This is a genomic window from Donghicola sp. XS_ASV15 (genome assembly GCF_041224595.1).
Classification (GTDB): domain Bacteria; phylum Pseudomonadota; class Alphaproteobacteria; order Rhodobacterales; family Rhodobacteraceae; genus Donghicola.
The window spans coordinates 55,409-105,924 of sequence record NZ_JBGFGN010000108.1 but is presented as its reverse complement, the minus strand read 5'-3'; the positions used below and the strand labels follow the sequence as shown (position 1 = coordinate 105,924).

Sequence of the window (50,516 nt, the reverse complement as noted above, 5' to 3'; positions counted from 1 at the left end):
ACGGGGTTGTGGGGGCACCCCCCCCATCCGCGCGCAGCGCGCTGCGGGAAAAGAAAAAGGGGGCGCTGCCCCCTCTTGGCCGATGGCCAATTCACCCCCGGAGTATTTCCGGCAAAAAGAAGCCGGAGTCTCACCTTGCCTGATGCAGGATCGAGACCTCTTCGCGGATAATCCGAGCGATCAGGTCGCATCCTGACAAGCTGAAGGTTAGCGGCAAGCGCATGTCGATCAGGCCCGCAAGGACGCGGTCGGTTTTGGGCAGCTTTTCGGCATCGAAGTACTGCCAGCTGTCGTATCGGCTGGTGAAGGCGACGGGTTCTGCTTTCCCAAACCATTTTAGTTCCACACCTCGGTTGGTGCAGCGGGACAGGAGGCCTGTGACTTTTTCAGCTGGCCAGTCCGATAGCAGAAACTGGATCGAGGACCCAACTTGCACCGCATCGGCGTGGTGACGGATGGTCCGCAGGCCGGGGCAGTTCGACAGGCCCTCTTCCACGCGGGCGTAGCGGGCGTTCCAGCCGTCGATTCTTTCTTGCAAGGTCGCGATCTGCGGGCGCAGGATCGCCGCGCGCAGATTGTCCATCCGGCCCGAGATATTGGGAGTGACGTATTTGACCCGTTCAAAGACCTCGGGCGGCGGAGCAGCGCGGTGGCGTTCGTAGAGCATATAGGAGCCCGACAGGATGATCGCGCGGGCCATGGTTTCGGCGTCATCGGTGACCAGAAAGCCGCCTTCGCCAGAGTTCATATGCTTGTAGGTCTGGGTGGAGTAGCAGCCGATCAGGCCGTGGCGACCGCTTTGGATGCCTTTGAAGGTCGCACCCATCGTGTGGGCGCAATCCTCGATGACCTTGATCCCTTGGGCGTTGCAGATCGCCATCAGCCGGTCCATGTCGCAGATGTGCCCGCGCATGTGGCTGAGGAGCAGATACTTCGACTGTCCGGTCGCGGCCTTGGCTTCCAGATGGTCGAGGTCGATCACCAGATCCTCGGTCACTTCGACCAGATCGGGGATGCCCCCGACCGAGGCAATCGCCCCCGGCACCGGCGCCAGAGTAAAGGCGTTGGTCAGGACGCGGTCGCCATGCTGGACGCCCGCTGCACGCAGGGCCGCCCCGATGGCGTAGCCCCCGGATGCCACGGCCAGCGCGTATTTCGCCCCGGTGAAAGCCGCGAATTCCTCTTCCAAAAGGGCGGTATGGGAAATTTCCTCTGCAGCGGTGTTGTAGCGGTGCAAACGCCCGTGGCGCATGACCTCGACTGCGGCAGCGATACCCTCGTCGCTGATGGGCTCTTGCTGGGTGAAGGAACCAGTGAAGACCTCGGTCATGCGGCCCTCGGGATCAGGCGGTCCACGACAGCGTCAAGTTCGTAATAGTGGCCAATCAGTGCCTCTGGGTTCAGATCCGCCACCGTCGGGCCATTCGGGCCAAAGGTCACCAGAACCACCGGAATCCCCAGATTTGCCGCACAAGCACGATCGGTATTGGTGTCCCCGATCAGGACCGCACGGCCCACCGAGCCGCCCACATTCTCAATCGCTGCGCGCAAGGGCGCGGGATCGGGTTTGCGCACCGGCAGGGTATCCGCCCCGATCAGGTGGTCGAATTCGCCCCGAATGCCCAGCCGCTGGAGCAGGGTTTCGGCCAGCCCCTCTGGCTTGTTGGTGCAAATGGTCACGCGGTCGCCGGCGGCGCGGAAGCGCGCCACGGCCTCCATCGCGCCGTCGTAGAGCGTTGTGAAAACGTCAATCCGCTCGCCATAGGCCTGCAAAAGACGCGGGTACTGGCGATCCACCTCGTCTTCATCACCGGCGCGGCCCAGCCGCTCTAGCCCCAGCCGCAGCATAGCGCGGCCCCCATGAAATGCCGTGGCTTGATCCAGCGCTGGGTCCAGCTGTGCCCCTACCCCCATGTGCTCAAAGCAGAAATTCGCAGCCGCGATCAGATCGCCGCTTGTGTCGGCCAAGGTGCCATCCAGATCAAAAACGATTGTACGCATCGGGCAAAGTCTCCTGTCGGCGGCACCTTGCCGCTGTTTGACATGGTTCGCAATGAACTTTGATGCCGCGCCCCCTTGCGACTATCCACCACGGGGGTAGAACGCAGGGAAAATTAAGTATTGGGGAACTCCTGCATGTCCACCGCACTGATTGTTCTGGCAGCCGGCCAAGGCAGCCGCATGAACTCTGACCTTCCGAAAGTCCTTCATCAGGTCGCGGGCGTTCCTCTATTGGTCCATGCCATGAAGTCCGGCGCAGCCTTGGCGCCCGAGCGGCAGGTGGTTGTTGTGGGCCATGGCGGCGCACAGGTGGCCGAGGCGGCCCGCCGCTGGGATGACGAGATCCAGATTGCCGAACAGACCGAACAGCTCGGCACCGCCCATGCGGTCGCCCAAGCCCGCCCCGCGCTAGAGGGCTTTACCGGCGACGCCATCGTTCTATACGGCGACACCCCCTTTATCAGCCCGGACACCATCGAACGGATGGTAGAGGCCCGCAGCGCCCATGACGTTGTGATCCTGGGCTTCGAGGCTGCTGATCCCGGCCGCTACGGACGCCTTGTGATGAACGGCGACAAGCTGGAGCGGATCGTCGAATTCAAGGACGCGACCGAGGCCGAGCGCGCCGTCACCCTGTGCAACAGCGGCGTGGTCTGCGCCAAGGCCGAGGTACTGTTTGACCTGATCGACCGTGTCGGCAACGACAACGCCTCGGGCGAATATTACCTGACCGACATCGTGGGTCTGGCGTGGGACACGGGCCGCAGCGCGACCGCCGTAACCTGTGCGGAATCCGAGACCATGGGCGTCAACACCCGCGCCCAACTGGCCGAGGCCGAGGCTGAATTCCAGTCGAAAATGCGCGCGGAAATGCTGGCGAGCGGCATCACCATGACTGCCCCCGAAACCGTGTTCTTTGCCCATGACACCATCGTGGGCCGCGACACCATCATCGAACCCAACGTGGTCTTTGGCCCCGAGGTGACCGTGGAATCCGGCGCAACCATCCGCGCGTTCAGCCACCTCGAGGGCTGCCATGTCAGCCGCGGCGCCATCATCGGCCCCTACGCCCGCCTGCGCCCCGGCGCGGAAATCAGCGAACACGCCCATATCGGCAACTTCGTTGAGGTGAAAAACGCCTTGATCGGCGAAGGCGCCAAGGCCAATCACCTGACCTACATCGGCGACGCCACCATCGGCAAAGGCACCAACATCGGCGCAGGCACCATCACCTGCAACTATGACGGCTTCTTCAAGCATCACACCGAGATCGGCGAAAACGCCTTTATCGGGTCCAGCACCATGCTTGTGGCCCCCGTCCGCGTGGGCCATGGCGCGATGACCGGCTCCGGCTCTGTCGTCACCACGGATGTGGAGGACGGTGCCCTGGCCCTTGGCCGCGCCAAACAGGTGAACAAACCCAAAATGGCGTTCAAGCTCATGGATATGCTGCGCGCCAAAAAGGCAGCCGCCAAGAAGGAGACCAACTGATGTGCGGAATCGTCGGAGTTCTTGGCAATCACGAAGTTGCCCCCATTCTGGTCGAGGCGCTGCGCCGTCTCGAATATCGCGGCTATGACAGCGCGGGCATCGCGACCGTCAACGATGGCGAATTGCGCCGCCGCCGCGCGGTCGGCAAGCTGGTCAACCTATCGGACCTTCTGGTCCACGAACCCCTGACCGGGAAATCGGGCATTGGCCACACCCGTTGGGCCACCCACGGCTCGCCCACTGTGGTCAACGCCCACCCCCACCGCTCGGGCCGCGTGGCCGTGGTCCACAACGGCATCATCGAGAACTTTCGCGAGTTGCGCGTCGAGCTGTCCGAACACGGCATCCTCTGCGAAACCGACACCGACACCGAGACCATCGCCCACTTGGTGAACCTCTACCTCTCGCAAGGGCAATCCCCGCGCGAGGCCGCACAATCCGCGATCCAGAGCCTAGAAGGGGCATTTGCCCTCTGCCTGCTATTCGAAGGCGAAGAAGACCTGTTGATCTGTGCCCGCCTCGGCTCGCCGCTGGCCATCGGTCACGGGGATGGCGAGATGTTCGTCGGCTCCGACGCGATCGCGCTGGGTCCGATGACCAACCGCATCACCTATCTCGAAGAGGGCGATTGGGCCGTCGTCACCCGCGCTGGCGCCGAAATCCGCGATGCCAGCGGCCAGCAGGTCCACCGCGAGATGCGTACCATCTCTATGGACAGCGCCCGCGTGGACAAGGGCGGCCACCGTCACTTCATGGCCAAGGAAATCGCCGAGCAGCCCATCGTCATCGGCGACGCCCTGACCCATTACCTGACCACCGACGGCGCAGATATCGTGCTGCCAGACATAGACTTTACCGCAATGTCGCGCATGACGATGGTCGCCTGCGGCACCGCTTACTACGCGTGCGTCACCGCCAAATACTGGTTCGAACGTCTGGCCAAACTACCCTGCGAAATCGACATCGCGTCCGAGTTCCGCTACCGCGAACCCCCGATGCCCGCAGGCAGCGCCGCCCTGTTCGTCAGCCAGTCGGGCGAAACCGCCGACACCCTTGCCGCCCTGCGCTATTGCAAGGGCAAAGCGGACACCATTCTGTCGGTGGTCAACGTCCCCGAAAGCTCGATCGCGCGGGAAGCCGATGTGGCCCTGCCCATCCTCGCGGGCACCGAAATCGGCGTCGCTTCGACCAAGGCGTTCACGTGCCAGCTGACCGTTCTGCTCCTGCTCGCCCTGCGCGCAGGCCACCAGCGTGGCCATATCAGCGACGCGGAGTTGACGCAGCACCTGAACGACCTGCGCGCTCTGCCCGGCATCCTGAACCACGCGCTCGGACAGGACAGCAGCTTTGACGATGTGGCCAACGAATTGGCCGAAGCGTCGGACATCCTCTTCCTAGGCCGCGGCCTGATGTACCCGCTCGCCATGGAAGGCGCACTCAAGCTCAAAGAAATCAGCTACATTCACGCCGAAGCCTATGCTTCGGGCGAATTGAAACACGGCCCCATCGCCCTGATCGACCAAACCGTACCGGTGGTGGTCCTTGCCCCCCGCGACAGCCTTTTCGAAAAGACCGTCTCGAACATGCAAGAAGTCATGGCCCGCAACGGCCGCGTTCTGCTGATTTCAGACAACAAAGGCATCGAAGAGGCCAAGGACGGCATCTGGCGCTCTGTCGCCATGCCCGACGTGTCAGATTTTCTGACCCCGATCCTCTATGCCCTACCCGCGCAACTCTTGGCCTATCACACCGCCATCGCCAAGGGCACCGACGTGGACCAACCCCGCAACCTCGCCAAATCGGTCACCGTCGAATAAAACACCAAGGCCCCCGCGAGCGCATCGCCGGGGCCTTCTTTTTGCCAAAAATACTCAAAAAACCGTCAGCGGGTATAGATCTCGACCTCTGGCAAAGAGGTCAGGCCCAAGCCAAGCAGCCGCAGCGCCGACAGCGAAATCTGCGCCGCCCCAGGCCCATCCAAAGGCTTCAGATCCACCAGAACATTCGCACCGTCTTTCAGCTTAACGGTGCCGGGGCGTGCACTGTCCACAAGGCTGGTTTTGACCCAGATGCCCGCCTCCTTGGGATCCCCCAACGACACGGTCTGCGTACCCAGAAACTGCCCCTTGCTTGCGGTCTGCCCACCGCCTGACAGGGCCGCGGTCTTTTGCGCATCCGTGGCCGTGTCGTACTGCGCTGCGGTGCGCGCATTGGCGGGCGGTGAAATCACACTGGTTTCAACCTCGGGCGCAGGCGCCAACATGCCCCCTGCTACAGTTTGCATCGGGGCATCACTCTGGGTTTGGGCGTCCAGTTGTTGCTGGCGGCGCAATGGGTTGAACTGCCCCGCTCGGTCCTTCATTGCCGTCATTTGCTCGGCGGAACAGCCGGCCAATAACACCAGCGTCACCATCCCGCAGAAAATCCTGTTCATCCTGCTCTCCATCTCTCGAATTTATATTCTGTTATCAAAGAAACTAATCACCTTGCCGAACCCGCACGGCCTGCCTACGTTCTACGCTTATGACAGCACCACTGATAGACCCATTCCAGCGCGCCATCTCTTACCTGCGGGTATCCGTCACGGACCGTTGCGATTTCCGCTGCGTGTACTGCATGGCCGAGAATATGACCTTTCTGCCCAAGAAAGAACTCCTCACACTCGAGGAACTGGACAGACTGTGCTCTACATTCGTCACAATGGGCGTCGAAAAGCTGCGCATCACCGGCGGAGAACCGCTGGTGCGCCGCGACATCATGAAATTCTTCCAGAGCATGTCGCGCCACCTCGACTCAGGCGCACTCAAGGAACTGACCCTGACGACCAACGGATCCCAGCTCGAACGCTTCGCAGGCGACCTGTATGCCGCTGGCGTGCGCCGCGTGAATGTCTCGCTTGATACGCTGGACGAACAGAAATTCGCGGATGTGACCCGCTGGGGCCGCCTGCCCCAAGTGCTGCGCGGCATCGATGCGGCACAGGCTGCCGGTCTCCGCGTGAAACTGAATGCGGTCGCGCTCAAGGGTTTCAACGAGCCTGAACTCTTTGACATTGTGGAGTGGTGCGCCAGCCGCGACATGGACCTCACGTGGATCGAGGTGATGCCCATGGGCGATCTCGGCAACGAGGATCGCCTCGACCAATACTGGTCGCTCAAAGATCTGCGCCGGCAACTGGCCGAACGCTATACCCTAACCGATCTGACCGAACGCACGGGCGGCCCTGCCCGCTATGTCCGGATCGAGGAAACCGGCCAGAAGATTGGCTTCATTACACCCCTGACCCATAACTTCTGCGAAAGCTGCAACCGCGTGCGCCTGACCTGCACCGGAGAGCTGTTCATGTGTCTGGGCCAAGAGGATCGTGCCGACCTGCGCGCGCCCCTGCGGATGTCCGACAACGACGTGCTCCTTGAGAACGCGATCCGCGAGGCGATTAAACTGAAGCCCAAGGGTCACGACTTCGACTACTCCCGCCAAACGGTCGCGGGCCAGATGACCCGCCACATGAGCCACACCGGTGGCTGACTGGTCCGAACCGCTCCGCGCCCGCTGTCATTGCGGCGCCGTGCGGTTCACGGTCCAGCTGACGAACGGCCTCAACACCGCCCGCCGCTGCGACTGCTCCTTTTGCGCCATGCGCGGTGCCGTCGCTCTGACCGCCCCACTGGCTGGGATCACCATCACCGTAGGCGCCGAGGATCTGACCCTCTACACCTTCAACACCGGCACGGCGCAGCACTACTTCTGCAAGCATTGTGGCATCTACACCCACCACCAGCGCCGCTCGAACCCCAATGAATACGGGGTGAACGCAGCGTGTATCGAAGGGCTCAGCCCCTTTGATTTTCCCGAAGTTCCGGTTTCAGACGGCCAACACCACCCTGCGGACGCCCAAGGGACATCGCGAGTCGCCGGCGTTCTAAAATTCATCAAAGCGTAATCAGGCTAACCCGTCAGGGCCCCAACGCACCTGCCCGCAGGACGTGGCGCAGTACAATTCTTCAATCCCCTTCGCATCTATGACCCTCGCCCACCTGCAAATAAGCAAGGCAAAACCACGCGTCTAAGGCCCTTTGCCCCCCGTACCCCTAGATGACACAGGCGCGTCTCGGTTTCACGTGACAACCAAATCCGCCCACATATTCCGCAGGTAACATATATGTGACAGTTATGTATCAGGATCATGACGCCTATGTGCGTATCTGCACTTTTCTGCGGGTGCAAAGGGACCTATTTTAGTGAACTGTCCAGTTCAGTTCAGGTCTCAAGCGATGCCCCTTGCCCTCCATCCTCCGCTCCAGCCGCAGAATCTGGTCCGTGCAATCCGTGCGCAGGTTCCGCGCAAAGCCCTGCGTGACGTGCGCAACCGCCTCGCTTTTGGCAAGGCAGCGCCCCTAAGCGACGAGTTGATCTATATCGACCCGCGCGCGGTCACGCACCGTTACATTCCCAACCCCAATCAAGGCGCGCCGCGATTCCGCAGATCGCACAGCGGCCATATAGCAACCGGCGATTGGGACCTCAGCGTCGCCCCTCTGACCGGCAACATCAAAGAAGAGGCAATCCAGCAGCACTTTCTCGAAGGCGTCCCGTGGGAGCAGACCGCTCTCTTTGCCAAGCTGTCGCGCGACATCGCGGAAAAGGGCATGGTGGACGAATGCCACAGCGTCGACGAGCTGCGCGCCCGCTATGAACGCATGGACCGCCTGTATGACGAGGCCAGCCGCACCGGCAAACTGCTGCCCAAGAATGCGTTGCCCGACTACTTCCGGCGCGAGCATGGGGGCATCTTTGTCCACATCGACCGCAATGGCCGTGCCATCCGGTCTGGCGGCGGTATGCACCGTTTTGCCGTTGCGCGCCTCTTGGGCCTAACCGAAGTGCCGGCCCAAGTCGGCGTCGTCCACTTTGAAGCGGTGAAAAACGGGCTTCTGGCCGCCTATCGCCGTCAGTCCTGACCCAACACCTTCAGGACCTGCGCGGCGAAATCCTCGCCGCGTTTTTCAAAGCTGTTGTACTGATCGAAACTCGCGCACGCAGGGGCCAGCAGCACGACCTCGCCCGCTTCGGCCTCGGCGGCGGCTTTGGCCACAGCTACGTCCATCGTGGTGCAGATTTCCTTGTCCACGCCGTCCAGCTTCAGGGCGAACTCTGCCGCCTCGCGCCCGATGACATAGGCTTTGACGACATGGCCGAACTGGTCCGTCAGACCGCCCAAGCCGCCCTCTTTCTCTAGCCCGCCGCAGATCCAGCGCACCTTGGGGAACGCGCCCAAAGCCTTGGCCGCCGCGTCCACATTGGTCGCCTTGGAGTCGTTGACGAATTTGACCCCGTCCTTTTCCCCCAGCACCTGCGAGCGATGGGGCAAGCCGCCATAGGTCTTGAACCCCTCTTCAATCACACGCGGCGCCAGCCCCAACGAGCGGCACACCGAATAGGCCGCGCAGGCGTTCTGGTGATTGTGCGCGCCCGGCAGTCCAGCGACCTCGCGCAAATCGATGCTGGCGACCTGACGGTTCTTGCGCCATTCGGTCAGGAACCCTTTGCGAGCGAACACAAACCACCCCGGCCCCGACAGCTTCTGCCCCGAGGAAATTCGGATCACCCGATCATCGGTCGGTCCAGTGGACAGCTGGTTCGCCAGATACAGCCCTTCGGGTTCATCCACCCCCACCACAGCGCGGTCCGGTCCTCCCTCGGCGAACAGCCGACGCTTGGCCGCGAAATAGCCCCCCAGACCGCCGTGGCGGTCCAGATGATCGGGCGACAGGTTGGTGAACACCGCGATATCCGGCGTCAAAGCCCGCGCCAGGTCGGTCTGGTAGCTGGACAGCTCCAGCACAATGACTTCGCCATCCTCCGGCGGATCGATATCCAGAACCCCGCGCCCGATATTGCCCGCCAGCTGCGCGGGTTTGCCCGCGTTGGTCAGGATGTGATGGATCAGCGCGCTGGTGGTCGATTTCCCGTTCGAGCCTGTCACCGCCACCACGCGGGGCGGCGTGTCCAGGTCCTCCCACCCGTCCAAGGCAAGTGATCGGAAGAACAGCCCGATGTCATTGTCCACCGGGACCATGGCTGCCATGGCCGCCGCGATCACTTTGTTCGGGGTCGGGTACAGATGCGGAATCCCTGGGCTGACGATCAGCAGATCGACCCCATCAAAGCCGCCCTGCTTGGTGAACTGCCGGACCTCGAACCCCTCGGTCTCGGCCCCTTCGCGGGCGGCGTCGTTGTCGTCCCAAACCAGCACCGTGGCCCCGCCTTCGCGGAGGGCCTTGGCGGCGGTCATCCCCGACCGTCCCAAGCCTAGAACCGCAATTGTCTGACCGTCTACACCGCGCACAGGGATCATCGTGAACACCTCGTTTATCCGTTCGCTCCACCGCTAACGAAAACGCCCCCTCCGGTCCAGAGGGGGCGCGATGTCAGTACGTGCGCCATACGTAAACCATACGCAGGCCAGACGTTATTTTTAGCGAACCTTGAGCGTCGCCAGACCGATCATGGCCAGGATCAGGGCGATGATCCAGAACCGGATCACGATCTGCGGTTCGGCCCAGCCCTTCTTTTCATAGTGGTGGTGAATGGGGGCCATCAGGAACACCCGCTTGCCCGTGCGCTTGAAATACAAGACCTGAATGATCACCGACAACGCCTCGACCACGAACAGGCCACCCACGATCGCCAGAACAATCTCGTGCTTGGTGGACACCGCGATGGCACCCAGCGCACCGCCCAAAGCCAGCGAGCCTGTATCGCCCATGAACACAGCCGCAGGCGGAGCGTTATACCACAGGAACCCAAGGCCGCCGCCGATCAACCCCATGACAAATATGAGGATTTCACCGGTGCCGGGCACGTAGTGCACCTCTAGGTATTCGGTAAAGTCGACACGGCCCACCGCATAGGCAATCACGCCCAACGTGCCCGCTGCGATCATCACCGGCATGATCGCCAGACCGTCCAGACCGTCCGTCAGGTTCACCGCATTGGCCGACCCCACGATCACGATCATCGCGAACGGGATAAAGAAATAGCCCAAGTTTATAAGGGTATTCTTAAACACCGGCAGCGCCAGCTGGTTGGTCAATTCCGCGGGGTGATAGTAGCTGGCCCAGACCGACGCGATCAGCGCGATCAGAAACCCAAGGCCCAAGCGGACCTTGCCGGGCACCCCGTTTGTATTCTGTTTACTGACCTTGGCGTAATCATCGGCAAAGCCAATCAGACCAAAGCCCATGGTGACGAACAGCACGATCCACACGAACGCATTGTCCAAACGCGCCCAAAGCAGGGTCGAAAACAGCAGCGCGCCCACAATCAGCAGACCGCCCATGGTCGGCGTACCGGCCTTGGAAAAGTGCCCCTCGGGGCCGTCATCGCGGATCGGCTGACCTTTGCCCTGACGCTTGCGCAGGACGTTGATCAGAGGTTGGCCAAACACAAAACCAAAAATCAGCGCGGTCGCAAAAGCCATACCGGCGCGGAAAGTGATATAACGGAACAAGTTAAAAAAATCGCCGCCATCCGACAGCAAGGTAAGCCAATACAGCATCAGGAGTCCTCTTGATCTGGTTGGGCGGCGGGATGGCCCAGTTTTTTCAGCGCGTCAACTACGAGCCTGAGACGCATGCTATTCGAGCCTTTGACCATCACCACGTCGCCTGCATCCACGAGGCTTCTAACTTTGTCGGCCATCTTGTCGGCGGTATTGGTGTGCAACCCCTGCTGCGTGGGCGGCAGCGCCTCCCACAGGTGGCGCATCAGGGGCCCGACGCAATGCACCTTGTCCACATCCTCTATGGTGGGCAGATCGGCGATGCCCTCGTGCAGAGCTTCGGCTGTGACCCCCAGTTCGCCCATATCCCCAAGGATCGCGATTTTGCGTCCCTTGCTAAAGCGGCCCACGTCGTTTTGGGTGGAGGCTGTTGCCAGAACTTCGAGCGCGGCACCCAAAGACGCGGGGTTCGCGTTGTAACTTTCATCAATCAAGTCAAAGACTTGTCGCGTATCTACCGGGTCCAGATGGATCGGCTCGCGCGCGCCTCGCCCTTGGACAGGCTGCCAGCGCGCCAGATCGGACAGCGCCACCGCGCGGTCCAGCTTCCAGTTCTGCACCAGCGTCAGCACCGACAGCGCGTTCATAGCGAAATGCCGCCCCGGCGCGTGCACCTTGTACAGCACCGGCGTGCGCCATGTGCGGGCCGTCGCCACGGTCGTCTCGTCCGCATATTGCACATCCAGAAGGCGCGCGAAGCAGCCCCTGCTTTCGCCAAATGTCCGCAGAACCGCGCCAGCTTCCTTGGCCTTGGTCACCAGAATATCAGAGGTCGGCAGATCGCCGTTCAGGATCGCCGTACCGCCCGGTTCCAGCCCCTCGATGATCGAGGCTTTCTCGTGGGCGATTCCCTCAAGGCTTTCGAACGCAGCCAAGTGCGATGGGGCCACGATGGTCACAACCACCGCATGAGGGCGCGCCATCTTGGCCAGTGGCGCAATTTCACCGGGGTTGCTCATGCCGATCTCGATCACGGCAAAGTCGCTGTCCGCAGGCATCCGCGCCAGCGTCAGAGGCACGCCCCAGTGGTTGTTATAGCTGGCCTCGGCCGCGTGCACCTTGCCCTGCCCCGCCAGAACCGTGCGCAGCATTTCCTTGGTCGAGGTTTTGCCCACCGATCCGGTCACGCCCACCACACGCGCCTTGGTACGAGCACGAGCCGCTTTGCCCAAGTCTTCCAAGGCGGTCAGCACATCGTCTACGATCAAAAGCGGCGCATCCTCGGCCACGCCCTCTGGCACATGGGTCACAAGCGCCGCGCCCGCCCCGTTGGCCAAAGCTTGGCCGACGAAATCGTGACCGTCGCGCGCTGCCTTGAGCGCCACGAACAAGTCGCCGCGTTTCAGGGTGCGGGTGTCGATCGATACGCCCTCCACGGTGAACGGCATTGTAGCCCGCCCGCCAGTAGCCGCAGCAGCGTCGTCAGAGGTCCAGAGAGGCGCTGTCATACTCATACCATTTTCCCATCCAGCACTGACACGGCGAGACTGGCTTGTTCAACGTCGTCAAAGGGATAGGTCACATCGCCCACAATCTGCCCCCGCTCGTGGCCCTTGCCTGCGATCAGCAGGGCATCGCCGGGTTGGAGCATATCGACCGCCCGCAAAATCGCTTCGGCGCGGTCACCGACTTCGATCGCATTCGGGCAACCGGCCATGACTTCGGCGCGGATGGTGGCGGGGTCTTCGCTGCGGGGGTTATCATCGGTGACAAAGACAACATCCGCATTCTTGGCCGCCGCTTCGCCCATCAAGGGGCGCTTGGTTTTATCACGGTCGCCACCAGCCCCGATGATCGCCACAACCCGCCCCATGACATGAGGGCGCATGGCTGCCAAAGCCTTGGCCACCGCATCGGGGGTGTGTGCGTAATCCACAAAGACTGATGCCGTATTGTCTCGAGTGGCCGCCAACTGCATCCGGCCGCGCACAGTGGTCAGGCGCGGCAGCGCGTTGCTGACATCCTGAAACCCGACCCCAGTGGCCATGACCAGCCCCGCCGCAATCAGCACGTTTTCGGCCTGAAAGCCGCCGATCAGGTTCAAGCGGACCAGAGCAACCTGATGGTCATAGCTCAGCCGCAGCTCTTGGCCCGTGCCGTCAAAACGCTGTGCCGTGATTTGGAGGTCCGCATCCTCGTGCCGCCCAACCGTGATCACACAGCGGCCATCATCCAGCATACGCTCTGCCAGCTCTGCGACCTTGGGGTCATCGATGTTCAGCACAGCGGTTCCTTCGTCCGGCAAAATGCGGTCAAACAACCCCGCTTTGGCGGCGAAATACTCTTCAAAGGTGTGGTGATAATCCAGATGGTCTTGGGTGAAATTCGTGAAACCGGCGGCCTTTAGGTGCACTGCATCAAGGCGACGCTGGTCCAGACCATGGCTGCTAGCCTCCATGGCAGTGTGGGTGATGCCTTCGTGTGCGGCGGCGGCCAAGGCTCGATGTAGGGTGATCGGCTCTGGCGTGGTGTGGTTCAGGGGGTATTCCCAATCGCCTTCGACGCCGGTCGTCCCAAGGTTCACCGCCGGCACGCCCAAGGCCTGCCAAATCTGACGTGTGAAAGAAGAGACCGAGGTTTTGCCATTGGTCCCTGTCACAGCAACAATCGTTTCGGGCTGTTTGCCGAACCACAGCGCGGCGGCATAAGACAGGGCAGCCCGCGGCTCTGCGGCGATGATCAGCGCGGCGCCAGCCTCGCGGACGGCAGCTTCGCAGAGGTCCGCGCCAGCCGCATCCGTCAGGATCGCCGAGGCTCCTGCGTCCAAAGCGGCCGGCACAAACTGCGCGCCATGAACCTTGGCCCCCGGTAATGCTGCAAAAAGATGACCTTCCGCGACGGCGCGGCTGTCCACCGTGAGCCCTGTGACACGGGCTTCTTGGCCTCCTCGGGCGGTCAATCCCAACTGTGCCAGTGATTTAACAACATCCATAACCCTGAAATGCCTTTCGACCAATCAATGTGAGGCGAGTGTTACCTCACCTATGGCAGAGGGTTCAACGTCGGGTCGCAACCCCAAGAGAGGCGCGATGCGGCCAATCAGCTCTGCTGCGACGGGAACAGCCGTCCAACCAGCGGTACGGCGCGGTTCTTTGCCCATGCGGTCTTCGGGTTCGTCCAAGGTGACAATGACCACATATTTGGGATCGTGAGCCGGGAAGACACTGGCAAAGGTCGCGATGACTTTGTCGTTATAGTAGCCCCCTGTGGGCTTGGGCTTGTCTGCGGTGCCAGTTTTGCCCGCAACCGCATAACCGGGCACTTCGCCAAAGCTCGCGGTGCCATCGGTCACCACTTTGCGCAGCATGGAGCGCACCTGAGCGGAGGTCCGCTCGGACACCACGCGTTCGCCCTTCTGCGGGCCGGATTGCTTCAGAAGTGTTGGGCGGACACGGGTGCCGCCGTTCAGTACGCTGGCATAGGCCGCCGCCAAATGCACAGGCGAGACTGACAAGCCGTGACCATAGCTGATGGTGAGCGAAGACAGTTCCGACCACTTCTTCGGGGTCAGTGGTTTCGCCCCTCGGCTTTCCAGAATTTCAACTGGCGGCACTTCGAGCAGTCCAAGCTGGCTCAAGAAGTCCTTCTGGCGCTCTTGCCCGATCATGATTGCCAGACGCGCTGTCCCGATATTCGAGGACTTCACAATAGTCTCGGTCACACTGAGTTGCGGACCGTAGTTGTGGAAGTCCCTGATGCGGAATCGGCCCCAACGTAGCGGGCCTTTGGTGTCCAGCTTGGTGTCTGGTGACACCAGACCCAGTTCCAATGCCTGAGCCGCCGCAAACAGCTTGAACGTGGATCCCAGCTCGTAAACGCCCTGTACAGCGCGGTTGAACAGCGGGCTGTCCCCTGCCGCCCCTTTGGTCAGCGGTACCGGGCGGTTGTTGGGGTCAAAATCAGGCAGACTGACAAGGCTAACCAACTCGCCGGTATGGATATCCATCACAATAGCCGCGGCCCCCTTGGCATCCATGATCATCATCCCGCCTTCCATCACCTTTTCAGTGGCGGCTTGGACGGTCAGATCAAGCGACAGCTGCAAAGGCTCGCTGCCCCGCGCAGGATCACGCAGGAACTCGTCGAACACTTTTTCGACACCAGCGACACCCACAACTTCGGCCGAGGCCACGCCCTCGCGACCATAAGAGGCACCCCCCAAAATATGGCTCGCAATCGCGCCATTGGGGTAAAGGCGGGTTTCGCGCGGGCCAAAGTTCAGACCCGGCTCGCCGATATCATGAACCGCTTGGACCTGTTCAGGACTCAACTGTCGGCGAATCCACAGGAATTTGCGCTTCCCCGTGAAGTCTTTCATCAGGCGGTCTTTGTCGAGATCGGGGAAAATTTTGACCAACTCGTTCGCGGTGTGAACCGGATCAACCATCTCTTGCGGGTGCGCGTACAGATGATTGGTCTGCATATTGGTCGCCAGAATGCGTCCTTGACGGTCAACGATATCAGAGCGCTGAGAGATGATTTGGGCGGCACGGACGGTCGCTTGGGGTTCTTCGGGCTCGGTCGATGCCAAGAGCGCCATCCGCGTGCCAACCATCAAGAAACCGCAAAAGAACAGAATGCCCATGACCAGCAAACGGCTTTCTGCACGGCCCCGCATTTTGTCCCGCATCTGTTCGTGCCGCAGCCGCAAATTCTCGCGTTCGATCGCGTCGGGGTTTTCCCCTTTGTCGCGGGCTTCGAGAATGCGTGCCAGAGGGCGAAGAGGCGTGCGGATCATTGCATCATCTCCATAAGGTCGCTGGATAACTCTAGCGGCTCGTCTTCGAAGAGAGGGTTCACGGGCACCGGATAGGCCACTTCGTCAATCTCGCCGAAGTGGGCAGAGGTCATATTCAAAAGACCAAGACTGTCGAAATTAAGGTCTGCCAGATCCCGAAGACGGTCGGGACGGTTCAGATAGGCCCACTCGGCCCGCAGGACTGCCAGACGCGACCGCGCAGCCTCAATCTCTTTGCTCACTTGTCGGGCCTCGGACAGCGCGTCTTGGGTGCGGTAATTTTCGCCATAGGCCCAGTAGGCCAGCCCAATTACGACGACAGCCGTCATTATCCCGAATAGAGTGCGCATACTTATCCGTTCCTCTTCAGTCGGGGCAGCCCCAAGGCGTCTTCGTCCACCGCCCCCGCAGGCACATCGGTCCGCACTGCAACACGCAGCTTTGCAGACCGCGCACGCGGGTTCCGCTCCAACTCTTCTGAATCGGGGGCGATCGCCTTGCGAGGCGTCAATTTGAAACGTTCTTTTGGCTGTACCGTCTCGGGGGCATAGCGGTTGGCCCGACCGCCCCCACCAGACGCTTGGGTCAGGAAACGTTTGACGATCCGGTCCTCGATCGAGTGGAAGGTCACAACCGCCAGCTTTCCACCAGGTTTCAGCGCCCGTTCAGCGGCCATCAATCCACCCAGCAGCTCTTCGTATTCGTCGTTCACCGCGATCCGCAGACCTTGGAAAGTACGCGTGGCGGGGTGGGCCTGTCCGGGTTTCGGTCGCGGCAGGCAGCTTTCGACGATTTCGGTCAGGCGCAGGGTCGTGGTGATCGGCTCAAGCGCGCGGGCTTTGACAATCGCCTTGGCGATCCGGCGCGAGGCACGCTCTTCTCCGAACAGATATATAACGTCGGCAAGTTCGGCTTCACTGGCCTCGTTCACCAAATCCGCCGCGCTGGGTCCGTCCTGAGACATCCGCATGTCGAGCGGCCCGTCGCGCATAAAGCTGAAACCGCGTTCCGCCAAATCGAGCTGCATGGAACTGACCCCTAGGTCCAGAACCACGCCATCCAGATCCTGCGCGTACTCATCCAAACGGGAAAACGTGCCACGCACCAGGTCGATGCGCCCGTCATACTCGCCGACCCACTTCTGCGCCATTTCATGAGCCAATGGATCGCGATCAACGCCGTACACTTTGTCCGCACCTGCGGCCAGCAGTTCGCGGGTGTATCCCCCTGCCCCAAAGGTGCCGTCCAGCCACACGCCGGACACCGGCGCAACCGCCGCAATCAAAGGCCGGATCAGTACCGGAATATGCGGGGCGCCAGTCTGTGTGTCCTGCGACATCTGATTATTCCTCGTCTTCGTCGTCGCCGAACAGGTAGTGAGACGGATCGAGGTCCGGATCGAAGTCGTCGTCGCCTGTGACCAGGCCGTTTTCGATCTCGTAGGTCTCGGTGCTCCAGATCTGGAAATTCTCGCCTGTGCCGGCAAACACGGCCTCATTGCTGATGCCGATTTTGTTGCGGAGCTTGGCGGGTAACACCAGACGACCGGTCTCGTCCACCGACGTTACCAGAGCTTGGGTCGAATACATCTTCTGCAAAGCGCGGCGCTGCGGACTCGCGGGGGGCATCTTCAGCATTTTGCGCTGGATCTTGTTCATGGCCTTGATGGTCATGCATTCAAGATAGTCGCGGCGCGCGTCGCCGTAGACAACAACGACCTGCGGGTTTGCCCCTTCGGAGAACTCGGGATCGCCAGCGGCAAGCACTTTACGGAAGGCAGCGGGAATAGAGACCCGACCTTTCGTATCCACCTTGTGGTGGCTTTCGCCTATGAACCACTGTTGGCTCACTGCCCGCTCCGTCCCCAGGTCGTTCTTGGTTTATCGGGTGATGAAACGAAAACGGCGGGTTGAGCGTCTGCCACTGCTCAACCCGCCGCCCCTCGTCCCATTACTGGGTGTCCGGCTGTGCAAGCCACCTGGGGGGATGTATACTGCCCACCAGCCGGATCTATTTTGATGAAAGCGGGGTGCCTGTATGAAACTGCCTGAGCCTTTTCGGGATCTTTTGTCGTCCCTTTATTTGCCCGTTCTCATCTTGTGACTTAGGGATGCCATGGGAAATCATGGTAATCAACGGTTTTTTTGGGGAACTGCCCCACCTACCCATGTGGATAAGTGTTAGCTGACGTCTCGAATTGCGACACTAGAACTCTCAATTCGGGAATATATTCCCCCTCACGGTCGCGTTAACCACATCATCTAGACATTTGGCTTGTGGATAACTGCGGGCGTATTCCGGCGAAAAAACTTTCATTTCTATCGAAAGTTTATGCCCCCAAATGGGCACAACCTACGGAATCTCACGAAAATGAGCGCTCCCGTGATTCTTTTGACCCGTAAGAATGGCTGCCAAACCATGGTTTCCCATGGCGCCCTTATCCACAGATTCTGGAAATTTCAGGGGATTCCCATAGATAGGCGGCGTTCTTCCCATAATTCCGAGGACACATGTCGAGAGTCTTGGCTGAAAAAAGTGACCGCCGTGCCTCACGAACGCTCGATTGGCCGTGATTCAGGTGGGAATCGATCGTGTGAATTGGGCCTTCCCACGAAATCCCATGGAATCACCAAAGAGAACTCCAAGGTCAGAGGTGGATGCCACCGCTTTTTGGCGAAAAAAGAGCTCCGTGAGCTCTCTATATATAGATACCCCCACAGCGCGGCACTCCATGCAGACTCAAGTCTGGATTTTCATGGGACGCAATGGGACGACCCTGCCCCCTCGGCGTCACTTCGATGTGCACCTATGGGCTGCACCATAATTTCCCAAATATCTCTGCGAGTCGCACACTGCGGCCTCAGCGTCATGGGCCATATGATGCGATGCAACAAAGCCACGTGTCTTTCCTGCAACAGGACTATTTCAGGGGTAGCACAGAATCGAATATGGCCCAAAATGCCTCCTGGGATCTCGCCTAGGCCAGCTCGCTCACCACGGAACGGGCCCGCTATTCCCGCAAACCTCCGGCGCAAAAGCATATTTTTCTAGGCTGTTATACCCAGGCTGCATAGCGGACCCGCCCAATAGGTGATCCTTGCACGCCCAAACTCCCGTTAAAGTTCCGCCAAAGCGCCCATTTTTTCGCCTGTTTTCATGGCACTATAGTCATGCGCAGGGCGCATAGCAGCCTTGAGGCTTAGTGGGATTGTGCATCTGCAGCATCGGCGTACATTCAGTATCAACAGGACGGCACACAAACTGAGGTAAATACTCACGGGCCGTCAGATAGACGAGTTAAAGGCTGTACGAATGGCATACGCATCAGACATCCGCGCACAGGGCGCTCAAAAGGCTGGAACCCTCAGCTTCTTTGAAACCCTCAAAGCAAAGATCGCACGTCAGATGTTGATCCGCGAGACTGTGAAGGAACTGAACGCCCTATCGGGACGCGAACTGGCCGATCTTGGCATGCATCGCTCCCAGATCATGGGCGTCGCCATCGCAGCGGCGAACGAGCGCTACGGCGCACTCTAAAGAATTCAGATTGTCGGCGCGGTCCTCCCCCGCACCTTCGATCCGGCGGCAACCTCCTCCTCCCTGGCTTGCCGCCAACCCTACAAGGTTCAGATTGCCGCTCTCCTCCTCCCTGCGGCGTCTGTTATCAGCGGCAACACTCTCTCCTCCTCCCTGAGTGTTGCCGCATCTAATTCGAGATCAGGATGCTCTCTCCTCCTCCCTGAGCATTCTGTAAATCAGCGGCGACACTCTCCTCCTCCCTGTGTCGCCGCACCTAATTCGAGATCAGGATGCTCTCTCCTCCTCCCTGAGCATTCTGTAGATCAGCGGCGATATCCTCTCCTCCTCCCTGGATATCGCCGCACCCTAATTCGAAATCAGAGGCTGCTCTCCTCCTCCCTGCAGCACCTGTATTTTAGCGGTGGCGCCTCTCCTCCTCCCTGGCGCCACCGCTTTTTTATTTCTCACTTCAGAAAATGAAAAAGGCCGCCCGAAGGCGACCTAAATAACGGACCGATCTGCGGCGCTTTAAAACGGGATGTCGTTCGGTGTCGTCACGAATTTGGCGACGACCTTCTTGGTTCCGGCCTTGTCAAAAGCGATCTCCAATTTATCGCCCTCAATCCCAATGATTTCGCCGTAGCCAAATTTCTGGTGGAACACACGCTCGCCGACCGTGTGACTGCTGATCGCCTGCGCATCTATTACCGGCGCACGGGACTCGCGTGGTTGACTGACGGGACGGCTCCCGCTGCGCTCCTGCAAGCGCTTCCAACCGGGGGAATTATACGCATCTGTGCTTGCGGCCCGCTCATCCAGACGGGACGACATGGGACTGGCCGCACCATACCCGCCGCCATATAGACCGGGCGGGGTAAGCACCTCGACATGTTCCTCTGGCAGTTCATCGACAAACCGAGAGGGCATCTGGCTCTGCCATTGTCCGTAGACGCGGCGATTGCCCGCGAAGCTAATGGTCGCAATCTCTTCGGCGCGAGTGATTCCAACATAGGCAAGACGGCGCTCTTCCTCGAGGCCCTTCAGACCACTTTCATCCATTGCCCGTTGGGACGGAAACAGGCCATCCTCCCAACCGGGCAAGAAAACGGCTGGAAACTCCAGACCCTTGGCAGCGTGCAGCGTCATGATCGACACCTTTGCGCCCTCAGCATCGGACTCATTGTCCATGACGAGGCTGACATGCTCCAAAAACCCCTGCAGGTTTTCGAAGCTTTCTAGCGCCTTCACCAGTTCCTTCAGGTTTTCCAAGCGGCCTGGCGCCTCGGGCGTTTTGTCATTTTGCCACATCGCTGTGTAGCCGGACTCATCCAGAATGATTTCGGCCAACTCCATATGAGTCATGGAGGTGCGCGCGCCGCCGTCGTCGATCACCGCTTCATCGTCGTCAAGAACAGCGCGGCTGGTGTGCGTGCGAGCAACCTCGGACCATCGCTCGATCCCATCGAGCAGGATGCGCAGCTCTTTGGCCCCTTTGCCACCGATTCCCTTTTCGTCCAGCAAGATCCGCGCACCTTCAACCAAGGACACCCCATGATGCCGTGCAGTTTGCTGGATATTCTGCTGCGCTTTGTCCCCAAGGCCACGTTTCGGCGTGTTCACAATCCGCTCGAACGCCAGATCGTCATCATTCGATGTCACAACACGGAAATAGGCCATGGCATCGCGAATCTCTTGCCGCTCATAGAAGCGCGGGCCGCCGACAACGCGATAAGGCAGGCCGATAGTCAGGAAACGGTCTTCGAAACCGCGCATTTGATGGGAGGCGCGCACCAAAATAGCCATTTCGTCCAATGAATACGGACGCAGACCCCGCGTGCCGCGCTGGAGCGCTTCAATTTCCTCTCCGATCCAGCGGGCTTCTTCATCGCCATCCCAGTGGCCAATCAGGCGAACCTTTTCGCCCTCATCCTTGTCAGTCCACAGTTCTTTGCCCAGACGGGATTCGTTGCCGCGGATCACATTGGAGGCCGCTGCCAGAATGTGGGGGGTCGAGCGGTAGTTTTGCTCCAGCCGGACCACATGGGCGCCGTCAAAATCCTTTTCGAAGCGAAGGATGTTTCCCACTTCGGCCCCGCGCCAACCGTAAATCGACTGATCGTCATCGCCGACGCAGCAGATATTCCGGTGCCCCTGCGCCAAGAGCCGCAACCAAAGGTACTGCGCGACGTTGGTATCCTGATACTCGTCCACGAGGATGTATTTGAACCAGCGCTGGTATTGCTCTAGCACGTCGGGGTGACGCTGGAAAATCGTGACCATGTGCAGCAACAGGTCATCGAAATCGACTGCATTCAACTCTCGCAAGCGCAACTGATAGGCCTTGTAGAGTGCGATCCCGCGGTTGTTGAATGCGGCAGCCTCGCCCCCCGGCACCTGATCGGGCAACCAGCAGCGATTCTTCCAATGGCCGATCACGCCAGACAGCTGACGGGCCGGCCAGCGTTTGTCGTCGATATTGTAGGCCTTCAGCAGTTGCTTCAGCAGGCGAATCTGGTCGTCCGTGTCCAGAATCGTGAAATTCGATTTCAGCCCCACCAATTCCGCATGACGGCGCAACAGCTTCACGCAGATAGAGTGAAAGGTCCCGAGCCACGGCATCCCCTCGATCGCTTGGCCCATCAAACGGCCCACCCGATCTTTCATCTCGCGGGCGGCTTTGTTGGTAAAAGTGACCGACAAGATTTCGTTTGGACGCGCGCGGCCCGTGTTCAGCAGATGGGCGATGCGGCAGGTCAACGCCTTGGTTTTGCCGGTACCAGCGCCAGCCAGCATCAAAACGGGACCATCCAGCGCCTCGACCGCCTCGCGTTGTGCGGGGTTCAGATCGTCCAGATAGGGCGACGGCCGCGCGGCCATGGCACGTGCGGACAAGGAGGCGCCTTCGAAGGCATCGAATTCATCAAAGCTGCTCATGTCCGGCAAAATAGCCTGCCCCCGCCCCAAGGAAAAGAGGTGTTCCCAAAATGTTCACAAATTTTCAATGTGCACGCCAGACAGGGTTTGCAATTATTCTTGCAAATTCTTCAAAAAAATTCTCGCCAGCAAATCTGCAAATTTCGGTAATGTAACAGACTGATAAACATAACATTTAGCGCAACCAGCATAACGTAGGTGTTAACGGTATCGTCCTGCAAACCCGAAAGTGTGTGAAATTTCGCACTTGCGCGGCGCTGAAAAATTATCACGCTGCACGTGCAGCAACATCTGCTTGCTGTCTGATTTTAAAGGAGTGTTATCGCTATCAGGGGAGTTAGCGATCGCACTCTTCAATGCCGTGCGAGTGGCAAAACCTGTGAGACTATGTCGGGACACCCAATATGACCGAGTTTAAAAAGATCCTCATTGCGAACCGGGGGGAAATCGCGATCCGCGTGATGCGGGCCGCAAACGAGATGGGCAAAAAGACGGTTGCCGTCTATGCCGAAGAAGACAAACTGAGCCTTCATCGCTTCAAAGCGGACGAAGCCTATCGCATTGGCGAAGGCATGGGCCCGGTCGCAGCCTATCTGTCGATCCCCGAAATCATCCGTGTTGCCAAAGAGTGCGGCGCAGACGCGATTCACCCCGGCTACGGTCTGCTGTCTGAAAACCCCGATTTCGTTGAGGCTTGCGCCGCGAACGGCATTACATTCATCGGCCCCAAGGCCGAGACCATGCGCGCCCTTGGCGACAAAGCCAGCGCGCGCCGCGTGGCCATTGAGGCCGGTGTGCCTGTGATCCCCGCGACCGAGGTTCTGGGTGATGACATGGAGGCGATCAAGAAAGAGGCTTCTGAAATCGGTTACCCGCTGATGCTCAAAGCGTCTTGGGGCGGCGGCGGTCGCGGTATGCGCCCGATCGAAGCCGAATCCGAGCTGGCCACCAAGGTCAGCGAAGGCCGCCGCGAGGCAGAAGCTGCGTTCGGAAACGGCGAAGGCTATCTGGAAAAGATGATCATTCGCGCCCGTCACGTCGAGGTTCAAATCCTTGGCGACAAGCACGGCGGCATCTATCACCTGTGGGAGCGGGACTGTTCGGTCCAGCGCCGCAACCAAAAGGTCGTCGAGCGCGCCCCTGCCCCTTACCTGTCCGAAGAACAGCGCACCGAACTGTGTGAATTGGGCAAGAAAATCTGCGCCCACGTGAACTACGAGTGTGCTGGCACCGTCGAATTCCTGATGGATATGGATTCGGGCAACTTCTACTTCATCGAAGTAAACCCCCGTGTTCAGGTGGAGCACACCGTCACCGAAGAAGTCACCGGCATCGACATCGTCCGCGCTCAGATCCTGATCGCCGAAGGCAAGACGCTGGAGGAGGCCACCGGCAAGTCCAAGCAGGAAGACATCGTGCTGACCGGCCACGCCCTCCAGTGCCGCGTGACCACCGAAGACCCGCAGAACAACTTTATCCCCGACTATGGCCGGATCACCACCTATCGCTCGGCAACCGGTATGGGCATCCGTCTGGACGGCGGCACGGCGTATTCGGGCGCAGTCATCACACGCTATTATGACTCGCTGCTGACCAAAGTGACGGCCAAGGCTCCGACCCCCGAGGCCGCGATTGCCCGCATGGACCGCGCGCTGCGTGAATTCCGGATTCGCGGCGTCTCCACCAACATCGCGTTCGTGGAAAACCTGCTGAAGCACCCGACCTTCCTGTCGAACGAATACACAACCAAGTTCATCGACACGACGCCCGAACTGTTCGACTTCAGCGCCCGCCGCGACCGCGGCACCAAGGTTCTGACCTATATCGCGGACATCAGCGTCAATGGTCACCCCGAAACGGCTGGCCGCGTGAAGCCCCGCTCTGACATCAATCCGCGCGCACCGCAACTGTTGGCCGACGCGCCTGCAGCCGGTTCGAAAACCCTGTTGGATGAGAAGGGCCCGCAGGCCGTGGCCGACTGGATGGCGGCACAGAAGCAACTGCTGCTGACCGACACCACCATGCGTGATGGCCACCAGTCTTTGCTAGCGACCCGCATGCGGTCGTTCGATATGATCAAGGTCGCACCTGCCTACGCACACAACCTGCCGCAGCTGTTCTCGGTGGAATGCTGGGGCGGTGCGACGTTCGACGTGGCCTACCGCTTCTTGCAGGAATGCCCGTGGCAGCGTCTGCGCGATCTGCGCGCCCGTATGCCCAACCTGCTGACCCAGATGCTGCTGCGTGGGGCGAACGGTGTGGGCTACACCAACTACCCCGACAATGTGGTCCAGTTCTTCGTTAAACAGGCGGCCGAAACCGGCGTGGATATCTTCCGCGTGTTCGACAGCCTGAACTGGGTTGAAAACATGCGTGTCGCAATGGACGCCGTGCTGGAAACCGACAAAATCCTCGAAGGTACCGTCTGCTACACCGGCGACATCCTGAACCCTGACCGCGCGAAGTACGACCTGAAATACTACGTGGCTATGGCGCAGGAACTGAAGGCAGCTGGCGCGCATATCCTCGGCCTGAAGGACATGGCGGGCCTGCTGAAACCAGGTGCAGCACGCATCCTGATCAAAGCCCTGAAAGAAGAGGTCGGCCTGCCCGTCCACTTCCACACCCACGACACCAGCGGCATTGCGGGCGCGACCATTCTGGCCGCTGCCGAAGCGGGCGTCGACGCGGTCGATGCGGCCATGGACGCGTTCTCGGGTGGCACCTCGCAGGCCGCTCTGGGCTCGATTGTCGAAGCACTACGTCACTCCGACCGCGACACTGGACTGGACATCGAAGCCGTACGCCAGATCAGCGACTATTGGGAACAGGTGCGTGCGCAATACGCCGCGTTCGAAAGCGGCCTCGCGTCGCCCTCGTCCGAGGTCTACCTGCACGAGATGCCCGGCGGTCAGTTCACCAACCTCAAGGCGCAGGCACGCAGCCTTGGCCTCGAGGAAAAGTGGCACGAGGTCGCGCACGCCTATGCGGACGTAAACCAAATGTTCGGCGACATCGTGAAAGTGACCCCCTCGTCCAAGGTGGTCGGTGACATGGCGCTGATGATGGTCTCCCAAGGTCTGACCCGCGCGGATGTCGAAGATCCGAACCGCGATATCGCCTTCCCCGACTCGGTTGTGGATATGATGCGCGGCAATCTGGGCCAGCCCCCGGGTGGCTTCCCCGACAGCATCATCAATAAAGTGCTAAAGGGCGAAAAGCCGAACACAGACCGTCCTGGCCTGAGCGCCAAGCCGATCGACATCGAGGAAACCCGTCTGGCTGCGACCAAGGAGCTGGAGCTCGACGATACCCTCGATGACGAGGACCTGAATGGCTACCTGATGTATCCCAAGGTCTTTAGCGACTACGTGGCGCGCCACAAAACCTATGGCCCTGTGCGCACCCTGCCGACCTCCAGCTTCTTCTACGGAATGGAGCCCGGCGATGAGATCAGCGTAGAGATTGACCCCGGTAAGACCTTGGAAATCCGCCTGCAAGCGCTTGGCGAAGCGGATGACAAAGGTGAGGTAAAGGTTTTCTTCGAACTGAACGGTCAGCCCCGTGTGATCCGCGTGCCTGACCGCAAGGTCAAGGCGACCACCACTGTCCGGCCCAAGGCCGAAGCAGGCAACGCCAACCACATCGGTGCGCCCATGCCGGGCGTCGTCGCCTCGGTTAGCGTCACACCGGGCCAGAAGGTCAGCGACGGCGATCTGATCCTGACCATCGAAGCGATGAAAATGGAAACCGGTCTGCACGCCGAAAAAGCTGGCGTAGTCAAAGCCGTCCATATCAAACCGGGCGACCAGATCGACGCCAAGGACCTACTGGTCGAACTGGAGTAATCCCGCCCTGCAGAATGACACCAAAGCGCGCCCGAAACGGCGCGCCTTTTTCATTCCGGCTTTGAAAAACACCGGAAAACAAGGGGTCCGAACGGACCATAGAAATTTCCTGAGAAAAGGTCGCTTTTTCCTCTTGCAGCCTTTGCGGGACGGCATTAAACAGCGCCTCACCTTCAACGGTGCGGGCGTAGCTCAGGGGTAGAGCATAACCTTGCCAAGGTTAGGGTCGGGCGTTCGAATCGCCTCGCCCGCTCCAGAAGAAGGTAAATAGGGATCGGTTTTCCCAAGGAAGCGGGCGTAGCTCAGGGGTAGAGCATAACCTTGCCAAGGTTAGGGTCGGGCGTTCGAATCGCCTCGCCCGCTCCATACAGACCAAAACTTTCCGACGACAGAACATGACACGGGCCGCTTGGCCTTGCCCCCGCATCGCGCTACAAGGCCGCGAGTTCTAACGGAGGGGCCCATGCGACGCGCCGAAATCACCCGTAACACCACCGAAACCCAGATCAGCGTATCCGTCGATCTGGACGGCACCGGTAAGTATGACATCAAGACCGGCGTGGGCTTTTTCGACCACATGATGGAGCAGCTGGCCCGCCACTCGATGATCGACATCACCGCGCGTGCCAACGGCGATCTGCACATCGACGACCACCACACGGTCGAGGATACGGGCATCGCACTGGGTCAGGCGATCAAAGAGGCGGTCGGCGACAAAAAGGGCATCAACCGCTATGGCAGCTGCCTCCTGCCCATGGACGACACGCTGGTGCGTGCGGCGCTCGATCTGTCGAACCGCCCCTTCCTGCACTTTGACATGACCTTCCCGAGCGAGAAGATCGGTACCTTCGACACGGAACTGGTGCGCGAATTCTTTCAGGCTCTCAGCACCCACGGCGGCATCACCCTGAACATCGCCTGCCTGAACGGGTTCAACAGCCACCACATCGCCGAAGCCGCGTTCAAGGCCGTGGCCCGTTCGCTGCGCCAAGCGGTCGAGCCCGATCCCCGTGCCGCAGGCGCCCTGCCCTCGACCAAGGGCGCGCTCTGATGACCACGGTGATCGTCGACTACGAAAGCGGCAACCTGCACTCGGCGGAAAAGGCGTTCCAGCGGATGGCACAAGAACAGGGCCACGGCCCTGTGATCGTCAGCGCCGACCCCGAGGTCGTACGCAAAGCCGACCGCGTCGTCCTGCCCGGCGACGGGGCTTTCCCCGCCTGCCAACAGGCGCTCTTCAACCACTCGGGCCTGTTCGAAGCCATCGAGGAAGTCGCCATCAAACAGGGCAAACCTTTCCTCGGGATCTGCATCGGCATGCAAATGCTGGCCACGCGCGGGCTGGAATACACAGAGACCAAGGGCTTCGACTGGATCGCAGGCACCGTCGACAAAATCCGGCCCACCGACAAAACGCTGAAAGTGCCGCACATGGGCTGGAACGATCTGGTGATCGACCCCCCCCACCCCGTCTTTGACGGCGTGAAAACGGGCGATCACACCTACTTCGTGCACTCCTACCACTTCACCGTGGACACCGCCGCCGAGCGCCTTGCCCACGTGGATTACGGCACCGAAGTCACCGCCATCGTCGGCCGCGACAACCTGCTCGGCTTCCAGTTTCACCCGGAAAAAAGCCAGGAAATCGGCCTCCAGCTGATCGCCAACTTCCTCAACTGGAAACCCTGACACGCGATCCGGCATCTTTTTGCTGAAAATACTCAAATAAAAACCCCGCTGCGGCCAACACCACGGCGGGGTCTCTCACATCCAAAGATGCGAAATCAGTTCACACGGCTCCAATTCTGGGATCGGCAAATCGCGCCTCCCAGAACACAGCCCGATACGATCAGAGCGTTGCCCTCTAGCGCCATCTTACTCTTGTAAGTCTTGTCCTGATCCGGCGCCCAAATCTTGCCGCCGTTGAATGCGCCGCCCCCGGCGTCCGCCATATCCCAGATGATTGTCTTGCCGGTGATGCTCTCGTCACCGCCAATCACCTTGTCGATCACGCCGCACACTTTCTCACCGCAGGGCCCAACCCGCACATGTAGGTAAGCACCCTTGTCGCTGGTTTCGGTTTGCCAAGTGCCATAGACACCCTCGGCCTGCGCTGCGACACCTGCCACCCCCATGGCCAGCGCCAGAATAAACGTCTTCATCCCCATCTCCTCCTAATGAGTTGCCTCAGCCTGAGCGAGCCTGCCTTACGAATCAAGCCTAACGTCAGGTCCGTTGCATTTCGCCCCCGCTCGTGCCATTTGCCAGACCAACTTCTGACAGCATCGACCGGAGCCCGCGCCATGATCCTATATCCCGCCATCGACCTCAAAGACGGACAGGCCGTGCGCCTTCTTCGCGGTGATATGGACAAGGCAACCGTGTTCTCGGACAGCCCCGCCACCCAAGCCAAAGCATTTGAGGACGCAGGCTGCGAATGGCTGCACTTGGTTGACCTGAACGGCGCCTTCGCGGGCGAGCCTGTGAACGGTGCCGCGGTCGAGGCGATCCTTGCCGCCACAAACGTCCCCGCTCAGCTTGGCGGCGGCATCCGTGACATGCAGACCATCGCGACCTGGATCGAAAAGGGTCTGGCCCGCGTGATCCTTGGCACCGTTGCCGTAGAAAATCCCGATCTCGTGCGCGAAGCGGCCCGTGAGTTCCCCGGCAAGGTCGCCGTGGGCATCGACGCCCGCAACGGCAAAGTCGCCACCAAAGGCTGGGCCGAGGAAACCGACGTCATGGTCACCGATCTGGCGAAATCCTTCGAGGATGCTGGGGTCGCGGCGATCATCTACACCGACATCAACCGTGATGGCGCGATGCAGGGCCCGAACATTGAAGCCACCGAAGCGCTGGCCCGCGCCGTGCAAATCCCCGTTATCGCCTCGGGCGGCGTCAGCAGCCTGACCGACCTGACCGCCCTGCGCGACACCGGCGTCATTTCAGGCGCGATCTCGGGCCGCGCCCTGTACGACGGCGCGCTGGACCTCAAAGAAGCCATCGCCGCGCTGAAATGACCGGATTGGGCCGCCCTGCGCGGCCCTTTTGCTTTGGCCCCGCTGGACGCATCCCGCGCCACCGCCTATGAGAATTCCATGCTCAAGACACGTATCATCCCCTGTTTGGACGTTGCCGATGGCCGAGTGGTCAAAGGCGTGAACTTTGTTGATCTGATTGACGCGGGCGACCCCGTCGAAGCCGCGCGCGCCTATGACGCCGCCGGCGCGGACGAGATCTGTTTCCTCGACATTCACGCGACCCACGAGAACCGCGGCACCATGTACGATCTGGTGACCCGCACAGCAGAGCAATGCTTTGTGCCCCTGACTGTCGGCGGCGGTGTGCGGGAAAATGCAGACGTGCGGGCTCTGCTGCTGGCGGGCGCGGACAAGGTCAGCTTCAACTCGGCCGCCGTGGCGGACCCCGATGTAATCGCCCGCGCGGCGGACCAGTTCGGCAGCCAGTGCATCATCTGCGCAATCGACGCGAAAACCGTTGAACCGGGTCGTTGGGAAATTTTCACCCACGGGGGCCGCAAATCGACTGGCATCGACGCTGTGGAATTCGCCCGCACTGTCGTCGCCAAGGGAGCAGGGGAAGTCCTGCTGACCAGCATGGACAAGGACGGCACGCGCTCTGGTTTCAACTTGCCCCTGACCCGCGCGATTGCGGATGCGGTGGATGTGCCCGTAATCGCCTCTGGCGGCGTTGGCACGCTGGACCACTTGGTCGAGGGCGTGACCGAGGGCCACGCAAGCGCGGTTCTCGCAGCCTCTATCTTCCACTTCGGCGACTACACCATCCGCGAAGCCAAAGAGCACATGGCCGCAGCGGGCATAGAGATGAGGCTAACATGAGCGCCCTGCACCGCCTGAACGACACAATCGCCGCTCGCGTCGGCGATGACCCCAGCACCAGCTGGACCGCCAAACTTCTGTCCAAAGGCCCGGAGAAATGCGCCGAGAAATTCGGTGAAGAATCGATCGAAGCCATCATCGAGGCCGTGAAGAACGACCGCGAGAAGCTGATCGGCGAAGCGGCGGACGTGCTCTATCACCTGCTGGTCATGCTCCGCGCCCGCGGCGTGGACCTGTCCGACGTCGAGGCCGAACTGGAACGCCGCGAAGGCACCTCTGGCATCGTCGAAAAGGCCGCCCGCAAATAATCAAACCATCCCGAGGCGGGGCATCTCAATCTTCGGGCAGCGGTTTTCAACGACTTTCATGCCGTTCTCTTGGGCAAGCGCCACGCCTTCGGCGCTGTCCACACCCAGTTGCAGCCAGATGGTGCGCGGACCGGTGAGCGTCAGCGCCTCGGCCACAATTGCTGGCACCGCATCCCCTGCGCGGAACACATCCACGATGTCGATGGGATCGGTGATCTCGGCCAGCGCGCCAACCACTTTTTCCCCGAACAGCTCTTGCCCTGCCAGACCGGGGTTCACAGGGATCACGCGATAGCCCTGCGCTGCCAAAAACGCGCCAACCTGATAGCTCGGACGCGCCGTATTCTGCGAAGCGCCGACCAAAGCGATTGTCCGCGCATCGGCCAAAATCTCACGGATCTGCTCGTCGGTCTGGTGCATAGTCACTCCTGTTTACACGGCTGAATAAAAAACGCCCGAGAGGAAAAGCTCTCGGGCGAAGGTACGGAACGAGGGACAGTGAAGATACCACGAAGGTTCCGGCCTCGTGATAAAGATGAATTTAGGAGAGCATTTCGCGCGTTAAAGAGCATGTAAATAAGCTGTGATCGCATCTAACCAGTTGTGAGATCAGTCGAAAAAGTCCTCAACCTCATCCCACAGCTCCTCTATTGCCCGCGCGAACAGGCCATTCTTGCGCTTTTTCTTCTTCGCTTTCTTGGGCGATTCTGGCTTAGGGCGCTTCACCTTCTTGGCTTTGGCTGACTTTTCCGTTGGCTCCGCTTCGACCGGAGCGCCGCATGTGTGACACGTTAGGTGAACGTGATCCCCCTTGGCCAAGGCAAAGGTCGACTTTGACCCGCAATAGGGACAGGTGACGATATGCGTGCGCTCTGGAATGGTAGACTCCTCTTGGGTTTATTTTTCCTGAGAGGCATATAGGGCGACGGCAGCAGCGTTTGAGACGTTGAGCGATCCAAAATCACCCGCAAAAGCAATTTTCACCAGTGAGTCGCAGGTCTCGCGGGTTTTTTCACGTAGGCCGGGTCCCTCGGCCCCCAGAACCAATGCCACAGGGCGGTCTGACTGGCCTTCCAAAGCCTCTTCGATGGTTTTGTCTGCGGTGCCGTCCAGACCCAACAGCAGGTAGCCCATGTCGCGCAGACGCTCCATCGCTTGGGAAAGGTTGCCTACACGAAGATAAGGCTGGCGCTCTAGCGCGCCGCTGGCGGTTTTGGCTAGTGCGCCTGTCTCGGGGGCAGAATGGCGCGCAGGGGCAATCACAGCGCAGGCACCGAACACTTCTGCGCTGCGCAGGATGGCGCCCACGTTGTGGGGGTCCGACACGCGGTCCAGCATCACCACACGGGGCGCACGGCCGGGTTGACCGACGCAGATATCCTCGAGCTTACCCCAGTCCAGCGCCTTGACCTCGAGTGCGGCGCCTTGGTGCACAGACTGCGGGTCCAAGGGCGCGGCGAACTTCCGAGGATCGGACACTTCGGGCGTGATTCCCGCTTTGTCGATCGCATCCTGCAGTTTCGCCTGCGCATTCAGTGTCACCACGAGTCGCAGTTTGACGCGTGCCGGATTCTCCAGTGCGTCGCGCACCGCATGAAGACCAAACAACCATACCGTTTCCTTGGCGGCAGCGCGCTTGGACTGCTCTTTTTCCACGACCCACTTCGGTTTTTTCATGCCTTTGGCCCTTTGTTTTCTGATGCCCGTCTAACTGCCTACGCTTTCTTGGAGATACAAGAGATTTTCCTGTTGACGCCCCCCTAGGCCGGAGTTAGACAGCGCCCCACGTCAGGGCGACGAGCTGCAAGGTGCGGCAGCGGACTGTAACTCCGCCGGGGAGACCCATGCCTGGTTCGATTCCAGGGTCGCCCACCATTCTCCTTCTGAGAGAGTGGATGGGACCTAACCTCCGAAAAAATAAAACGCCTCTTTTTCAATGTGTTTGACCCGCCTATAGTTCAGGTGGATTTAAGTTTTTTCGAGGGTCCATGACCAAAGATTTCAACATCGTCATTGTTGCGCAGTCCGGACGTCTCGAATTCGAGGCTCTGATGTTCGCCGCCTCGCTCCGCGCCAAAAGCCCTAAGTTCAAAGGGCGTCTTTTGGTGGCTGAACCCCAGCCCGGTCCGAAGTGGGATCGTGACCCGAGGATGCGCGCTGAGGTCCGAGACGCATTGTTCGCTCTGAACGCAGAAGTTCTGCCCTTTGAGAACCAGAATTTCGGCTACGGTTATCCAAACGCGAACAAGATCGAGTGCCTCAAGGTTGTGCCCACGGACGCGCCCTTTGTGTTCTTTGACACAGACACGCTGGTCTTGGACGAGATTACGGATGTGCCCTTTGACTTTGACCGTCCCGCAGCGTCCATGCGGCGCGAGTCGACGTGGCCCAAAATTGAACTCTATGGTCCTGGCTACCACGACACGTGGAACGCGCTCTATACGCAGTACGGTCTGGATCTGAGCACTGCAGAGGACACCAGCTACCCAGAGGAATTCTGGCGCCGCTACCCCTATTTCAATGCCGGCTTTTTCTATTACCGCGATGCGGCAGCATTTGGCGCGCGCTTCATGGAGATCGCAACCGGCATTCGTGATAACCCGCCCAAAGAGTTGGTCTGTCAGGAAATTTGGCCGTGGCTGGATCAGATCGCATTGCCGCTCGTGCTTCACAGCTTTGGCGGCGGTTTCGGCGCGCTAGAGGATGGCTGGCTGGACGGCAAAACCACCTGCCACTACCGCGTTCTGCCGCTGGCTTATGCCCGCGAGAGCGATAAAATGGTTGATACGCTCGAAGAGGTCACAGCACCGAATAAGCTGAAGAAGGTGCTCAAGCAGTACGACCCAATCAAGCGCATGATCTATCAGGGTCGCGGCAGAAAGGTACGCGCCTTGTTTGATCGCAGTGCCTTGCCTCGCAAGGAACAGGCGATCCGCAACCGCATCAAGAAAGAAGGCTTCTGGATGCGCTAAGTCGCGCCTCCGGGCATCCGCACAAGGCGGTGACGCCTACGGAATCACCGCCCCAACAAGACGGATTGGTTCAGAACGCTCTTTCGCCCTGCGCGTATTTAAAATTATCAAAGCGTCAATTTAGCAGAGCTATCGCGGCATGGCATGCAATCGTCGCAAGCATCGCGACTGTAGGAGCGCTATTCTACGCCGTCAGCCCCGATGTCAAAGGTCATCGACACTGTCGAAGTGATCACAAGCTCACCTTGGGCGACCGGCGCTTCCTTGCGAAGAGAGCTCACCGCCATATCCATGCGGCCAACGCCCCGCGACGATCCCGTTTCATCAATCGCCGTTACCGCACCAAGTGGCACACCAGCCGCGTCAGCATAGACCTGAGCTTTTGCCATCGCATCATTGACTGCAGCGCGACGGGCTTGTTCCATTGCCTCGGTATCGTCAGTCAACCGGAACGACAGGCCATGCATCACGTTGGCGCCGCTATTCAGCACACGGTCGATCACATAGCCCAGACTGTCCAGAACACGTACGCGCACAGCCACCGTGTTGGACGCCTCGAACCCACTGATCTTGCGATCTGTCGCACTGTTATTCCACACTGGGCTGACGGAAATGCTTTGGGTCTGGACATCGCGGGCCGCGATCCCGGCCAGTTCCAATGCCTCCAGAATTGACGCTACTTTGGTCGAAACACGCTCCATCGCCTCTCCCGCCTCGCGATGCTCTTCGGAGACGCCCACGGTGATCACCGCCATATCCGGCTCGACCGCAACGGTTCCAGTTCCCGTGACATGGATGCTGGCTGCCTGCGCAAACAAGGGCATCGCCGCCATAACCGCCGCGCCGATCAGTGTCGTGGAATATCGCATTGGACCTCTCCTGTTGGTTACCCCTAGACAGATGGGCCCTGCAACGAAGTTTGCGAAGTACCCTTTAGGTATATTGTCTTTCTCTGAGCGGTTTCCTGCTATATTCTTTCGCACACTCATGGGCAAAGCTACCCCCCTTGGGGGCAGGTGGTATGACTGAAGAATGATAACGAATTTCGCACTGTCTCTGACTTTTAACGGTATTAGCCTGCTACAGCGGGCGGATAACGGCTGGCTTCTGGTCGGAGAAATTTCGCTGGATACGCCGGACCTGTCCGACGCCCTCGCAGAATTGCGCGAAAAAGCTCTGCAACTGGCGCCAGAGGGCGTGTTCTGCAAGATCATTATCCCTGACGAACAAATTCGCTATCTGACATTGTCGGGCGTCCCGGCGGGAGCCGAGCGCAGCTCTGCCCGCATCGCGCTAGAGGGTGCAACGCCCTATCGCGTGGAGCAGCTCAATTTCGACTGCATCCGCCTGCCGGATGGGACAGTCTCTGTCGCCGCTGTGGCCCATGATACCTTGGACGAGGCCGAGGGGTTCGCGATCGAGCATGGGTTCATGCCCTACTCCTTTGCGGCAATACCCGCCCCAGAGGCGAATTACCCTGCCGAGCCCTACCTCGGGACATCACTGCACGCCCGCGAAGTTATGCCCAAGGGCGAAGAAGTCCACCGCGATAGCGCGCTGATCACGGTTACCGGCGTCGCCAAGATAAAGATTGATCGCATCGGGACCGTGGATGACAAAATCCCGCTGCCCGATTTCGAAGCCAAAGACGAAACGAATCCGTTTTCGGAAATGGTCACTGCGACCAAGGCCCGCGAGGATGCCGCCGAAGCACCGTTCGTCGAGGTAACAACGCCAGAAGAGCCAGCCGAGATCACCCCAGACCAAAGCGCGGCCACGCTGACGGCCGAACGCACGGTTCCCAATGCCCCGCCGAAAAAAAGCGCGAACGCGCTAAAGGCCGAACGCAAAGATGTGGCGCCCGGTGTCTTTACGATGATCGGTGGGATGCTGGCCTCCTCCAAGCTGCCCCTCCCACGCAATCAGGAACCGGCAAAACTCGGTATGCTGGCGACCGCGGCGGTCGTGCTTTTGATGGGGGTGGTTGGCGCCACGGCCACTTTACTTACGGGGTCCGAACCCCAAGATATCGCGGGCACAGAGCCTGTTGCGATCCCCATCACCACCGTACCGGACACCGATCTGGATTTGGCAGAGCTGGAAAACGAACCCGAGGCCAGCGCCCCGATTAAAGACCAGCCAACCACTCCTGCCCCAAGTTCCGAGGAAGTCGACGAGACCTTTGCCATGCTTGGCGAGGCCGAAGACCTGTTGCCGCGCCGACCAGTCGCGCCAGAATCCGCGCCCCCCGCGGTCGTCGAAATCAGCCCCGAAGACTTGGCCGCGCTGTATGAACGCGAAGGCATCTATGCGATTGCTCCGACTGCTCCAGCGCCTCCTCAGACCGCAGAGGAACATGACGCGTTTGTCCCCTCTAAGGATCAAACTGTTCCCTCGCTCGACGCGGTGTCTTTGCCGTCGCCCTCTGCCTTGGCCAATGACGAGTTGCCGCCACGCCAATCGCTCCCGACTGCGCCCGAGCACGAGTTTACCTTGGACGAAAACGGCCTTGTGGAGCCTACCCCCGAAGGCACGCTTGCCCCGGGGGGCTACCGCGTTTTCCTCGGCACTCCGCCGGTGGTGCCCCCTGCCCGCCCTGACCTAACCCCCGAGGTGGACCCAGAAGGCGAAGAGCAAGTCGCCGACGCAGGTACCACCGAGGAGTCTGCCGAAGCAGAGCCTGAATACAAACTGCGACCCTCGGCCCGTCCAGACGACTTGGCAGAGAAGATTGAGCGCGCCCGTTTCGGCGGCCGCACCATGGCCGAAATGGCGATGTCCCGCCCCCAAGCGCGCCCTGCCGATCTGGCCCCCGAAGCGCAATTGGCCAGCGCGTCGCCCGAAACTGCAACGGCCGTCATGGACGCCCTGCGCGAAGCGTCCGGTGGAAGCACGGCCGGTCTGAGCCAGCCCGTGGAACAGGATGCTGTGAATGCCGCTGTCGACGACGCACTGGCCACCGCCTCTTTGGTTCCCAAGGCGCGTCCGCAAGATTTCGGCAAAATCACCGAATCGACCAAGCCTGCGCCACAGCAGCAACAGGTCGCCTCTGCAGCCCCGCGGAAATCGGTGCAGCCCTCGATCCCATCCAAGGCATCGGTGTCCAAGGCTGCAACCGAGAGCAACGTGCTCGCCTTGCGCAAACTGAACCTTATCGGCGTCTACGGTTCGGACTCGAGCCGTCGTGCCCTGCTGCGGTTGCCCAACGGGCGTTATAAGAAGGTCAAAGTCGGCGACAGAATTGACGGCAGCAAAGTAACCGCCATCAGCGCGGATGCCATCCGTCTGGTCAAGGGCGGCAGAAATATCGTTCTGGAAATGCCCAAAGGCTAACCTGACCCGCCCCAAGCGCTTCGCCAAATGCCACAGTTTAGAACCAATTTAAACTTTGCGACTTTGCGTCTCTGGCAATACCTCCGTTTCATTTTAAACTGACGTTCAGAGAAGCTACGGAAGACCCGCGACTATGGACGTCATCCTCTTAGACATTTTGATTTATCTGGGTGCCGCCGTGATTGCTGTGCCCATTGCGGCGCGACTGGGTCTCGGCTCTGTTCTCGGCTATATCGCGGCCGGCATTATGATCGGGCCAGTCTTGGGGCTTGTCGGGTCAGAGACACAAGATTTGCAGCATTTCGCCGAATATGGCGTGGTCGTCATGCTGTTCCTGATCGGATTGGAACTTGAGCCTCGTACGCTGTGGAACATGCGACAAAAGCTCATTGGCATGGGCGGGCTTCAAATTTCCCTGACAACCGGAGCCTTCACCGCTATAGGAATATGGATGGGGTACGACTGGCAAACAGCGCTTGCAGGCGGGATGCTGCTATCGCTTTCATCCACTGCAATCGTGCTTCAGACGCTCACGGAAAAAGGGCTGGTTCAAACCAACGGCGGACGCGCGACCTTCTCTGTCTTGCTCACGCAAGATATCGCTGTGATCCCGATGCTGGCGGTTTTGCCTCTACTTGCTCTGGTCCAAGGGCCAGGCTTTGCAGAGGATGGTTCCATCCAGATCCCAAGTGCTGATGACGCGGGGCACCACGCGATCAGCTTGGTTGACGGACTACCCGGTTGGGGCGTCACACTCGTGACCCTAGGCGCTGTCGTGGCGATTATCCTGACCGGTATTTATCTGACCCGCCCTGTATTTCGCTACATTCACGCGGCCAAACTGCGCGAGATGTATACCGCGCTGGCGCTATTGATTGTCGTCGGCATCGGCCTTCTGATGACTATGGTGGGCTTGTCGCCCGCACTCGGCACCTTTCTGGCCGGTGTGGTTCTGGCCAATACAGAGTTTCGGCATGAACTGGAAAGCGACCTCGAACCTTTCAAAGGACTGCTCTTGGGGCTGTTCTTTATAACCGTTGGCGCTGGGATCAATTTCGGTTTGCTCTTTGCCAAGCCCCTGATGATCCTGGGCATGGCCGCTACGGTGTTGTTAATCAAAGGGTCGGTTCTTTACATCATCGCACGGCTATTTCGCCTCCGACCGAGGGGCCGCTGGCTTTTCACTTTAGGTCTCGCTCAAGCGGGCGAATTCGGCTTCGTCCTTGTGTCGTTCTCGACCCAAACAGGCGCTCTGAACAGCGCCCAAGGACAGGTCTTTCTGCTTGTGATCGCCTTGACCATGTTGATCACACCCCTGCTCTTTATCATTTTCGAGCGCAAGGCACGCGGCGCAAATGCTGCGGCTGCGCCAATAGTCGAGGACGAAATTAACGACACAGGCCCCGTAATTATCGCAGGCATCGGTCGGTTTGGCCAGATTGTGAACCGGATGGTGCAATCGTGCGGCTACAAGACGGTAGTCATCGACCATGACATCCAGACCATCCAACTGATGCGCAAATTTGGGTTCAAAGGGTTTCTGGGTGACCCGACGCGTCCCGACCTGCTGCGCGCAGCTGGCCTGAACGAAGCACGCATTCTTGTGGTAGCCTTGGATGATCCCGCCTCAACCACCAAGCTGGTGACATATGCGCGGAAGCAAAATCCCGACCTGCACATCATCGCCCGCGCCCATGACCGCAACCACGTTTATTCGCTCTACGCTGCCGGCGCGAACGACATCGTCCGAGAGCTGTTCGACAGCTCCTTGCGTGCAGGGCGCTATGTTCTCGAAAACCTTGGCATGACAGAATTCGAAGCTGCCGAAGCCCGCCGCGTGTTTTACCAGCACGATCGCTACACCGTCAGCGAACTGGCGAAACTCTGGAAACCAGACGTACCGTCGATCGAGAACGAAGCGTATATCGCCCGGGCAAAAGAGCTAGAGAAAGAGCTGGAAACCAACCTACTCGCGCAGCTTGAAGCTCAGGCCGAGGCAAAGAAAAAGGCGTCCTAAGGGACGCCTTCCCGTGTTCTACGAATGCTGGCGGTTTCAGCCGTCGCTAACGCCAGCCTCGGCAAAGGACGCCATGCCCGAATGACATGCAATGGCCCCCTTCAGGACACCGATGGCCAAAGCAGCGCCAGACCCCTCTCCCAAACGCAGCCCTAGCGACAACAAAGGCTCTTTGCCCAGAGCCGCCAGTACGCGCCCATGCGCCGCCTCAGCGCTCTGATGGCCTGCGACGCAATGATCGAGCGCACCCTCCACCAATCGGTCCAGCACCGCTGCCGCAGAGCAGCAGATGAAGCCATCAAGAATAACCGGAATCCCCTCGACCCGCGCACGGGCAATGGCACCAGCCATCGCCGCAATCTCTCGGCCACCGACGCAGCGCAAGACCTCCATAGGCCCTTGAGGCGCATTGACCTGCAGCGCCTTGGCGATCACCTCGGATTTGCGCGCGACCCCTGCATCGTCAAGGCCGGTGCCCCGTCCGGCCCAATCTGCCGCCTCGCCCCCAAAGAGCGCCAGAGCAATCGCCGCCGCCGCCGTGGTGTTGCCGATCCCCATCTCGCCCACAACCAGCAGATCGGACTCAGAGTTCACAGCATCCCAGCCTGCTTTGAGCGCAGTATCCAAATCCGCTGCATCCATCGCGGGTCCTTGGGTGAAATCTGCCGTGGGGCGGTCCAATTCTAGTGATACGACTGCCATCTCGGCGCCATGCAGCTTGGCCAACTGGTTGATCGCCGCACCTTCGCCCTCAAAGTTTGCCACCATCTGCACGGTCACCTCGGGCGGGAACGCCGAAATCCCCTGCGCCACAACTCCGTGGTTGCCCGCAAAAATGATGACCTGCGGGGCCTTGATCTCGGGGCGTGCATTCCCGCGCCAGCTGGCGTACCAGATTGCCAAATCCTCAAGTCGACCCAAAGCACCCGGAGGCTTGGTCAGCACGTCATTGCGCGCCGACGCCTCGGCCTGCGCCGCTGCACTTGGTCCCTGTGCTGCCTGTAGCGCTGCGGTCATTTCAGCCGCAAAGGTTTCGGTCTGTCCCATAGGCCCCCCCTGTTGATTCGTGTGCCAAAGCCGATATGTAACGCCAATCCGCCTCAACCAGCGATGTGCCCATGACACAGCCCTTCTTTCACTGGCAAGACCTACCGGCCGCAATGGGCCTTATGTCGCGTATCCCCGTGCGCGTCGATACAGAACGCGCCACATCACGGTCTGCCCGCGCCACTTGGGCCTATCCACTAGCTGGTGCGATCCTCGGTGTGGTTGCAGGCACGGTTGCGTGGGGCCTTGGGGCACTTGGCCTGCCTCCGATGATTCAAGCAATCGGAGCACTGACCACATCCGTGATCATCACGGGCGCCATGCACGAAGACGGCCTCGCTGACAGTGCCGACGGGCTTTGGGGCGGCTGGACCCCCGAACGCCGGCTCGAAATCATGAAAGACAGCCGTACAGGGGCTTACGGCGTCATCGCCATAGCCATATCGCTGATCTGGCGGACTGCGCTGCTCTCTCTGGTCATCGGCGCAACAAACCCGGTCCTCCTCCTCGCAGCTCTCGGCGCGCTCAGCCGCAGCGCCATGTCCCCCCTCATGGCATTCCTTCCCAACGCCCGTAAAAGCGGCCTCTCCAGCGCGGTCGGCGCACCATTTCGCAGAACAGCCATGACTTCCGCCGCGCTCGGCCTGATTATCGCATGGCCCCTACTCGGCCCCATCCCATGCCTCATAGCAGGTCTGACCGCCCTCATCTGGGCCTTAATCGCCTTCAAAAAAATCGGCGGACAAACCGGTGACATCCTAGGCGCCTCGCAACAGCTGACAGAGATCACCGCGCTTATCGCCCTCGCCGCGACCTCGTCTCTTTCTTGGTAAAAATACCCACTTGCGCCACCTGCACCTCACGCGCCCCCGAAAACGAAAAAAGCCGCCCCATCCAAGGGCGGCTCTGACAATTCCAATTGTCTGGCAGCTTACGCAGCAGCAGCACGAGACATCAGCACGTCATCGACTTTCTTGGCCGCAGCATTTTCGTCTCCGTCTGTGACTGCCGCCACTTCGCGGGTCAGACGCTCCAGAGCCGCTTCGTACAGCTGACGTTCCGAGTAGCTCTGCTCGCGCTGATCGTCAGCACGGTGCAAGTCACGTACAACTTCAGCAATCGCAATCAGATCGCCCGAGTTGATCTTCTGTTCATATTCCTGAGCGCGGCGCGACCACATCGCGCGCTTCACTTTGGCCTTGCCCTTCAGGGTGGCCATCGCCTGCGAAATCACGTCCGGAGTCGACAGCGACCGAAGACCGGCTTCAGCAGCTTTGTTGGTCGGCACGCGCAGGGTCATCTTGTCCTTCTCGAACGAGATTACGAACAGCTCCAGCTTGAGGCCGGCAATTTCCTGTTCTTCGATGGACATGATCTGACCGACGCCGTGAGCCGGGTACACAACATAGTCATTGGGACGAAATTCGGGGGCTTTAGATTTGCTCATGCAATCCTTCCTCGCAGGGGCATCAGAGGACAAAAAAACCGCGCCGCAATCTGAAAAGATTGCGCTCGGGTGTCCTTCAGTCGCCGGATGATTACCCCCGTCTCAACACCGCGGGGATACATCGGTTTCGATATATTACACGACTGTATAACAGATTTTGCCCATCATTCAAAGGGCCACACCCAAGCGTGAAACCCTCGTGAATCAACGAGATGGGAGCATCCTGCGAAAAACCGACAGAATCGCTAGGGGAATCAGTTCCCCTCACCAGCCACTTCAGAGAAGTATTTGGTGATCTTGTCGCCTTCGCCATCGCGCTCGGTCGCTTCTGGCAGCGGGTCCTTGCGTTCGGTGATAACCGGCCACATTTCCGAGTACTTGCGGTTGAACTCGACCCACTTTTCCATGTCCGGCTCGGTATCAGGACGGATTGCATCGGCGGGGCATTCAGGTTCACACACACCACAGTCAATGCACTCGTCGGGGTGGATAACAAGCATGTTCTCACCCTCGTAGAAGCAGTCCACAGGACATACCTCGACGCAGTCGGTGTATTTGCAGGCGATGCAGTTATCTGTAACGACGTAGGTCATCGGGTCTCTCGCTCTTTAAACTTGGCCGATAGCTAGGCCAGACAGACAGATCATTCAAGGCTCTCGCGGCGGAGAAGATCGAGATTGCGACGATCTTTCTTAGTGGGACGTCCGCTTCCTTCAAATGCCGGATTTTTAGGACCTTTGTCCTCGGGTGGGCTCAGATCCTCGTACAGCGTTTGCGCTTCGGGGGCGGGTCCACGCCTTTCCCCTAGGGCAGCAATTTTGACAACACGGACACGATTGGCCTGCGGAAACGTCAACACATCTCCGGCCGTGACATTGGCCGAGGGTTTTGACGCATGATTTCCGTTGATTCTGAGGTGACCGGCCGACACCACCTGTGCGGCCAATGACCTGCTTTTGAAAAACCGCGCGTGCCACAACCATTTGTCCACGCGCAGCTTTGTTTTTTCAGCGTCCGACAAGGCGCCCCTTAGGTCTTGTCCCGCAGGCCCATCAGAGCTGCTGCGAAGGGGTTATCGGGATCAATCGGCTTGTCTGCCTTGGGCGGACGTGCGCTGTGCACGCGCGGACCTTGGGGCTTGCCACCTTTGGGTCCGCCCTTGCCCTTGGGCTTTCCTTTGCCGCGGGGACGCTCGCCATCGGCGCGCTTGCCTCCCTCGGAGCGGTTGTTGCGCCCACCACCACGACGCTCTCCGCCACGGTTATTGTTGCGCTGACGACCCCAAGTGAAGGTGTAGAACACTTCCATCTCGGCACCGGCAGCACCAGCATCCGCCGCTTCGCCCACAGCCACTTCTTCGGCAGGAGTTTCAGCGATTTCCGCAGGGACTTCGGCAGCCTCAGGTGCTTCCTCGGCGACGGGCGCGATGCCTTCGTCTTCGATTGCGGCCACTTCAGGTGCGATGTCAGCGGCAGGAGCCTCTTCGCCAGCGGCCAATGCGGGATCAGCCATCACGGCATCGACGGCTTTGACCTTGGCGCGCTCGCCTTTTTCAGCACGGTAGCCCAGACCTTCCATCAGAGCCGCGAACTGCTCCAGTGTCATGCCAGTGATTGACAGCATGTCGGGCTTGGCTTCGAAACCGCCGCGGCTGTCTTCGGACCGCAGCATGTCTGCCAAACGCTCCAGCATATCGATGCGGATCGCGCGTTCGCCGGCCTGACGGTAGCCCGCCATGGTAAAGTAGCCCTCTGGCGCGTCAGATTGCGCAGGAACGGTCACCAAACCCGGAGGCGGCGCCTCGGGGAAGGCATCCAGACCATTTGCCAGCGACCACAAAACCAAGCGCAGACGGGTCGGCGCGGGCTTCAGCAGCAGAGGCATAAAGATGGTGAACTGGCCGAAACGGATACCGTGCTTGCGCAGCGCGCCGCGAGCGTCCTGATCCAGCGATTTGACTTCGTCAGCGATGGGCGCACGTTCCAGCACACCCAGGCCCTCGACCATGCGGAAGGCGAAACCCCGGGCCAGCCCCGACAGAGCCTCGTCCTTGGACAGGTTCATCAGGGGCTCGAACAGGGTCGCGATCTTGCGGTCAATAAAGTGCTGCAGACGGCGCTGCACCTTCTGAGCCACGTCTGCACCAGCTTCGTCATCGACAAAGGCGACAACCTCGGGCTTGAGCGGATCCGATCCGGCGACCAGTTTGCCAACCGCATCCGTACCCCACATCAGACCACCCTGTTCGGTGAAGTCGATTTCGGTATCGGGCGCGTTGTAGAACTTGTCTGCGCGCAGATGGAAATGAGGCGCCAGCGCCTGCAAGCTTGCCTTGGCTACGGTTTTCGCTTCGTCGGGGCTGCTGCCCTTGTCCTGACGGAAACGGAACCCTTCGAGACGACCAACGAATTCTCCTTCGATGGTCACTTCACCCTTGTCGTTTACTTCGGCCAAAAGGGCCTCCTTCTGCTTGAGCCGGCGCAAAAGCACGGATGTGCGCCGGTCCACAAATCTCTGCGTCAAGCGCTCGTGCAGCGCATCTGACAAGCGGTCTTCTACCGCCCTTGTTTCGCCACGCCAATGACTTTCGTCACGGACCCAGCCAGAACGCTGCGCGACATATGTCCAAGTCCGAATGAACGCGAGCCTCTTGGATAGGGTATCTATGTCGCCTTGCGTCCGGTCAATGCGTTTGATCTGTCTGGCGAGCCAATCATCGGGAACTCGGCCATCCTGATGCAAAAAACGGTAGATTTGCTCCAGAAGTGTGGCGTGTTCACCACTACTGATCCCCCTGAAATCGGGAATTCGGCAGACATCCCACAGCAGTTTTACACTGGTCCCATCGTGGGTCCGTGCGCGGATCTCATCCACCGCAGACAGAGTTTTCAGAACCCGCAGATCGTCTGCCTCGCGCGCTTTGAGCAAACGGGGATCTTTCGAGCCTTGCTCGAGGGAATCGATCAACGCATCCACATGGCCAAACCGCAGGTCGTGATTCCGCCACTGCAGCTTTTGTAGCGGAGTAAAGCGATGCTCCATGATCGCATCAGCGACCTCGTCATCCAGCGGCGGGGCCTCGCCCGTCGTACCGAATGTGCCATCCGACATGCCCCGACCCGCACGGCCCGCGATCTGGGCAAGTTCGTTGGGGTGCAACTCTCGCATCCGGCGGCCATCGAATTTGATCAGGCTGGAAAACGCCACGTGGTCGATATCAAGGTTCAGTCCCATCCCGATGGCATCAGTCGCCACCAGATAATCCACATCCCCGTTCTGATAGAGTTCGACCTGAGCGTTCCGCGTCCGCGGGCTCAGCGCCCCCATCACCACCGCCGCGCCACCCTTTTGACGGCGCAAGAGTTCGGCAATGGCGTACACGTTATCCACCGAGAACCCGACGATCGCACTGCGCGCCCGCATGCGGCTGATTTTCTTTGAGCCAGAGTAGAGCAACTGGCTCATCCGTTCGCGGCGCACGAACTCGCAATGAGGAACCAGCGCGGCAATCGGCCCGCGCATGGTGTCACTGCCCATAAACAAGGTCTCGTTCGTCCCGCGCATCCGCAACAGGCGATCCGTAAATACATGTCCCCGTTCAGGGTCCGCACAAAGCTGGATTTCATCAACCGCGACAAAGTCTGCACCAATACCTTCGGGCATCGCCTCGACCGTGCAGACCCAATACTGGGTGCGCGGCGGGACGATCCGCTCTTCGCCCGTCACCAAGGCCACGACCGAAGGCCCCCGCAGGGCGACCAGTTTGTCATAAACCTCGCGCGCCAAAAGACGCAGGGGCAGACCGATCACACCGGTCCGGTATCCCAACATCCGTTCGATGGCATAATGGGTTTTGCCTGTGTTGGTCGGGCCCAATATGGCCGCGATCCGGCCCCTGTTGGCCATTATACCCTCGTCTCAGAGGTCGAGCGCGCCCGCCTCTTTGTCCAGTTCCTGTTGGAGCCGAGATAATTGCTCGAAGTTGGGATGTATAGCCTCGACCGCGTCGAAAAACGTCATCGCAGCCTCTGTCTGACCGGTTTCATAGGCAATAATCCCCGCCCCGAAAAGCGCCCCGAAATGGTTAGGGTTCAGCGCAATCGCTTGCTCCAGCTCTTCCATCGCAGGGCCATAGAGATCCAACTGGTAAAGCGTTGTAGCCCGCAACATATGCCCCTCTGCAAAGTCGGGAGCATGGTCTGTCACGGCTGTCAGATGTTCCAACGCAACGTCCAGATCACCGGCCGCCATAGCCTTTTCGGCGCGGCGCAAAAGCAAATCAACCATTGGCGACCCTGACCTGGCCCAAATCAACCGCAAGTCTTCGGCCAATACCTGTGCGCCTTCGCGGTCCGCTTTTTTGAGACGGTCCAGCAAATCCTGTTCCTGCGGGCTCTGCGCCATTGCAGGTGTGGAAATCGTGACTATCATGAAACTTGCCGTGACGACACGTTTGAGCGGTTCAAGGAATCTGTTCATAGTTCATCAGTGTAATCCAACCGCGGCGAAAAGCGAGTGCCGCAACAAGAATGTGAAAGGCGACACGATGAGCTCTGTGATTGATACCGCAGTCGAGGAGTTGAACGCGAAACTCGGCGGGGACGGCTTTGACGGCACCGCAAAATTCGTGATCGAAGACGAAGGCAGCATCCTGATCGACGAAAACGGCGCCCGCGCCGCCGATGACGAGGCCGAAGTCACCCTGACCGCTGATGCCGACACCTTCAAATCCATTCTTGATGGTGAACTGGATGCAACAGCGGCGTTCATGTCTGGCCGCCTGAGTGTCGATGGCGACATGGGTAAAGCCATGCAGCTTGGCAGCGTCCTAGCCTAAGGCCTTGGAAGCAATGCAAACGGCCCCGTTTTACAGCGACTTGGCAAGAGGCCCACAGGGCGGTTCCGCCCACTGGGTGACGTCAGAGGACGGGGTGCGTTTGCGCATGGCCCATTGGCCTGTGGATGGAGCCAAAGGCTCTATCCTTCTGTTCACCGGCCGGACGGAATACATTGAAAAGTACGGGATCACGGCCCAGGAATTTGCCGATATTGGGCTGGCAACCGCTACTCTTGATTGGCGCGGCCAAGGCCTGTCAGACCGTGCACTGTGTGATCGTCTGATTGGCCATGTAAACCAGTTCTGCGACTTCCAACGCGATGTCACGGCATTTCTGGCCTATGCCGCAGAAATGAACATGCCCAAGCCATGGTATATTCTGGGACACTCGATGGGCGGCTGCATCGCGTTGCGCAGTGTGATCCGTGGTGCGCCGGTGGCCGGCGTGATCTTTACAGCGCCCATGTGGGGCATCCAAATGCCGGGCATTCTGCGCCCTGTGGCATGGACCGTGACATGGGCGGCTGATCTCGTGGCTCTGAGCCATCTGCTCGTCCCCAGCACCTCCCGCCGCCCCTACACAGAAGCGGCACCGTTCCTCGGCAACGCATTGACCACGGACCGCGACATGTACGCTTACATGCGCAGCCAGACCGACGCACAGCCTGAACTCGGGCTTGGCGGCCCTAGCCTGAACTGGCTAAATCAGGCTCTCCGCGAGACTGTCGCTTTGGCGTCCATCCCCTCGCCCGATTTGCCGGCCCTGAGTTTCCTTGGCAATTTGGAGAGCATTGTCGATCCGCAGGAAATCAAGCGCCGGATGGGCGTGTGGCCCAAGGGCAAACTGGTCGAGATCGAAAATGCGCAACACGAAGTGCTGATGGAAACGCCCGACATTCGCCGCCGTGTGATATCCGAAATCGCTGCTTTTGTTGAACGCACCAAAGAAAACGTTGACGCCTGACTGGAATGCTCTGGCAGTGCGGCGGTGGCGGACTACCTTCGCCGTATGCGAGCCGACCCTGTTCTGACCTTTACCGATCGCGGCATCTACTGCCCCGCTGGCGATTTCTACATCGACCCTTGGCGCCCCGTGGATCGTGCGTTGATCACTCACGGGCATTCCGACCATTCGCGCTGGGGGCATCAGCACTACATGGCGACCGAAGCCGCAGCACCCGTCATGCACCACCGGCTGGGTGACGTGTCGATCCAGACCACCCCCTACGGCGCAAAGACGCAAATCGGAGGGGCCTCAGTCAGTTTTCACCCCGCAGGCCATATACCCGGCTCGGCGCAAATCCGGATCGAGGTCGGCGGCGAGGTCTGGGTCGTCTCGGGCGACTACAAACCCGAGCCGGACGGCCTGTGCGAGAGTTTTGAACTGGTCCCCTGCCACGCCTTTATCAGCGAATGCACCTTTGGCCTGCCAGCATTCAAATGGGCCCCTCAATCAGTCGTTTCCGAAGAGATCAACGCATGGTGGGCCGCCAACGCCGCCGAGGGACGGTTTTCCCTGCTCGGGGCATACTCCTTGGGCAAGGCGCAACGGCTGATGTCCCTGCTCGACCCGTCCATCGGCCCCATCCTGACCCATGGCGCGGTTGAGGCCACGAACGAAGTGCTCCGCGCCCAAGGCTACCCGCTGCCCGCCACCACCCGCGTCACCGGCGATCTGGATGTCAAAGCCCACACGGGCGGCATCGTCATCGCGCCCCCTTCGGCGTTCGGCACCCCTTGGGCCAAAAAGTTCGGCCGCGCCGCGACGGGATTTGCCAGCGGGTGGATGCGCTTGCGCGGGGTCCGCAGGCGCCGCGCCGCAGATCGCGGGTTTGTCCTGTCCGACCATGCGGATTGGACTGGCCTGAACGACACAATCCGCGCCACAGGCTGCGAAAAAGTCTTTGTGACGCACGGCTACACCGAAATCTTCAACCAGTGGCTTCTGAGCCAAGGGTACGATTCCGCAATCGTCGCCACCGAATACACCGGCGAAGGCGCGGACACTGACGATGTGGCAGAGGTGGACTGATGCAAGCCTTTGCCGACCTCTTCAATGCTCTGGACCAGACGACCTCGACCAACGCCAAGGTCGCCGCGCTGACCGACTATTTTGAAACCGCCGCCGATCCCGACAAACTGTGGTGCATTGCGCTGTTCTCCGGACGTCGCCCGAAGCGCGCCGTCACGACCACGCGCCTGCGTGAATGGGCGGCGGAACGGGCAGGCATCCCCCTGTGGCTGTTCGAGGAAACCTATCCAATCGTCGGCGATCTATCGGAAACCATCGCCTTGATCCTGCCTGACGCAACGCGCCAGACCAACCGAACCCTGTCGGACTGGATGGGCGAAATCCTGAGCCTGACCCCAGCGGACGAAGACACCCGCAAGGAGGCCGTTCTGGACGCATGGGACTGCCTAAACACGACCGAGCGGTTCCTGTTTAACAAGCTGCTGACCGGGGGGTTTCGCGTGGGTGTCAGCCAAAAGCTCATGACCCGCGCCCTGTCCCGCGCCACGAACACCGAAGAGTCGCAGATGGCCCATCGCCTGATGGGCAATTGGACGCCAGAAACGACCACCTTTCACGATCTGATCCATGCGCAGGACACAGAGGCTGACAAGTCACGCCCCTACCCGTTTTATCTGGCCTACGGTCTGGAAGACGCGCCCGAGGCCCTTGGTGCGCCCTCAGACTGGCAAGCTGAATGGAAATGGGACGGCATTCGCGGACAGCTGATCCTGCGCGGCGGCACACATTTTCTGTGGTCCCGCGGCGAAGAGTTGATCACCGACCGCTTTCCCGAGTTCGCCCGCAGTGTGGATTTCCTGCCCGATGGCACTGTGCTCGATGGCGAAGTGCTCGCATGGCACGAGCACAAACCTCTGCCCTTTTCCGAACTGCAAAAACGGATCGGCCGGAAAACCGTCCCGAAAAAGCTATTGAAAGACGCGCCCGTAGTCCTGCGCGCCTATGACCTGCTGGAACACGCGGGCGAAGACATTCGCGACAAGCCTTTGGCAGAACGGCGCGCACGACTTGAAACTCTGCTGGCTGACATCCCACCCGAGGCCGCTGTAATCCCCTCTCCAGTCGTGCCCTTCAACAACTGGCAAACCCTGACAGACATCCGCGAAACCAGCCGCGATGCCCATGCCGAGGGGCTGATGCTGAAGCGATTGGACAGCCCCTATCTTGCAGGCCGCAAGAAAGGCGATTGGTGGAAATGGAAGGTCGATCCCCTGACTATCGACGCCGTGATGATCTATGCCCAATCGGGACATGGACGGCGCGCAAACCTTTTCACCGACTTCACCTTTGCGGTCTGGAACAACGGCGAACTTGTGCCTTTTACCAAGGCTTACTCCGGCCTCACGGACGCAGAATTCCGCAAGATCACCGCTTGGGTGCGTAAAAACACCCTGCAACGCTTTGGCCCCGTCCGGCAGGTCACACCCGAGCATGTCTTCGAAATCGGGTTCGAAGGGATCATGGACAGCCCGCGCCACAAATCCGGCGTTGCGCTCCGTTTCCCGCGCATGCTGCGCTGGCGCCACGACAAACCTGCGTCAGAGGCGAACACGCTCGACGATCTGAAGGCATTGATGCCCTAATTCGCCCCGCCCCCTTGCACATCCGGCGGGGGCGCTCTTACCTGTGTCCCAAGCAAGATTAAAAAGGACCACTTATGGCACACCGCATTCAACCGCTCTTTGATGCAAACCCCAGCGCAGGCACTGGCGATCTGGGGGATCTGCCGGAATGGGACCTGAGCGATCTGTACACCGCCGAAGACGCCCCTGAACTGCTGCGCGATCTGGACTGGCTGGAAAGCGCCTGCGCCAGCTTTGCCGAAGATTACGAAGGCAAACTGGCCGATCTGGATGCGGACGGCATGCTGGAATGCACCCTGCGCAACGAACGCATCGATATGGTCGCGGGGCGCATCATGTCGTTTGCCGGTCTGCGCTACTATCAGAACACCATGGAAGCCGAGCGTGCCAAGTTCATGTCCGACCTGCAAGATCGCCTGACCCGCTACACCACCCCGCTGGTGTTCTTTACGCTGGAACTGAACCGTCTGCCCGATGACCATTTAGACGCTCTGTTCGCGGAAAATAGCGATCTGGCCCGCTACAAGCCCGTGTTCGACCGCATCCGCGCGATGAAGCCCTATCAGCTGTCCGACGAGATGGAGAAATTCCTCCACGACATGGGCGTGGTTGGCGACGCTTGGGAGCGCCTGTTCGACGAAACCATTGCGGGACTGAAATTCGACGTGGATGGCGAGGAAAAGGGCATCGAAGAGACCCTGAACCTGCTGTCCGAACAGGACCGTTCCAAGCGCGAGGCTGGTGCCCGCGCCTTGGGTGAAACCTTTACCAAGAACGTCAAAACCTTCGCCCGCGTGCACAACACCCAGGCCAAGGAAAAAGAGGTCATGGACCGCTGGCGCGGCATGCCCACCCCGCAAACGGGTCGGCATCTGGCCAACCACGTGGAGCCCGAAGTCGTCGAGGCCCTGCGCAACGCTGTTGTCGATGCATACCCGCGCCTATCCCACCGCTATTACAAACTCAAAGCCAAATGGCTCGGCCT

At 60.0% G+C, this 50,516-nt stretch carries 43 protein-coding genes and 3 tRNA genes (1 of these 46 cut by a window edge); 24 read left to right on the top strand and 22 right to left on the bottom strand.

Annotated elements, in window-relative coordinates:
- Nucleotides 1-130: 130 nt before the first annotated feature.
- Nucleotides 131-1,330: a DegT/DnrJ/EryC1/StrS family aminotransferase gene (locus tag AB9K37_RS04875; RefSeq protein ID WP_369835803.1), complete on the bottom strand. Its 1,200-nt coding sequence runs from the start codon at nt 1,328-1,330 to the stop codon at nt 131-133.
- Entirely contained in the window at nt 1,327-2,001 is a 675-nt protein-coding gene (locus tag AB9K37_RS04870; RefSeq protein WP_369835802.1) for an HAD-IA family hydrolase, read from the bottom strand. Before AB9K37_RS04870 ends, AB9K37_RS04875 begins: the two co-directional genes overlap by 4 nt.
- Nucleotides 2,002-2,136: 135 nt before the next feature.
- On the opposite strand from AB9K37_RS04870, the gene glmU reads away from it, so the two are divergent.
- Nucleotides 2,137-3,492: a bifunctional UDP-N-acetylglucosamine diphosphorylase/glucosamine-1-phosphate N-acetyltransferase GlmU gene (glmU, locus tag AB9K37_RS04865; protein WP_369835801.1), complete on the top strand. Its 1,356-nt coding sequence runs from the start codon at nt 2,137-2,139 to the stop codon at nt 3,490-3,492.
- Nucleotides 3,492-5,309: a glutamine--fructose-6-phosphate transaminase (isomerizing) gene (glmS, locus tag AB9K37_RS04860; RefSeq protein WP_369835800.1), complete on the top strand. Its 1,818-nt coding sequence runs from the start codon at nt 3,492-3,494 to the stop codon at nt 5,307-5,309. Before glmU ends, glmS begins: the two co-directional genes overlap by 1 nt.
- Before the next feature lie 65 nt (nt 5,310-5,374).
- Here the strand turns inward: glmS and AB9K37_RS04855 are convergent, their stop codons facing one another.
- Nucleotides 5,375-5,926 carry a hypothetical protein gene (locus AB9K37_RS04855; RefSeq protein WP_369835799.1) on the bottom strand — a complete coding sequence of 184 codons (552 nt, stop codon included), beginning with the start codon at nt 5,924-5,926 and terminating at the stop codon, nt 5,375-5,377.
- Between the two features lie 89 nt (nt 5,927-6,015).
- On the opposite strand from AB9K37_RS04855, the gene moaA reads away from it, so the two are divergent.
- The 3 genes from moaA (at nt 6,016) to AB9K37_RS04840 (ending at nt 8,453) form a co-directional block, all read left to right on the top strand.
- Nucleotides 6,016-7,020: a GTP 3',8-cyclase MoaA gene (moaA, locus tag AB9K37_RS04850; protein WP_369835798.1), complete on the top strand. Its 1,005-nt coding sequence runs from the start codon at nt 6,016-6,018 to the stop codon at nt 7,018-7,020.
- Nucleotides 7,013-7,435: a GFA family protein gene (locus tag AB9K37_RS04845; RefSeq protein WP_369835797.1), complete on the top strand. Its 423-nt coding sequence runs from the start codon at nt 7,013-7,015 to the stop codon at nt 7,433-7,435. The genes moaA and AB9K37_RS04845 overlap by 8 nt, the downstream gene beginning before the upstream one ends.
- Nucleotides 7,436-7,766: 331 nt before the next feature.
- On the top strand, nt 7,767-8,453 hold the full coding sequence (locus AB9K37_RS04840) for a hypothetical protein (protein WP_369835796.1): 687 nt from the start codon (nt 7,767-7,769) through the stop codon (nt 8,451-8,453).
- Here the strand turns inward: AB9K37_RS04840 and murD are convergent.
- The 8 genes from murD to mraZ form a co-directional block, all read right to left on the bottom strand.
- The gene (murD, locus tag AB9K37_RS04835) at nt 8,444-9,850 is read right to left on the bottom strand and encodes a UDP-N-acetylmuramoyl-L-alanine--D-glutamate ligase (RefSeq protein ID WP_369835808.1); all 1,407 of its coding nucleotides are present in this window, start codon (nt 9,848-9,850) and stop codon (nt 8,444-8,446) included. The genes AB9K37_RS04840 and murD overlap by 10 nt on opposite strands.
- A 120-nt stretch (nt 9,851-9,970) precedes the next feature.
- On the bottom strand, nt 9,971-11,053 hold the full coding sequence (mraY, locus tag AB9K37_RS04830; protein ID WP_369835795.1) for a phospho-N-acetylmuramoyl-pentapeptide-transferase: 1,083 nt from the start codon (nt 11,051-11,053) through the stop codon (nt 9,971-9,973).
- Nucleotides 11,053-12,510, bottom strand: coding sequence for a UDP-N-acetylmuramoyl-tripeptide--D-alanyl-D-alanine ligase (murF, locus tag AB9K37_RS04825; RefSeq protein WP_369835794.1), 1,458 nt, complete (start codon nt 12,508-12,510; stop codon nt 11,053-11,055). The genes mraY and murF overlap by 1 nt, the downstream gene beginning before the upstream one ends.
- The gene (locus AB9K37_RS04820; protein WP_369835793.1) at nt 12,507-13,988 is read right to left on the bottom strand and encodes a UDP-N-acetylmuramoyl-L-alanyl-D-glutamate--2,6-diaminopimelate ligase; all 1,482 of its coding nucleotides are present in this window, start codon (nt 13,986-13,988) and stop codon (nt 12,507-12,509) included. Before AB9K37_RS04820 ends, murF begins: the two co-directional genes overlap by 4 nt.
- A gap of 24 nt (nt 13,989-14,012) precedes the next feature.
- On the bottom strand, nt 14,013-15,794 hold the full coding sequence (locus AB9K37_RS04815) for a peptidoglycan D,D-transpeptidase FtsI family protein (RefSeq protein ID WP_369835792.1): 1,782 nt from the start codon (nt 15,792-15,794) through the stop codon (nt 14,013-14,015).
- On the bottom strand, nt 15,791-16,144 hold the full coding sequence (locus AB9K37_RS04810; RefSeq protein ID WP_369835791.1) for a cell division protein FtsL: 354 nt from the start codon (nt 16,142-16,144) through the stop codon (nt 15,791-15,793). Before AB9K37_RS04810 ends, AB9K37_RS04815 begins: the two co-directional genes overlap by 4 nt.
- Nucleotides 16,145-16,146: 2 nt before the next feature.
- The gene (gene rsmH, locus AB9K37_RS04805) at nt 16,147-17,133 is read right to left on the bottom strand and encodes a 16S rRNA (cytosine(1402)-N(4))-methyltransferase RsmH (protein WP_369835790.1); all 987 of its coding nucleotides are present in this window, start codon (nt 17,131-17,133) and stop codon (nt 16,147-16,149) included.
- A 4-nt stretch (nt 17,134-17,137) separates the two neighbouring features.
- Nucleotides 17,138-17,644 (bottom strand): division/cell wall cluster transcriptional repressor MraZ, encoded by a 507-nt coding sequence (gene mraZ, locus AB9K37_RS04800; protein ID WP_369835789.1) that lies wholly within the window; start codon nt 17,642-17,644, stop codon nt 17,138-17,140.
- Between the two features lie 1,462 nt (nt 17,645-19,106).
- Between mraZ and AB9K37_RS04795 the strand changes: the two genes are divergently transcribed.
- The gene (locus AB9K37_RS04795) at nt 19,107-19,331 is read left to right on the top strand and encodes a DUF1127 domain-containing protein (protein WP_369835788.1); all 225 of its coding nucleotides are present in this window, start codon (nt 19,107-19,109) and stop codon (nt 19,329-19,331) included.
- Nucleotides 19,332-19,841: 510 nt separating this feature from the next.
- On the opposite strand, the gene AB9K37_RS04790 is transcribed toward AB9K37_RS04795, so the two are convergent.
- The gene (locus AB9K37_RS04790; RefSeq protein ID WP_369835787.1) at nt 19,842-22,247 is read right to left on the bottom strand and encodes an ATP-dependent helicase; all 2,406 of its coding nucleotides are present in this window, start codon (nt 22,245-22,247) and stop codon (nt 19,842-19,844) included.
- A gap of 404 nt (nt 22,248-22,651) precedes the next feature.
- Here AB9K37_RS04790 and AB9K37_RS04785 point away from each other — a divergent pair, with 404 nt between their 5' ends.
- From AB9K37_RS04785 to hisH, 5 genes are all read left to right on the top strand, one after another.
- Nucleotides 22,652-26,095 carry a pyruvate carboxylase gene (locus AB9K37_RS04785; protein WP_369835786.1) on the top strand — a complete coding sequence of 1,148 codons (3,444 nt, stop codon included), beginning with the start codon at nt 22,652-22,654 and terminating at the stop codon, nt 26,093-26,095.
- Nucleotides 26,096-26,276: 181 nt separating this feature from the next.
- Nucleotides 26,277-26,351 (top strand) — tRNA-Gly (locus AB9K37_RS04780).
- Between the two features lie 35 nt (nt 26,352-26,386).
- Nucleotides 26,387-26,461, top strand: a tRNA-Gly gene (locus tag AB9K37_RS04775).
- 97 nt (nt 26,462-26,558) lie between these two features.
- A complete protein-coding gene (gene hisB / locus AB9K37_RS04770; RefSeq protein WP_072705866.1) occupies nt 26,559-27,146 on the top strand; it encodes an imidazoleglycerol-phosphate dehydratase HisB in 588 nt (195 codons plus the stop codon).
- Nucleotides 27,146-27,784: an imidazole glycerol phosphate synthase subunit HisH gene (gene hisH, locus AB9K37_RS04765; protein ID WP_369835785.1), complete on the top strand. Its 639-nt coding sequence runs from the start codon at nt 27,146-27,148 to the stop codon at nt 27,782-27,784. The genes hisB and hisH overlap by 1 nt, the downstream gene beginning before the upstream one ends.
- A 95-nt stretch (nt 27,785-27,879) precedes the next feature.
- On the opposite strand, the gene AB9K37_RS04760 is transcribed toward hisH, so the two are convergent.
- A complete protein-coding gene (locus AB9K37_RS04760; protein WP_072705864.1) occupies nt 27,880-28,257 on the bottom strand; it encodes a DUF2147 domain-containing protein in 378 nt (125 codons plus the stop codon).
- Between the two features lie 141 nt (nt 28,258-28,398).
- Between AB9K37_RS04760 and hisA the strand changes: the two genes are divergently transcribed.
- The 3 genes from hisA to AB9K37_RS04745 all read left to right on the top strand — a co-directional run bounded on the left by hisA (nt 28,399) and on the right by AB9K37_RS04745 (nt 30,263).
- Nucleotides 28,399-29,115 carry a 1-(5-phosphoribosyl)-5-[(5-phosphoribosylamino)methylideneamino]imidazole-4-carboxamide isomerase gene (gene hisA / locus AB9K37_RS04755; RefSeq protein WP_369835784.1) on the top strand — a complete coding sequence of 239 codons (717 nt, stop codon included), beginning with the start codon at nt 28,399-28,401 and terminating at the stop codon, nt 29,113-29,115.
- Between the two features lie 78 nt (nt 29,116-29,193).
- Nucleotides 29,194-29,955 carry an imidazole glycerol phosphate synthase subunit HisF gene (hisF, locus tag AB9K37_RS04750; protein ID WP_369835783.1) on the top strand — a complete coding sequence of 254 codons (762 nt, stop codon included), beginning with the start codon at nt 29,194-29,196 and terminating at the stop codon, nt 29,953-29,955.
- Nucleotides 29,952-30,263: a phosphoribosyl-ATP diphosphatase gene (locus tag AB9K37_RS04745; RefSeq protein WP_369835782.1), complete on the top strand. Its 312-nt coding sequence runs from the start codon at nt 29,952-29,954 to the stop codon at nt 30,261-30,263. The genes hisF and AB9K37_RS04745 overlap by 4 nt, the downstream gene beginning before the upstream one ends.
- Here AB9K37_RS04745 and AB9K37_RS04740 read toward each other — a convergent pair whose 3' ends face one another.
- Together AB9K37_RS04740 and rlmB are read right to left on the bottom strand one after the other, a co-directional pair.
- Nucleotides 30,264-30,683 carry a CoA-binding protein gene (locus AB9K37_RS04740; RefSeq protein WP_369835781.1) on the bottom strand — a complete coding sequence of 140 codons (420 nt, stop codon included), beginning with the start codon at nt 30,681-30,683 and terminating at the stop codon, nt 30,264-30,266. It abuts the gene before it with no gap.
- Between the two features lie 477 nt (nt 30,684-31,160).
- Nucleotides 31,161-31,940, bottom strand: coding sequence for a 23S rRNA (guanosine(2251)-2'-O)-methyltransferase RlmB (gene rlmB / locus AB9K37_RS04735; protein ID WP_072705858.1), 780 nt, complete (start codon nt 31,938-31,940; stop codon nt 31,161-31,163).
- Between the two features lie 114 nt (nt 31,941-32,054).
- Here rlmB and AB9K37_RS04730 point away from each other — a divergent pair.
- Nucleotides 32,055-32,138 (top strand) — tRNA-Tyr (locus AB9K37_RS04730).
- Between the two features lie 113 nt (nt 32,139-32,251).
- On the top strand, nt 32,252-33,235 hold the full coding sequence (locus tag AB9K37_RS04725) for a hypothetical protein (protein ID WP_369835780.1): 984 nt from the start codon (nt 32,252-32,254) through the stop codon (nt 33,233-33,235).
- 179 nt (nt 33,236-33,414) lie between these two features.
- On the opposite strand, the gene AB9K37_RS04720 is transcribed toward AB9K37_RS04725, so the two are convergent.
- Complete coding sequence (locus AB9K37_RS04720; protein ID WP_369835779.1) at nt 33,415-34,104, bottom strand: SIMPL domain-containing protein; 690 nt, start codon at nt 34,102-34,104, stop codon at nt 33,415-33,417.
- Between the two features lie 163 nt (nt 34,105-34,267).
- On the opposite strand from AB9K37_RS04720, the gene pilP reads away from it, so the two are divergent.
- Both pilP and AB9K37_RS04710 read left to right on the top strand, forming a co-directional pair.
- The gene (gene pilP, locus AB9K37_RS04715; protein WP_369835778.1) at nt 34,268-36,568 is read left to right on the top strand and encodes a type IV pilus biogenesis protein PilP; all 2,301 of its coding nucleotides are present in this window, start codon (nt 34,268-34,270) and stop codon (nt 36,566-36,568) included.
- 133 nt (nt 36,569-36,701) lie between these two features.
- Entirely contained in the window at nt 36,702-38,585 is a 1,884-nt protein-coding gene (locus tag AB9K37_RS04710) for a cation:proton antiporter (protein WP_369835777.1), read from the top strand.
- 36 nt (nt 38,586-38,621) lie between these two features.
- Here the strand turns inward: AB9K37_RS04710 and cobT are convergent, their stop codons facing one another.
- The gene (gene cobT, locus AB9K37_RS04705) at nt 38,622-39,632 is read right to left on the bottom strand and encodes a nicotinate-nucleotide--dimethylbenzimidazole phosphoribosyltransferase (protein ID WP_369835776.1); all 1,011 of its coding nucleotides are present in this window, start codon (nt 39,630-39,632) and stop codon (nt 38,622-38,624) included.
- A 71-nt stretch (nt 39,633-39,703) separates the two neighbouring features.
- Between cobT and cobS the strand changes: the two genes are divergently transcribed.
- On the top strand, nt 39,704-40,465 hold the full coding sequence (gene cobS, locus AB9K37_RS04700) for an adenosylcobinamide-GDP ribazoletransferase (protein WP_369835775.1): 762 nt from the start codon (nt 39,704-39,706) through the stop codon (nt 40,463-40,465).
- Nucleotides 40,466-40,563: 98 nt separating this feature from the next.
- Here cobS and AB9K37_RS04695 read toward each other — a convergent pair whose 3' ends face one another.
- From AB9K37_RS04695 to AB9K37_RS04675, 5 genes are all read right to left on the bottom strand, one after another.
- On the bottom strand, nt 40,564-41,079 hold the full coding sequence (locus AB9K37_RS04695; protein ID WP_369835774.1) for a CarD family transcriptional regulator: 516 nt from the start codon (nt 41,077-41,079) through the stop codon (nt 40,564-40,566).
- Between the two features lie 254 nt (nt 41,080-41,333).
- Entirely contained in the window at nt 41,334-41,672 is a 339-nt protein-coding gene (fdxA, locus tag AB9K37_RS04690) for a ferredoxin FdxA (protein ID WP_303966400.1), read from the bottom strand.
- A gap of 50 nt (nt 41,673-41,722) precedes the next feature.
- A complete protein-coding gene (locus tag AB9K37_RS04685; RefSeq protein WP_369835773.1) occupies nt 41,723-42,100 on the bottom strand; it encodes an RNA-binding S4 domain-containing protein in 378 nt (125 codons plus the stop codon).
- Nucleotides 42,101-42,108: 8 nt separating this feature from the next.
- Nucleotides 42,109-44,985, bottom strand: a complete 2,877-nt coding sequence (locus AB9K37_RS04680; RefSeq protein WP_369835772.1) for a helicase-related protein — start codon at nt 44,983-44,985, stop codon at nt 42,109-42,111.
- 12 nt (nt 44,986-44,997) lie between these two features.
- Nucleotides 44,998-45,510, bottom strand: a complete 513-nt coding sequence (locus AB9K37_RS04675; protein WP_369835771.1) for a tetratricopeptide repeat protein — start codon at nt 45,508-45,510, stop codon at nt 44,998-45,000.
- Nucleotides 45,511-45,625: 115 nt separating this feature from the next.
- Here AB9K37_RS04675 and AB9K37_RS04670 point away from each other — a divergent pair, with 115 nt between their 5' ends.
- From AB9K37_RS04670 to AB9K37_RS04650, 5 genes are all read left to right on the top strand, one after another.
- Nucleotides 45,626-45,916 carry an SCP2 sterol-binding domain-containing protein gene (locus AB9K37_RS04670; protein ID WP_369835770.1) on the top strand — a complete coding sequence of 97 codons (291 nt, stop codon included), beginning with the start codon at nt 45,626-45,628 and terminating at the stop codon, nt 45,914-45,916.
- 106 nt (nt 45,917-46,022) lie between these two features.
- Nucleotides 46,023-46,880 carry an alpha/beta fold hydrolase gene (locus AB9K37_RS04665; protein ID WP_369835769.1) on the top strand — a complete coding sequence of 286 codons (858 nt, stop codon included), beginning with the start codon at nt 46,023-46,025 and terminating at the stop codon, nt 46,878-46,880.
- A gap of 45 nt (nt 46,881-46,925) precedes the next feature.
- Entirely contained in the window at nt 46,926-47,948 is a 1,023-nt protein-coding gene (locus AB9K37_RS04660) for a ligase-associated DNA damage response exonuclease (protein WP_369835807.1), read from the top strand.
- Nucleotides 47,948-49,531 (top strand): ATP-dependent DNA ligase, encoded by a 1,584-nt coding sequence (locus AB9K37_RS04655; RefSeq protein ID WP_369835768.1) that lies wholly within the window; start codon nt 47,948-47,950, stop codon nt 49,529-49,531. The genes AB9K37_RS04660 and AB9K37_RS04655 overlap by 1 nt, the downstream gene beginning before the upstream one ends.
- A 74-nt stretch (nt 49,532-49,605) precedes the next feature.
- Nucleotides 49,606-50,516: the 5' portion of a M3 family oligoendopeptidase gene (locus AB9K37_RS04650; protein WP_369835767.1), read on the top strand. Its footprint extends 907 nt past the window's final position; 911 of the gene's 1,818 nt are visible here — the first part of the coding sequence; it begins with the start codon at nt 49,606-49,608; its stop codon lies beyond the right edge, outside the window.

Excerpts from the sequence above, each read along its gene's own strand:
- AB9K37_RS04875 (WP_369835803.1), bottom strand. The coding sequence starts at position 1,330 with ATGACCGAGGTCTTCACTGGTTCCTTCACCCAGCAAGAGCCCATCAGC.
- AB9K37_RS04870 (WP_369835802.1), bottom strand. The coding sequence starts at position 2,001 with ATGCGTACAATCGTTTTTGATCTGGATGGCACCTTGGCCGACACAAGC.
- glmU (WP_369835801.1), top strand. The coding sequence starts at position 2,137 with ATGTCCACCGCACTGATTGTTCTGGCAGCCGGCCAAGGCAGCCGCATG.
- glmS (WP_369835800.1), top strand. The coding sequence starts at position 3,492 with ATGTGCGGAATCGTCGGAGTTCTTGGCAATCACGAAGTTGCCCCCATT.
- AB9K37_RS04855 (WP_369835799.1), bottom strand. The coding sequence starts at position 5,926 with ATGAACAGGATTTTCTGCGGGATGGTGACGCTGGTGTTATTGGCCGGC.
- moaA (WP_369835798.1), top strand. The coding sequence starts at position 6,016 with ATGACAGCACCACTGATAGACCCATTCCAGCGCGCCATCTCTTACCTG.
- AB9K37_RS04840 (WP_369835796.1), top strand. The coding sequence starts at position 7,767 with ATGCCCCTTGCCCTCCATCCTCCGCTCCAGCCGCAGAATCTGGTCCGT.
- murD (WP_369835808.1), bottom strand. The coding sequence starts at position 9,850 with ATGATCCCTGTGCGCGGTGTAGACGGTCAGACAATTGCGGTTCTAGGC.
- mraY (WP_369835795.1), bottom strand. The coding sequence starts at position 11,053 with ATGCTGTATTGGCTTACCTTGCTGTCGGATGGCGGCGATTTTTTTAAC.
- murF (WP_369835794.1), bottom strand. The coding sequence starts at position 12,510 with ATGAGTATGACAGCGCCTCTCTGGACCTCTGACGACGCTGCTGCGGCT.
- AB9K37_RS04820 (WP_369835793.1), bottom strand. The coding sequence starts at position 13,988 with ATGGATGTTGTTAAATCACTGGCACAGTTGGGATTGACCGCCCGAGGA.
- AB9K37_RS04815 (WP_369835792.1), bottom strand. The coding sequence starts at position 15,794 with ATGATCCGCACGCCTCTTCGCCCTCTGGCACGCATTCTCGAAGCCCGC.
- AB9K37_RS04810 (WP_369835791.1), bottom strand. The coding sequence starts at position 16,144 with ATGCGCACTCTATTCGGGATAATGACGGCTGTCGTCGTAATTGGGCTG.
- rsmH (WP_369835790.1), bottom strand. The coding sequence starts at position 17,133 with ATGTCGCAGGACACACAGACTGGCGCCCCGCATATTCCGGTACTGATC.
- AB9K37_RS04795 (WP_369835788.1), top strand. The coding sequence starts at position 19,107 with ATGGCATACGCATCAGACATCCGCGCACAGGGCGCTCAAAAGGCTGGA.
- AB9K37_RS04790 (WP_369835787.1), bottom strand. The coding sequence starts at position 22,247 with ATGAGCAGCTTTGATGAATTCGATGCCTTCGAAGGCGCCTCCTTGTCC.
- AB9K37_RS04785 (WP_369835786.1), top strand. The coding sequence starts at position 22,652 with ATGACCGAGTTTAAAAAGATCCTCATTGCGAACCGGGGGGAAATCGCG.
- hisB (WP_072705866.1), top strand. The coding sequence starts at position 26,559 with ATGCGACGCGCCGAAATCACCCGTAACACCACCGAAACCCAGATCAGC.
- hisH (WP_369835785.1), top strand. The coding sequence starts at position 27,146 with ATGACCACGGTGATCGTCGACTACGAAAGCGGCAACCTGCACTCGGCG.
- AB9K37_RS04760 (WP_072705864.1), bottom strand. The coding sequence starts at position 28,257 with ATGAAGACGTTTATTCTGGCGCTGGCCATGGGGGTGGCAGGTGTCGCA.
- hisA (WP_369835784.1), top strand. The coding sequence starts at position 28,399 with ATGATCCTATATCCCGCCATCGACCTCAAAGACGGACAGGCCGTGCGC.
- hisF (WP_369835783.1), top strand. The coding sequence starts at position 29,194 with ATGCTCAAGACACGTATCATCCCCTGTTTGGACGTTGCCGATGGCCGA.
- AB9K37_RS04745 (WP_369835782.1), top strand. The coding sequence starts at position 29,952 with ATGAGCGCCCTGCACCGCCTGAACGACACAATCGCCGCTCGCGTCGGC.
- AB9K37_RS04740 (WP_369835781.1), bottom strand. The coding sequence starts at position 30,683 with ATGCACCAGACCGACGAGCAGATCCGTGAGATTTTGGCCGATGCGCGG.
- rlmB (WP_072705858.1), bottom strand. The coding sequence starts at position 31,940 with ATGAAAAAACCGAAGTGGGTCGTGGAAAAAGAGCAGTCCAAGCGCGCT.
- AB9K37_RS04725 (WP_369835780.1), top strand. The coding sequence starts at position 32,252 with ATGACCAAAGATTTCAACATCGTCATTGTTGCGCAGTCCGGACGTCTC.
- AB9K37_RS04720 (WP_369835779.1), bottom strand. The coding sequence starts at position 34,104 with ATGCGATATTCCACGACACTGATCGGCGCGGCGGTTATGGCGGCGATG.
- pilP (WP_369835778.1), top strand. The coding sequence starts at position 34,268 with ATGATAACGAATTTCGCACTGTCTCTGACTTTTAACGGTATTAGCCTG.
- AB9K37_RS04710 (WP_369835777.1), top strand. The coding sequence starts at position 36,702 with ATGGACGTCATCCTCTTAGACATTTTGATTTATCTGGGTGCCGCCGTG.
- cobT (WP_369835776.1), bottom strand. The coding sequence starts at position 39,632 with ATGGGACAGACCGAAACCTTTGCGGCTGAAATGACCGCAGCGCTACAG.
- cobS (WP_369835775.1), top strand. The coding sequence starts at position 39,704 with ATGACACAGCCCTTCTTTCACTGGCAAGACCTACCGGCCGCAATGGGC.
- AB9K37_RS04695 (WP_369835774.1), bottom strand. The coding sequence starts at position 41,079 with ATGAGCAAATCTAAAGCCCCCGAATTTCGTCCCAATGACTATGTTGTG.
- fdxA (WP_303966400.1), bottom strand. The coding sequence starts at position 41,672 with ATGACCTACGTCGTTACAGATAACTGCATCGCCTGCAAATACACCGAC.
- AB9K37_RS04680 (WP_369835772.1), bottom strand. The coding sequence starts at position 44,985 with ATGGCCAACAGGGGCCGGATCGCGGCCATATTGGGCCCGACCAACACA.
- AB9K37_RS04675 (WP_369835771.1), bottom strand. The coding sequence starts at position 45,510 with ATGATAGTCACGATTTCCACACCTGCAATGGCGCAGAGCCCGCAGGAA.
- AB9K37_RS04670 (WP_369835770.1), top strand. The coding sequence starts at position 45,626 with ATGAGCTCTGTGATTGATACCGCAGTCGAGGAGTTGAACGCGAAACTC.
- AB9K37_RS04665 (WP_369835769.1), top strand. The coding sequence starts at position 46,023 with ATGGCCCATTGGCCTGTGGATGGAGCCAAAGGCTCTATCCTTCTGTTC.
- AB9K37_RS04660 (WP_369835807.1), top strand. The coding sequence starts at position 46,926 with ATGCGAGCCGACCCTGTTCTGACCTTTACCGATCGCGGCATCTACTGC.
- AB9K37_RS04655 (WP_369835768.1), top strand. The coding sequence starts at position 47,948 with ATGCAAGCCTTTGCCGACCTCTTCAATGCTCTGGACCAGACGACCTCG.